The sequence below is a fragment of the Chryseobacterium populi genome, assembly GCF_000282115.1.
Classification (GTDB): domain Bacteria; phylum Bacteroidota; class Bacteroidia; order Flavobacteriales; family Weeksellaceae; genus Chryseobacterium; species Chryseobacterium populi.
Genome location: NZ_AKJY01000006.1, coordinates 1 through 55,803 on the forward strand (window position 1 = coordinate 1; position 55,803 = coordinate 55,803).

Sequence of the window (55,803 nt, forward strand, 5' to 3'; positions counted from 1 at the left end):
TTGCGGATCGGGATGATGTTGTGGATAATAATTCACTTAAATAATTTGTGTGATCCGGAGAAAATTATTCGATTAAAAGATAAATTAATTTAAACGCAAAGGGCGCAAAGAGTTTTTTAAAGAATGGCTGTATATTTAAGAGCACAAAGGCGTTAACACTTAGCAAAGTAAGACTAACTACGATAAGAAATATGGATCTTACCTCTATTAAAATTATATTTATAAGGGCTATTTAATCTTAATATGCTTGTCTGCTTAAGAAAGCCTTAATGGCTTAATTAAAACAAAAGAAACGGGCTTTAGCCCGTTTCTTTTGATATTTTATTTTGTCAGGTTACAAAGTTTCTTTCAGCCAGTCGAAGAATTCTCTTTGCCATACCAATCCGTTTTGCGGGTGAAGTACCCAGTGATTCTCATTCGGGAAATAAACCAGTTTAGTTTTTAATCCTCTTAATTTTGCGGCCTGGAAAGCTTCCTGCCCCTGCTCGTAAGGAACACGGAAATCTATTCCGCCCTGAACCACCATGATCGGCTTATTCCATTTTTCAACAAAGTTGCTAGGATTAAAGTCTGTGTACGCTTTTGGCTGTGGCTTATCCCAAGGGGAACCAAGATCCCAGTTGGCAAACCAAAGTTCTTCCGTTGTTAAATACCATGATTTCATATCAAATAATCCGTCGTGGGCAATGAACGTTTTGAATCTGTTTTCATGAATTCCCGCCAACATAAATACGCTGTATCCACCATAGCTGGCTCCTACTGCTGCTACCCTGTCGCCATCAACGTAAGGCAAGGTTTTCGCATAGTCTGTTGCTGCAAGGTAATCTCTCATCGGCTGCCCACCCCAGTCTTTAGAAATCTCTTCATTCCATTTTGTTCCCCAGCCCGGCATTCCTCTACGGTTGGGTGCTACCACAATGTATCCGTTTGCCGTCATCAGGGCAAAGTTCCATCTTGTGCTGAAAAACTGCGTCAGTGCAGATTGAGGACCACCTTGGCAATAAACAAGGGTAGGATATTTTTTATTCGGATCAAAGTTTGGCGGATAGTGAAACCATACTCCCATTTCTTTACCGTCTGAAGTTTTTACCATTTTCAGTTCAGATTTTCCCTGAGCAAGCTTAGCATACGTCTCTTTATTTGTTTCGGTAACCTGCTTCATTTCTCCGTTTTTAAGATCTACAGAGAAGATATCTGTTGCATGGTTTACATCTGTTCTTCCTACCAGCAATGAGGTTTTATTGTCTGCAAAAATTTCATTCACATCAAAATTCCCTTTTGTGATCTGTTGTACTTTTGCAGATTTAGGATCTAAAGAGAAAAGCTGTTTCGTTCCTTTAAATGCTGCGGTGAAGTAAATCGTTTTTGAATCTCCACCCCAGAAAACATCTCCTGAAACGCTTTCGTCCCAGCTTTTGGTAAGATTATCTGTTTTCCCGGATTTCCAATCCATTACTTTCACATCATTTTTATCTGCTTCATATCCGTCTCTGGCCATACTTTGCCAAAGCAGAGATTTTCCATCGGGACTAAATTTAGGATTAACATCGTAACCTTTATTGGTTTCAGTTAAATTCTTTGTAGTCCCGGAAGCTAAATCATAAGCAAAAATATCCGTATTGGTACTTGTTGCGTATTCTTTACCACTTTTTGGTTTGGTCACATATAAAAGCTGGGAAGAATCCGGGCTCCAGATAAAGTCTTCTGCCCCTCCGAAAGGTCTTTGCGGGGAATCCCATGTTTTACCTTCCAATAGATCTTTTGCAGCATCCGCTTTCTCTGAAACGTTTACTACAAAAACATGGTTGTATTTTCCTTCATTGAAGTAATCCCAATGTCTGTGGTTCAGATCTGTATAAACCTGTGCGGTTGTTTTCGGGGTATCGCTGTATTTATCTTTCCCCATCAGTTTTTCAACCAAAACCTGTTTGCTGAACGCAATTTTTTTACCATCCGGAGAAATAACAACATTATCAACTTCACCTATGGCATAAAATTCAGTCCAGGTTTTACCGTTATCTTTCGAGAGATAAATCTGGTCTCCTTCCTGAGCATAGATTCCATTTTTATCCCATTGAACAAGGGCTTTTTTACCCAAATCGATCCTGGAAGACTGATTGTTGAGAACGTTAAGAAAATAGTTTTCGTTTTTTGTTTTTTCTGTCTTTAAATCAACCTGACCAACTTTATAGATAAGTGAAGACTGATCCGGTGAAACTGCCTGTACTCCAACTTTTTTCAAAGTCCAGAGAATTTCAGGCGTCATTAATTGTTGTGCATTCATTAAAAGTGGAGCTGCCAAAGCCAGCAGGCTGTACTTAAGTTTCATATGTAGATATTCATTTTATGGATGTATGAAACCGGAAAACGATTTCATCAATTCCTGTTTAAATCAAAGATTGTCAAAGGTATGTAAATGTGTTTAAAATTCAAATGAAAGCGCATTTATAATTAATATAAGATAACTATATATTTATTTGTACAATTAAATATATAGTTATCTTATATTAATTAATTTTATATCGTTCAAAAAACTAATCATTATGAAAAGAATTCTATTCACTGTATTCCATTTTTCCTCTCTGCTCCTCTTTTCACAAATAACCATGACCCCGGGAGCTACTCATTATAATAGCCCTTATCAGGTCACCGTTTCCGGAAGCGGTACAATTTATTATACCACAGATGGGAGCACTCCTACATTGAATTCCAGCTCAGCCTTCAATAATTTCCAGGTCGCCATTAACCAGAACAAGGAAATTAAGGCCTTTCTGGTTGACGGACAAGGAAATACCTCATCCATATTCAGTAAAAAATATTATACGGGGCCTGTTCAGACTGCTGCTGTTTATTTTAAACCTCCATCAGGATGGACCAACGGAAGCTGTATATTGATTGATATGGTAAATCCCAATTCTATCGACGGCTTTGTCATTGATACCCAATGGCCCGGAATTGCCATGATAAACACCGGATGTGAAGGATGGTACAAGGTCACAAGAAATTTTGAAAATGCCAATGTAAGTTTTAATAACTGTATGCCTTTTCCGAATATTCCCGGCACGATCAGTCCCAATCTGATTCCTATGGGAAGTACATTATATTACGACTTCACCAACGGGGAAATAAGCAATCCGCCTTCATGCCTGTATCTGGGTACAAACGAAACTCATGCAAACCCTTTTAGCCTGGTGAAAATTTATCCCAATCCGGTCTCTGATGTTTTAAAAATCAACAGTCAGAAAGATTTTAAAGAGTATGAAATCATTGATGCAAGTGGAAAAGTGATCTCCAGGAATATGTTTACATCAAAAGAGATTTCCATCAGCCAGCTTCCTTCTGGAAATTATTTTATAAAACTGAATGATCGCCAGGGAAATGAAATTCTTTTAAAATTCATCAGGAAATAAAAACAAAAAACCGTTAATTCTAACATTAACAGTTTTATTTTTCTATACTTATAAGTCTGCAGGATTAATCCCCGTCTGAGAACATAGAATTAGCCAGAGAAGTAATAATGGAGAGCGCAATACTGAAAATAAGTGCCCACCAGAAGCCGTCTACTACCATACTGTCAATGAAATAATCGGCAATAAGAATAATTAAGGCATTAATCACCAGGGCAAATAATCCCAGGGTGATAATCGTCAGCGGGAGCCCGAAAAGACTTAATACAGGCTTTACAATCAGGTTTAAAACTCCCAAAACAATAGCAAAAATAATTGCTGTTGAAAATCCTTCGAAATGTACTCCGGGTAAAATTTTGGTTAAAAGATACGCAACTATTGCCGTTACGAGTAATCGGATAATTAAGTTCATATGATTATTTTTAATAGTTGGTAAATAGTTATCAAATCTCGTTCCATACGGCAATTAACATAACTTTTCTGTTTAAAGGATTTTCTTTAAAAATGTCCGTATAAGGGAAACACCTGCTTTTTTTAAATGGGTATTTTCCCTCTTCTCCCGCTTTAAAGAAAACCTGAACTTTACTTCATCAAAAACATTAAAACCCGGTAGTAGCGAATCATTCCGGGCTAAAGATCTCTTTATAACCTTAAATCTATTTTCATGGACGAACTTGACAATAATCAAATCACAGAAAAAGGAATATCCTATAAAACTCTTATAGCTTCTGCAACTGCTTTGGGCGTGGGAGCTCTGGTTATTTACAACAGGAAATACTCTCAGTTTTATAAAATCATGTCTCTTTCGCTTATCCAAAAAAAACCGGTACATTTTAAATATACCAACAGAAAAATTCTTGATGACCAATTGGAACAGCTTTCAGGCAAAGGTTTTTTGAGCCCTTTTATCTTAAAGCGTTACGTTACAGTCAATTGGTATTGTGATCAGAACGGTATTCCTCTTACTGATTTTGAGCTGCCTTTCTTTGCAAAAACATTTAAACCCGGCATCTGGAGTTTCCCGAACATATTGTCCAGTGAATCGGAAATGTTTACAGTATCCGGTCTCAATAATTTCACCCAAGGAACTGTAAATTATGATGTACGGGTGTACAGGCCGGATATTGCAGGACTGATGAACCGGATAAGATGGAATCCGAAATTATATATTGAAGACAAGCCTCCTCTTTGATGATATTTTCTTTATAATTAAACGTTTTCCGAATAAAACAGATTGCCTAAGGGTTACTCAGGCAACTGTTTCTCATTAATCTGATTAATGAGCATGAAGAATATAGTGATTTATTTTACCGGGGAATACAGATTTTTCTTTTTCAAAAAATCAATCAGTTCCTTAGGCCTGTCAGTCTGAATGATATTGATATTTTTTTTCACATACCATTCATAAGCATCCGGATTTTCAAGTACCAGATCATCATTATGCCCTGCACTTTGCTGTGGCCACAGAGAATTCACCCAAATCCGGGCTCCTCTTCCCTGAATTTCCTTAAAATTGATCAGGTGGCTTTCATCCGGACCCAAAGTAAGTTCAAAACCATAGACTTTATAATGATTCAGGTAATTATTTATTTTGGACAAGCCTTCATTCGCAGCAAGCCTTATGATCGGCATGTAATGAATCTCATTTTTCATTGCCCCATATTTTTTATTGAATTCTTCATAAGTGGCTGTACCTTTAAAAAGAACCTCATCCAGAAGATCTCTTTTTTTCAGAACAGGATATACCAGATCAAAATAATCAAATGCCTTATCCAGGTTGATGAATACTCTTCCTTTAGTAACATCCAGTATTTCTTCAAGGGTGGGAATCTGCATCTGGGTGGGAACTCCCAGCCCGTCTCTCAGATAAAATTTCTTAATTTCCTCCAATGTATAATCGGAAGGTTTCCCTTTTCCCGTGGTTGTTCTGTCGATGGTATGATCATGCATTAAAATCAGTACATTATCTTTGGTGATGGCCAGATCTATTTCCACCATATTGATTCCCTTTTCAATTGCTTTTTTTACTGCCATTACAGAGTTTTCAGGCGCTTCTCTCCAGTCTGCCCGGTGGGCAACCACCATTATTTTATCCTGCGGAAATTTTGAAAGGAAGATTTTATTCTGCCCCAGAACTATTCCTGAAATGAATAATAGAATGTATATGAACCTGTTAATTTTCATACTTTAAATTTTTTGATTTCAGATACTGTATTAATTCTGCAGGTCGGTCGGTTTGAATGATATTCGCTCCTTTATTTATGATCCAGCCCCAGTTTTCATCAGGGTGGTCTACTGCTTTATCGTCATCGTGCCCGGCACATAATTCGGGCCAGAGAGCATTAATCCAGATCATTGCATGAGTTTTACGGATCAGCTTTAATAATTCGTCTGCTTTCGGAGTATCATCCTTAATAATCACTTCATACGCTACAGGGCTGAAAATCTCAGAAAAATCCCTGATATAATCTGCTGGATTCAAAACCTCATCTCTTTTATAAATACTGTAATCTTCAGGCCATACCATAGGCATGTAGATGATATGATCGAGCTTTTTTCCCACTTCTTTTTTTAATTCCGAAGCTTTTTTGTTTCCTTTTAAAATAATCTGTTCTGTTGTTCCGGTTTTCTCTGTCAGCATCCTCACCTCTTCGATAAAATCCCAGCCTTTATCCAGATTCAGCATGATTCTTTTTCCTTTAATAAAGTTCAATATTTCCTCAAGTGTAGGAACTTTTTCTCTCGTTGCCATACCTGCACCGTTTTTAAGAAATAAAGGGTGGATTTCGGTAAGGGTGGTTTCAGAGATTTCCCCTTTACCGGTGGTTGTGCGGTCCAGTTTTTTATCATGCATCACAATAAGCTGTCCATCTTTGGTTTTCTGCAGATCTATTTCAACAATATCAACTCCCATTTTTATAGCGCTTTCTATAGCTTTGACTGAGTTTTCCGGATAGTTTCTCCAGTCTCCTCTGTGGGCAACCACCAGAATTTTATTTTCCGGAATTCCCTGTTTGAAATAATTGGTTTGGGCAAAGCCTGTCTGAATTATTAAAAAACCCAAAACACAGCTTATCTTTTTAATATATTTTAAATTCTTATGAATCATTTTTTAAGTATTTGAAGTTAATATCCGGGATTTTGTTTGATGGCAGGATCTGTATTAATCTGACCTTGTGGAACAGGCATCAACAGGTTATAATCTTTAATCACGGCTGTATTGTATCCCGGTGTATTCTGAAAATGGGCAGTCATTACCGTTACTGCTTTTCCGGTTCTCACCAGATCAAACCACCTATGCCCTTCTCCTACCAGCTCTTTCCGTCTTTCCAAAGCAATTTCGTCGGTCAGCTGCTGCTGATCGGTAAAGTTTACCGGATTTAATCCGGCTCTGGTTTTGATTTTATTCAGATACAGATTTGAATTGCTAAAATCATTTGCTTTTGCATAACATTCTGCCATTAAAAGGTAAACATCTGCCAGACGGAGTACGACTACATTGCTTCCTCCATCAGCAACTGCGTCAGATGTTTTTACCAATTTTTTGCTGTACGGAACCCCGCTTGGAGTGAGTCCGATAAAAGCATTCCTCCTGGAATCTCCCGAAGCGAAAATATTATACACTTCTTTCGTAGGCAGATTATGGCCTTTTGCCCCTGAAACAAATCCTGAAGGACTGAACATCTGATAGGCCTGGCTCCCTTCTGTATTCCCGCTTAAACCTGAAGTAAACTGAACGTCAAAGATTATTTCAGCATTATTTTTATTGGATGGATCAAAGATCTTCGTCACATCAGGCAATAAACTGTAACCCAACGGCTCTATCTGCTGCAGATAAGGTAATGCTTCCGGATATTTATTTCTTGTCATTAAAACTTTACCCAATATTCCCAAAGCGGCCCCTTTCGATACCCTCCCTTTTTGGGAAGCTACTGCAGGCAACAGATCTACAGCTGATTTAAGCTCAGTTTCAATAAAATTATAAACCGTTTCCACGGATGTTCTTCCCTGTCCGAAATATTCGTTGACATCTGTTGTTTCTTTCGTCACCAACGGAACATCTCCAAAGGTTCTTACCAGATTGAAATACATCAATGCTCTTAAAAACTTCATTTCCCCGATCCTGGTATTTTTAAGGGACTGATCCATTGTGATTCCTTCAATCCTGTTGAGAACAATATTCGCCTGCTGTATTCCTACATAATTGTCTTTCCAGGTACTTCCGAGTAAGGAATTATTAGACTGAATAGTAAAAAAATCAAATTCACCATAGGTAAAACTATCATTGGCGGGAACTTCATCATAGGTATTATCTGAAGGAATTTCCCCAATAGCAAGCATCGCCAGCTGATATTGTCCGGAATACTGCAATGTTGCATATACAGCATTTACACCCTGTTCCAGCTGGGCCTGGTCAATGTAAAAATTAGCTGTTACTTTGGTACTTTCAGGTGAAGTATTCAAAAGGTCTGAAGAACATGACTGCAGTAAAAGCAGTCCTAATAAAGGAAGATATATTCTTTTCATTGTTTTAGATTTATTCATTGGGCAGTCATTAAAATTTCATATTCATTCCGAAAGAATAGACTTTTGCAACCGGATAATAGCCACTGTCATATCCCTGGGTCAATATGCTGTCTGAGTTTGCATCCAGATTTTGCCCTCTGTAGGAAGTAAATGTCAAAAGATTATTTCCAACAAAGTACAGCTGTATTGATTTCACTTTTAAAGCAGATATTAATTGATCCGGAAGATTATAAGCCAACTTTAACGACCTTAATCTTACATAGTCTCCATTTTTAAAGAAAATATTGGAGGTTCTTGCTTCTTTCCTGTTGTTTGAAAAGTTCATATTGGGCATTGCGTACGTGCCGTTGGGATTGGTTACAGCGTTATACCTGTTATCAAAATAATATTGTGACGGAACTCCAAATCCTTCCCCTGATTCAGTAATACTTACCATATCTCCATTGTATATTTTTCTTCCCAGCTCACTGTATAAAGTAAAGTTCAGTTCAAAATTTTTATATTTAAAAGAATTGGTAAAGCCAAGGACATATTTTGGAATTCCCGAACCAAAACTCTTTTTATCATTCGCGTCGATCTTCCCGTCTTTATTCAGGTCTTCCATGATATAATCTCCTACCATAGTTCCTGAAATATGTGGTGAATTATCAATCTCTGCCTGGGTTTTGTAAACTCCTACGATGTTGTAGCCATACATTTCCGCAATAGATTCGCCTACTTTTGTAATCGCGAAATTATTGGCTCCGGCTACAATCTGGGTTTGCCCGTTAGCTAAGGCCAGCACTTTATTTTTATTCATTGAAAAACTAAGATTACTGGTGTATTCAAAACTTTCTCCTATATGAACGGGTTTTAAAGATAGCTGTACTTCCAGTCCGTTATTTCTGAGCTTTCCGATATTCTGCAGAGAGGTGCTGTATCCGGACTGTTGCGGGACAGGTACATCCAGCAAGAGACCATCCCTGTTCAGGATATAATAGTCTGCAGAAACATTTAAGTATTTATTAAACAGCCCGAAATCAATTCCGAAATTTTTAGATTCGGATTTTTCCCATGAAATATTGGGATTCGGAGCGGTAGAAGAGCGGTAACCCGGTGCTAAAACTCCTCCAAACACGTAATTATCCTGCGCCATCAGAGAAAGTGCCCCGAAATTCGGGATCTGGTTGTTCCCGTTACTTCCTACACTGAATCTTAATTTCAGCGGATTCAGGAATTTATTTTCTGGAAAGAAGTTTTCATTGCTCAAAGTCCAGGCCAGGGATAATGCATAAAAATCACCCCATTTGGTGTTTATTCCAAAACGTGAAGAACCGTCTCTCCGGTAAGAAGCCATCAGACTGTATTTTCCCTGATAAGAATAATTGAATCTCGTGAAATAGGAAATCAGTGTCCATTTATACTGATCCACATCCACTTTAAAAGAGGTTCCGCCACCAATATTGGTGATGCTGTTATCAGGAAATCCTGCTGCTAAAGTGGTTACCTTATTTGATTCTTCCTGCTGATAAGACTGCCCTGCAATGAGATTGAATGAATGGTTATTAATTTTTTTATCATAGGTCAGTAAATTTTCAATCAGGTAGTTCTTGGTGATATATTCTGTTCTGCTGGCAGTAGTGACATCCGGAGCTGCAGTTCTGTAGCTGCCTACTGTTGAAGGGTCAAAGAAGTTATATTCATAGCTTGTATAATCTCCACCTGCAGAAAGTTTGTATTTGAAATCTTTCAGGAAGTTCCATTCTCCGAATATATTTCCGAACGTTTTAAACAAAGTATATTTTCTTTTTGTCATTTCCGCTATGGCTACAGGATTCTCTACCAAAGCACCATCAGTCGGAGTATTGGCTTTGATCTGCTGGGAGATAATCAGATTTCCGTTTGCATCTCTCGGAGCAAAAAACGGATACATCGTAGTAGCCATCTGCAGAAGATTGTAGGTACGGCCACCATTCACCATATCAAAAAGGCTTCCCTGGGCAAAAGAAGGCGTCATGGAAACTCCGAATTTCAGTTTATCGGTCATATTCGTGACCAGGTTGATATTTCCTGAATATTTTTCGTAATCAGTTCCTATCAATATACCTTTCTGGTTCAGATAGCTTCCGGTAAAGGAATATTTTGTTTTATCATTTCCACCCAGAACATTCAGTGAAGTATTGCTTATGGGAGCCGGTTTTAGAACGGTTGAATACCAGTCGGTATCTACAAGGCCTTTTTCTTTATTTAAGTAAGGGGTAAGATAATCAGGGATCAATTCTCTCAGGGTAGCTCCTTTGGAGATTCTTGTGGCATTATCATCAGAAGCACTTCTGTTAGTTCCTTTGGAAAGATAATTATTGTCTCTCGCTTCTTTCATGAAAGTGGCCATATCGTAAGCATTGACAAATTTTTCGTTATCACTTCTGGTCTGAATTCCATAATAGGAATCAAGGGTATATTCTAATTTACCTTTCTTTCCTTCTTTGGTTTGAATCAGAATCACGCCATTGGCACCTCTGGATCCGTAGATTGCAGTAGAAGCTGCATCTTTCAGTATATCAATAGAAGCAATAGAGTTGGGATCAATGGAATTAAGATTGGTACCCTCGGTTAAAGGAAATCCATCCACTACAATTAATGGATTGGCTCCTGCAGTCAGAGTTCCGATACCGCGGATCCGGATATTGGGTGATGCCCCCGGATTGGCATTGGTCTGAGTGATCTGAATTCCGGTCGCTTTTCCTGCGATCATATCTCCAAAATTCCCGGAAGCAATTCCTTTCAGATCTTTTTCTCCTATGGAAGCAATGGATCCGGAAATATCTTTTTTATTTTGTTTTCCATATCCTATCAATACAACTTCTTCTATTTTTTTCTCCTTTTCAGGAATGGTATCATTTTTTGAAACAGAATTTTTATTTTGTCTGTTTTGAACCATTGACCTGCCGAATGTTCTCCTGACTGTAATGACAGTATTCTGAATATTAAATTCTACAGGATAATTTTTCTGTAAATAATCAAGTGTTTTTTGTAAGGAACTGTAGTCAATCTTACTGTCATCCACCAGAATATCTTCAAGGTCGGAAACGGAATAAAACACCTGAGTTCCTGTTTTTTTGCTGAGTTTTTCCAGGACTTTCGTCATTGGCAGTTCTGCAGCTGCATAAACAGAATGCAAAGAAGGATGTATTTCTGATGCGTAGGATAATTGGGCCGAACACAAAATTCCGAGCATAGCAATACTAATTGCTGTTTTTTTCATAAATTCGCAAATGTTAATTTTTAAACTTTTACCGGTTTTTAAATTGAATTAATCAGCATCGATACGCCAATATCGGTGCTTTTCTATTTTAATATGATTTCTCTTTCATTTATTCTTTCTGGTTTCAGATTAAACGGAAAACTTATTACTGAAAGAACTTCTTTAAGGTTTCCTTTAAATGCCCCGCTTACTTTTTTATTTTTAAACCGGGCCGGATATGAAATTTTTATATTATATACATTTTCCAACTCCTGAATGGCCTCAGAATAAGCTGAATGATCAAATGTAAAATCCCTTGGTTTTTCGGGATGATAATAATGATAATCTTTTTTATGCTCATCATTGATCCAGATTTCTTTGGGAAGCAGATAAGTAATCGTACTGCCATGTTCTATTTTCACTTTTCCTTCAAACAGCTCTACTTTCTTCTCTGCAGATTTCTGATCTAAAAAAAACTGAGTTCCCAGTACCTGAACATTAAATTCTCCGGCATTAATTCTGAAAGGTTTTGTTTTGTCTTTGGCTACACTGAATTTTCCCTGTCCCGTAAAAATCATATCTCTGGTCTTCTCCCCGAAATTTCTGTTTAATGTAAGCTTACTGTAAGGTTTCAGCTCTACATTGCTTCCATCCGGAAGCTTAAATGATTTCCCTTTCTCCAGGGTTTCATATACGTATTTCTTTTCAATTCCGGTTTCTGAAACTTGAGTCGCTATTTTAAAAAGAGCAAAAAGGACAAAAAAAGGAACCAGTACGGCAGCAGCCCAATAGATTTTTCTTACAGACTTTTTCTTTTCAATTTTCTTTTCAATACCTACCCAGATCTTCGCGTCTGTGATACCGTCTATTCTATTCTGCTCCTCAGAAGCTGATTTCCAGTTTTTTTCAAATTCTTCTTCTAAACTCATATGGTTTGTATTCTCGCTTAAGTTTACAAAGGTTGTTTAATCTTAAATACGTAGAAACAGAAAATCGTAAACCTCATGAATTGAGATTTAACAAATAGTTCATATTCGGAATTAAAAAATTTAGGGCAGATTAATTTTCAGAAAACTGATGGCTTTATTGATATGCTTGCCTATGGCCACTTTAGAAATGTTATTTTCTTTTGCCAGTTGGGAATAGCTGAGATTTTCAATTTTGTGCTGAATGAAGAGTTCTTTGGTTTTCCGGGGCAGCTTATCCAGTAAAGATTCTATTTTTGAGATTTGCTCTTCTGTATAAAGCTCATCAGAAATTTCATCTTCGTTTTCAGGGATTTCATTTTGATCTGAAGAAACCATTACCAGTTTATTTTTCCGGTAGAAATGAGCCACCTCCTGTTTGCTGGTTTTAAAGATAATGGCTTCTATGGCTGACTGATCATTCGCTCTATCCATGTGCTTCCAGACATGTACGAAAATATCCTGCACAACATCTTCCACATCCTCATCTCCCTGGATGTATTTTCTGACGAAGAAATAAACTCTATGTTTATATTCAGAATATATTTTTTTGAATTGCGCCATTGTGCGTCTGGTAAAAACAGCTTCACAAAAGTATCTATAATAAATTCATCCTGGATTAATGCTATGTTAATTTTACAGGCCTGATAAAGGAAGTGAAATAAAAACTTTCTGAATAAATTTCTGTTATATGACCTTTGAATATAAAAAAGCCTGTAAAATTTGATTTTTACAGGCATTAACTTTATTATTTTATTTTCATCATCGTAACCAAAGAAGTGGCTACATGACTTTCAGAATCTCCAGTGTCATTAACAGTGTAGATTTCCGTTCTGATCACACTGATTTTAGTTCCGCCTTTTATGACGTATGATTTTGAAACTAAAGCATCTCCCATAGCCGGCCGCAGATAATTGACCTTTAATTCTATGGTAACGACATAGCAATCCTGCTCATAATGGCTTACTGCAGCATATCCTGAAGAAACATCCACTAAGGAGGCAATCATGGCACCGTTGAACATTCCCGCTTTTCTGGTCATCATTTCCATTTTAGGAATTTTAATGGAAACAAAATCTGTTTCTACTTCAAGAAGTTCTGCGTTATAGAATTTCAAAGTTTCCGAACGGCTGAAACTGTCGGTAATGAGTTTCTTTTTTTCTGGCGTCATGAATTTTTATTTACAGTAAAGATATGGACTTATATTGAAATGTTTTGATCCTGTTTTGTATTGAAAGGTTAATCTGAGATTGCTTCACCTCCGGTTCACAATGACATTCATGATTTACATCTAGCTCAATTCTACAATGAAATCATCAGATAATAAGAGGGCACCTTCTGTTGCTCCTTCAGGATGGGAACTAAAACCTTTTAATTTTGAAGTTTTCCCTTTCAGGACAAGATCTAAAAGCTGTTTATCAGAAAGTTTCTTCCCAAAAATTTCAAACGTAACTTTAAAGCCACAGTTTTTAAAATCAGAGCATCCCACAGCTGTTTTTCCTTTTATCAGGGTATGGTCTTTACATTTCGGGCATTTTGTTTCTTCCCAGGTCTGGAGCTCTTTTTTGGGAGCAGGCTCTCTTTTTTTCTTTTCAAGTGCTTTTTCTTCTTCCTGTAGCTGGATTACTTTTCCTTTTCCGTCCACTACTTTTTTGGTAAGGTCGGTTACCATCTGGATCAGTTCTTCTTTAAACTGGTTGGCTTCATATTCACCGCTTTCGATTTTACGAAGTTTCAGTTCCCATTCCCCTGTCAGTTCAGGGCTTTTAAGAAGTTCATCTTCAATGGTATCAATTAGCTGAATTCCGGTTTGAGTGGCGATAAGGTTCTTTCTTTTCTTCTCGATATATTTTCGTTTGAAAAGGGTCTCAATAATGTTGGCACGGGTTGAAGGCCTTCCGATTCCGTTGTTCTTCAATAATTCCCGAAGTTCTTCGTCTTCCACCTGTTTTCCGGCGGTTTCCATGGCTCTCAGTAAGGTAGCTTCCGTGTAAGGTTTTGGTGGGGAAGTTTTTCCCTGATGGATCATAGGATCATGAGGCCCGGTTTCTCCAACGGTGAATTCAGGAATCGTTTGTTCTTCTTCCTTATCTTTTTCTTTATCAACCGGTTCTTCCCTGGCATCTTTTGCATAAACGGCTCTCCAGCCCGGCTCAAGAATCTGTCGTCCGCTTGTTTTAAAAGGAATGGTTCCTACCTGCCCTTCCACTAAGGTATTGGAAATTTTACATTCCGGATAGAAAACGGAAATAAACCGTTTGGCAACCAGGTCATAAATCAGTTTTTCTTCCCTGCTCAGATTTTGGGAAGGTGAAATTTCAGTCGGGATGATGGCATGGTGATCAGTCACTTTGGCATCATCAAAAACAGCTTTCGACTTTGGAACAGGAGCTTGCAATAAAGGAGCCACAAGTTCCTGGTAAAAATACATTTTCTGGAGAATGCCTTCTATTTTCGGATAAAGGCTTTCGGATAGATAAGTGGTATCAACACGCGGATAAGTCACGTGTTTTTTTTCGTAGAGACTTTGAATATATTTCAGGGTATTGTCTGCAGAATACCCGTATTTTTTGTTGGCTTCTACCTGAAGTCCGGTAAGATCAAAAAGCCTCGGATTTTTTTCTTTTCCTTCTTTAATCTCAAAAGAAACGATTTCAAAAGGATTTAGCTTGAGATATTCCAAGCCTTTTTCTGCGCGGTCTAAAGTTTTCAACCTATCAATTGCAGCATTAAAGATGACATCCCTGTATTTTGTTTTCAGTTCCCAATATTCTTCAGTAGTGAATGCATCAATTTCCTTTTGACGCTGAACGAGCATTGCCAATGTGGGAGTCTGTACTCTTCCGATGGAAAGCACAGCTTTGTTTCCTCCAAATTTTTTTGTGAACAGTCTCGTTGCATTAATTCCCAACAGCCAGTCTCCTATTGCTCTTGCATTTCCTGCCAGGTATAAATTTTTATAATCTTCTGCGGGTTTCAGGTTTTCAAAACCTTCTTTAATCGCTTCTTCGGTAAGTGATGAAATCCATAGGCGCTGAACGGGCTTATTGCATTTTGCTTTCTGCAATACCCAGCGCTGAATAAGCTCCCCTTCCTGTCCGGCATCACCACAGTTAATCACTTCGTCACATTCTCCGACCAGTTTTTCAATAATCCTGAACTGATTTTCTACGCCTTTATTCGGAATAAGCTTTATTCCAAAATTCTTTGGGATGATGGGCAGGAAAATCAGGCTCCATGATTTGAGTTCCGGGCCGTAGTCGTGGGGTTCTTTAAGGGTGCACAGGTGACCGAACGTCCATGTTACGCAGTATCCGTTTCCTTCCATATAGCCTTGTTTCGGTGTTGTAGCACCCAATACTTTAGCTATATCTCTGGCAACGCTCGGCTTTTCTGCAATACAAAGTTTCATGAATATTCGAAATTATCGGAAGGGGTGCAAATTTCAGCATTTTTTTTGACTTTTTCCTGATGGATTTCAGAAAAAACCGTTAATGCAGGATTACAGCTGTGTCAGAGGGCTTGCAATAATCTGAACGTCACCCTGTTTTAGCAGAGTCCCGTTACCTACACGTATGGAATCCAGTTTAAAGGTAGAATAATAAGTATCCGGAACTTTAAACCATAAATATACATTGAAATCTGATCCCACATACTGGCCGGCTGTAATTGATGTGCTGATATTAACGTGAGTTTTGTTTTTAATCACTGTACTCATCGGCTGATAACAGTATCCCACCCATGTTACATCTATAATATCCGCACCATTAAAGTCATATCCTGTTGCTTTAATGTGAAACATGGCACTATGGGTGTTCACTTTATAGGGTAATTTTATATGAAAAATATTATTACTGCTTTCTGGTGTAAAAAATTTTGCAATCCCCTCCCTCATGCTTCCTACATCGGTAGGCCCTTCAAGGTCTAAAGTCACATTCCCGGATTGCCCGTTAATGGTCTGTACAAAAGTACTTAACCCCATATTATTCCTGATATCCTGTAATGATATCTGGGCGATAAGTGTATTATTGCCCGATCTTAAGCTTAAGTAGCCGTTTTCTGTATTGATGTTTTCTATAAGTCTTGCGAGTTCCGGGCCATTTAAATGGGCGAAACTGTCGAGCAAATCCCCGAATTGATCTTGTGTAGGCCTTTTGCCTATCTTAAAATATTCTTTTAACTGTGTTAATGTTTTTTTAGCCATTGTTTTATTTAATTTTAGATTTCCGGCTTCTCTATTTTGAGAAATCCTATAAATGACAGGCTTTCAATTTCCTGAAAACCTATCTGTAAATCTGCAGACAGAATTCTTTTAATCATTTCATAAAAGAAATTTCCGGAAGATGGTTTTATTCTGAGTAGAATTCTTCCACCTTCCGAATATTCCCCAGATTCATCTGATGTTTAAAATCATTGTAATCTTTTGTTAAGACTCAACTGCTTCTGAGAATCTTGTTATTGAACTTATATTGAGCGATAAATTCGCATCTGTATAAGTAGCTACTGCTTCCAGAATATATCCGTTGGGAGCAGCTATTGATGCCGAGTCTGCAATGGTATCAAACAATACCGAAAATTCTCCTGTCGTCTGTTGCGGGGCAAGTGTAATTACTCCACCCATAACGGTAAAGCCACTTACAGGATTTCTGAGTCTGAAATACAGCGTTTGTGTTTCCGTTAATGATGTTGTTCTACCGGAAAAACTACCGATAATCCTCCATCTGTGATTCTGACCTGAAACCGGATTTTCAATTAACCTTCCGGCAAATGATGTAGATCCGCCGTTTCTCGCCGAGTCGAACACTCCTTTATAATTATTGGGTGTACTGTTCGGATATTTTGTTGTTGGTGAAGCAACAATAGTTGGGGTTGCACCGCCAATATTCAACTGTTTATAGGTATTCGCCACAAAATTAGATGCAGCCAGCCCGGTATACGTTATTTTTACCTGCCCGGATTCATTCTTTCTTGCAAAAGCGGTATTCCAGTTATTGATAGTCTGCTGGGAAAAATCATTGGAATCCCAGTCTTTTGCCCAGGAAGACCATGTTCCGTTATAATAATATCTTCTGTAAGAATCATTATTTCCTGCATAAGTATTGTATTCCTGAACAATATTCGTTCCTGTAGAAAAAACTTTTAACAATCCGGCTAACGGTACAGGATGATTATTTTCCGGAGTAGCATTAACATTTCCTCCCTGAACCCAATATCCCGGCGTGATAACCGTGTTTAAATCAACATTCCCTACCAATCCCCGGTATAATATACCTTGTGTAAATGCATTATTCCACTGGCTTGAATCACCATGATTTAAAGTAGTTATGGTACCGCTGGTGCTAATTTTCACTACTTCAGTAGGAGTAACCACAGCCCCAAAACTACCACTAGCCGGTGCAAAGTTAAATGAAAAACTCTTATGGTTATTAACAGTAAGAGCCAATGAATTCAAACTTCCTCTCGGTTGAATAAAATCGGTTCCATTAAACTGAAGATTATGAGCTACCCACAATCCATAACCTTTTGTGGAGTTTGCAAGATTGGTATGAAATATCGCAGAACCTGTTGCTGTTTGAGAACCAAAGTATAGATTATAATTATCCAGATACTGAGTATGTGTAGGATTAATTACTATCTGACCTGTACTTACTGCATCTCCCTGAGGTCTTAAATAGATAATCCCGGCAGCTGTATCGCCCGATAAAATAAGACTGTTAGTGTTGGTTCTGATTCTGTTAACACCTGTTCTCTGAATTGTCAGTTCTCCTGACTTCGAATTTATGGTTCCTATAAGATCAACATTTCCTCTGGTATAGGAATTCCCCACAACATCTAAAGCATAGCCCGTCGTTGGTACCGTACTGGCACTTGCTCCAATGGCAACTCTTTGATCAGACGTCCATCTTAATGCATTTTTACCATTGTAAGTTGCGCCTCCGATATACCCCCAATTCAAGGTAACAGTTCCTGTATCAGTTACAGCTCCATAATATCCAAAGGCATCTATATCTCCGTTAGAGCCTATCAACTTGGTAAAATATCTTGAGAAGTTGGAGTTAACTATTACATCAGACATATCCCTTGAAATCCAGTTTGCACTTGTATTTCCAAGACTTAGTACTCCTGTCATTTTTCCTCCTGCAAGAGGCAGATAAGCTGCCGGATTAAATGAGTCCAGGTGTATGTAGCTATCTAAAAGATCTCCGAACTGGCCTTCTGTAGGTCTTTTACCTGCTTTAAAGTTGTTCTTTAATTCTGTGATTGGTTTTTTAGCCATGATTTAATTTTGATTTTAAATTTTCAATTTCTTTGCTCTGAGAAATCATATAAAGGGTAAGTTCTTCAATTTTCTGAAGTAATTTTATCTGAAATTCTCCTACCGACAGGCCATTTTCCGTCATTTCCTGGGCAGATGGAATTTCAGGAAGGTGATTTTTTTCCGAGATGAATTTCTCAAGATCATGCATATTTCTCAGGTTGTAATCTGCAGCGAAAACAAAATCAGCAGTAGGCGTTGTAGAAACCAGAAATTCTTTAGCTTCTACCTTACCCTGAAATGCAGCGTTTCCATTGGATGCAAATCTTGCGACCTCATTTTGATTCACTCTCATTGCCATTGCCTGGATATTAGCGCTGCCGCCTCTTACCATTCCCAGATCAGCTGTATCATTATACCATGTAAAGCGAAGCATTGAATTCATCGTATCTACACTATTGGCAGCATCCATAAACTTTATCGTTTTAGGCTCACCTTCAAATCTGACATCTAACTTGCTTTCCGGGTTTACTGTTCCGATTCCGAAGTTTCCATTTGCAGCGATGGTATTTCTGACCTGGCTGTTGGTAATGAAGTTGATTGCTCCGAAAGTATCACTTAATCCGTTATTTACAATATTAAAATCACTGTAATTCCCGTATCTGAAACCTGAGCCTGTATATCCGGAATTGACTTCCAGATCAGCGCTTGAATGATATTTTATCGTTATCTTATTACTGCCACCTGCTGCTTCATTCCTGTCAAATAATCCTGAAATATAATCCACATTTCCCCGATTATCCGGAGCTTTTACATGAAATATTGTTTCAGGAAGCGGTGTCCCTATTCCTACATTCCCTTCATTATTTACTTTCAATCCTATTTTTGCGCTTTCTGGTGAAAAAGTATTTCCCACCCATAGGTCCCATTCGTTTGTCATCGGCTGACGGACAACGGTTTCAGTAGTATTACCCCGATTATCCAATGCCTGCCAGGACTGATTTTTATTAATAGCTCTTACTTTAATAACCACCTGCATTTTTGACTCTGTGTTACCACGTACTTTTAAAGCTCTTATTCTAAATTTAGATAAGCCACCATTAACATCTACCGTAAAACAGACATTATCATTTCCATCTACATAATTATTCTTATTAATAGTTCCGCATTCTCTCCACAAATCGTGATTAGAATGTGAAGCTGATGCTATATGAGTAGCTGCTGATGCTATATTACCCCTGGTATAGGCAATTGAGATCTCATAAAAACCTGAAGCATTAGCTGCTATTGATCCGAATCCTAAAAATTCTACATAGTCTCCTATCTGATAATCTGCAGGAAATTCAAGTTTCGTTTCATATTCAGATGATTTTAAGTTAACGAATTCATTATCATCTAAATGAACATAGCTATCTATAAGATCATCAAACTGACTTTCCGTAGGCCGTTTACCGGCCTCGAAATAGTCTTTTAGTTCTGTGATTGTTTTTTTTGCCATGATTTAATCTTTAAATATTAGGTCTTACGATAAATGTTCCCTGCAGGATCATTCCGTCTAATCCGTTTGATGAGATCCCGCCGATATCCGACCAGGTTTCTTCTTTGTAAATCGTCAGGATTTTTTCTTCCGTACTGATCATATTTGATGTATTTTCAGAAACTATTTTGAAATGGTGATACAGCATATTTCCATCAGCATCTTTGATCTGCATAGGATCCATATTCAATTTTTCCAATGGCAGGAAAAACTCATTTACCGTCAGGTCGAATGTTTCTTTCAATTTCCACTCTTCAACATTGGTAGTTGGGTTATTTTCAAAAAGATATAAATTCGCCTTTGATATGTCTTTAGCATCGGTATTGATCCTTGCTATTTCTTTCCAGTTCCCCTGATTATTCAACTTATAGAGATGATATTTCCCTTTGTAGCAAACCTGATCCCATGATAAAATCACGGTATCAATGAAATCTGATACTACAGGTTCGGAATGATATCTCAGCTCCGGAGCCGGCGGATTATAATTTTCTACCAAAGTAGATACAAATACTTTTGAAGGTAATGACGGAGCCTGCTCTACCACGACTTCAGAAACCGGAGGATTCACGAAATAATTGGTCGTAGAATATTCCACTTTTCTTGAAACGACTACACGATAGAAGAATAAATCTCCGTAAGGCTTGGCTTCGAAATCTTCAAAATCATCATATATTACCCACGAACCATTATTAGCATCAATTTCTACATCGGAAATATCCAGATCCTTGATCATTTTCATGCTCAGAATAGAATCGGCATCCAGTTTATTGGTTGCTCTGTACAGCGTCACTTTATTGATTTTATGTACTTCAGGGTAAGGATTGATTTCCACTCTTACTCCTGAAGAAATTCCCAGCGTCGCATTATCAACAACAGGTAACAGACTCAGAATTTTTGCCGGTTCCGCAGGATTGGTATTTACCAGCTTGATTGGCCCTAAAAATGTACTGAACTCTCCCATCTGCATCTGATTACCCATTTCTCTTACTCCATAGAAATAGAAGTTATCCGAAGCCCCATCCAGTGCAAAATCTGTAAATAATGTTGAATGATTCGGAGCCTGGCTGTATACTGCTGCCATTGGTGCCATATCAAAATCAGCGTGGGTAGTCGGCAATAAGTAACCTGCTGCATCACGGATGGTCTGCTTTTTATTTTTCGGCCTGTGCCCTAAAGGATCTGTAAAACTCAGATTCTTAATATGCTGATAAATCATAGGAACTTCCGTAAGCGGTAAGAAGCAATTGAAAATCCTTTCTTTGATAAACTGCCCGAAGCTCAGCTCACCTGAAATGTTTGGAATTGCTTTGATAATGATCTGATTGAATTTTTTATGCCCTCTGTCAGCTGCTACCAGTTTGTCATTGTAATAAGGGGTACCCGGCAATAAATCATAAAAATCATTATGTTCTTCAATAAATGCATTGATCTCATCGAAGAAATGCTCACTGTCAGGAAGTGGTAACCTGTATTGTAATGGTCCTACATCAGGAAGAAGTTCATATTCTATACTCACATTGTTGGTAAGCATATCAAAATCTACAAAATTCATCCATCTGTTATTAAAGAATACTTCATCAGTACCTCCCAGCGCATTAAGGTTTTCTTTTATAGTCTTTATCGTTTCCTGTTCATATAAAGCTGCCAGTAAAAGGCCGTTATTAGCTCTGAAATACTGTGTAGCATAAGGTTTATGAGTAAATTCGGTTATAAAGCTATAGGTAGATTTACCGAATTTATCAGGTCTTGTTGCATACTTGGAGCCCGTTGGCTGTTTTGGCTGATACGGTTCTACAATCCTGTTGGCAAATAACACTGTAGGAATGCTGAATTTAGATTTATATTTAGCGCCCTGCATGTCAAGAGTATCATTATCCACACTTTTGAAACCGAAAACAGAATATCTTACATCTTCATCTCCTGAAGGTAAAATAGCATCTTCAATTAAGTTATTCGCAACATTCTTATATAAATACACTTTATATGACGGATAATAATTGACTTTCACGTCTGTTCCTGTCACAGGATCTGTCAGCTTAGGATCGGTATGCCCTGCCTCAAGGAATTTTGGCAGATGGGTCACATCATCTTCTATTACCTCAAAGTTTTCATCATAGATATACAATACCAGATCATTATTGGTTCCTATATTTTCTGTCCGCACCACTTTGAAAACCGATCTCGATTCTGTTGGTTCTCCGTTATTATAATCCAGGTTCGTAAACATTCTTACAATACCGTTCAACCATTCTACAGAGTTTGAATTGGATGAAAACTGCGGATGCTGAGTCATTTTAAATCCCGGGAATGTAATTTTATAAACTCCCTGGTGCACAAACGGGTGAGTATCCGGATAATCAATTACAGTTCCTAAACTGTTCTGATACTTTGTTATTTTCTCAAAATATTTTTCCACTGTAGCCTGTTTCCAGAATCCCCTGCTTTTTTCAAGGTATCTTTGGGGTGTTCCGTTGGCTTGTGGCATACTGATTATTTCCCTGTGTATACTCCAGTCGTTTGTACCGATTTTCACTTTCAGGGAATTTGGGTTTTTAATACCCCATGTAGAGGTATTCTGCATGTTTTCCGTCACATTAAACAAACCTTCTGTAGATGGATTAATTACCGGAAGCGTTAAACTCGTCTGGTTAATCAGAGGAGTTGTACCTGCAATAATCGCCTCACTGGCAGCTTTTTTAAAGACCGTAAAAATAAGTCCTGTAGGCGCTTGAGTAATTCCGTTGACGATATAGCTATCGGATCCCATAAGGAATATACTTCCGATAAAATCATTGATTGTTGTTCCCGCAGGGATTTCAGATTTGAATGTCTCAGGTTGAATGGAAGGCTGTGGTTGTGGTCCTCCAGGAACGTTACCAAGGGTAGCTCCTGAACCCGGAACAATATAATCTCTTGTTTTAATAACAGCCAGTAACTGATTGGCAGGATGAGGCTCTACGGCAAATGCCTGCGCTGAAATAATTTTCGGTGTATAGTTTCGGAAATAAATCTCAACATCATCTGCAAATACTTCCTTATCATCAGGGAAAAGCGTATTCGGATCCATATAATCATCATTGGATAAAGGAGAATCAAACGGAATTGAATATCCTATCCCATCCTGATAAATATGATAATCATAAGTAAGCCTTACTAATGTTTTATCCTGGTCAGTAATAGCCTGTAAACGGCTCTGATCCTGCTGGGTAGTAAAGGTAAGCGGAAACTCTTTCTGAATATTAAATGCGGTAGCTCCGGAAGGTGGTAGCAGCTTATTGGCCGGCTTAATCTCCGTATCAATCGACAATTCGGTTTCTCCTAACTGAGCTCTCGAAAACCAGTTGATTCCATAGCCTTTGTAATAATACGTACCGCTTTTATCCTGTTTATGCATATATAACGGCACATACGTATCCGGAATCTGGATCGGCAATGTCTCAAAAGAATCTCCGCCGTTGCTTGTACTATCTATATTTTTATACTGCGTATCATGGGAAAGCTCAGGTTTTATCCAGATGTAATCATCGGTTTCTCCCGGCTCTACCACACGGTATTCCAGACCTGCATATACCGGATTGGTAAATGATGAGGCATCAAATTTCACATAGGATTCAAAAAACGCCGGATTGATCTGGAAATCAGGAATCTGATTGTTATAAACACTGATGTAACGATATTTTCCGTCTGAAGAATACCCTTCACTGTTGTATAAATTGGCAGAATTAGGATTATTGGAATCCATTCCTTTGGAAAGCTTCATCAGATTGACAGGTAAAGACAGTCGTTCGATTTCCGTAGAAACCGGAAGAGACATGGAAAGCAACTGATAGCTCTTATCAGAATTATTAATATCTACATTTTTATTGGTATAATATTCCGCGATATAAATAAACTCGCTTCCAAATGTATCATCCTTGATATCAAGATGCCCCAGTCCCAGCATTCTGGCCACGTGATAATCCAGAGCTGCAATATTCAGCATATCTAAATTGGAAACCTGCGTTTCGCCATCTTCAGGTGGATCATTGGTTATATCTACAAAGGGATCTGTACCGGAAGGTGCAAAATTAAAATCAATCGTTTCATACGCTTTAGGATTTGGCTGGGCATCACTTAAAGCCACATAGTTTTTGACTACAGTGAAAATATCCCTGTCTAAAGGTCCCTGGGAAGGATGTTCCCATTTTTTCATGTAATTATCTACATTGGTATAGGCTCCATCATTATATCGCAGCCATTTTCCGTTTACCGGGTTGGTATCCGGCAGAGGTTCCAATCTGTCAAAGACTTCATGATCATCGGTCGTTAAGGCAAATTCACCCTGTAATTTCCATGCGTTTGCATTGTTTCTGCTGATGATAAAATCTGAATAGAATTCAAATTCAATGACCTGAGTGTAACAGTCTGTAGGTCTGAAACGTACTGTTTTTCCATTTTCAGCATTGAAATAAATATCGCCTATTTCATCCCCCGAATAAGGCTTTCTGTAAGTAAGATGCTGCTGGGAAACCGAATTATTTTCGGATACCGAAAGCGCTTCCACTTCCAGATAAGAAGATGACTGATAATTATTGACTTTTAATCGTGCGGCAAAGAAAAGATCTGTTTTACACTGAACTTCAATAATTTCGTTACCGTATTTTTCAACAAACTTTAACGGCTCAATAAGTGGATTTATAATTTGTTTTACCTGATTGTATACCTCTTTGTTTTTAAAATAAACATAGATCATTCTGGTATTACCATTGGCTTTATATACCCACATTTTCTGGTTATCATCCACCAACTGCGGTGCAACTGAAAAATCTAAGGCAAATACCGATCTCACATACGAAGCTCTGTATATTCTGACAAAATCATCAGGTTTGTTGAAATTATACGCTGTAGAAGCCATGTTTCCTTTCGGTAAATGGTTTTCACCCAATTTTCCCCCGAAGCTCCATCTCAAATGGATTCCTTTGGCACTGTCTTCTCCTCTTGATCCTGCACCCTGAAGATAAAAATTAGGGGTTTGCAATCCGGAAAATTCGTTAAAAACAATAGATGTTCCGCCACCTGTATCACAAACATCCTCACCGGTGTAAGAAGCAGCAACTACTTTGATGTCATCTTTCTCAATTTTATAAGACACGTCTATCAGCTGAAGACTGGTATCTTCCATTTTCTGTTCAATAACAGAGCATCTCCAAAATTCTATAGGAAACGACTTGCAGTTATCGATAGATTGATCCATAAACCCGGAATAATTCACTGAATCTACTGTTCCGCGAATTAAAACATTGTTACTTACCACCTGGTCAATCGCTAAATCACTCACCTCCAATCGCTTAACAAACTGATGTACAAAATCATATGTAGAATGTACGATTTCATTTTTATCGTTGTACACATAGAAATAATCAGGTCCGAATGTGAAAGAAGTTTTTTTACCTACATTCGGCAAATAGTAAGCTCCCCATTGTTCATCAGCAAGTAATAAAACCGGTCTGTCAGTCCATAAACCTGACACATATAATTTATTATTAGCATAATAAACTCCGTCTAAAGTGATCGGTGTAACGCCGTCAAAAAGATAGCTGTATTTGGCATCGAGGATGTTGAGCATCGGGTCTACTCTAAATAAAAAGCCCTTTTTCTCTTCTGCCAAGACCTGGTTTCCGCAGATGGCCAGTATTTCACTGTATATTGCAAAACCTTCCACTTCAAAACGGGCATCACCGCCATATACTGATATTTCATTCTTTTTGCTAACATTACCTTCTTCATCCAGTGACAGAATATAGCTTCGTCTGCTTTCCTCATTCATATAAACAAAGAAAATAAGATTCGCCAGAGTTTCCAGAAACAAGGCATCTTTAACAATTTCATCCGGAAATCTTTTATACCAGATAAACTCCCCGTTTTCATCAATACGAAGGATAAAAGGGGTACTTCCATTTTCCAGACCGGTTAGCAAGTAACCGGTTTGGAAAGGAGTAATTTTATTAAAAACAATATGCCCTTCTGGCCTGGAATAAGTTTTATTCCATAAAAGACTTCCGTTTTCTTTGAGAACCGTGATTATTCCTTCTTCGTTTTTTCTACCTACATGAAGTATCTTCCCATTGTGTGCATAGGTAAAATTGATATTGACATCAGGCGTATTGTAATTATGATATTTAAAAAAACTCATTTTTGTGATTTAATTAGTTATAATTGTATTTCATTTACTGTTACCATAGATTTGACATCATAGCCTGAACCATTCCAGGATTTGTATCTGAATCTGCAGTTTAATTTTTTGTTTACTATTTTCTTGCTCTGATGCATCACCAGGATCTGTGAGTAATCTTTTGAGTACAATATTTTGAACTCATTGTTCACCAGTTCGCTCTGGCTCAATATCTCGAAACAGTTTTTCATTTCCGATAAAGGAATTTTCGGATCATTGAAAGGTTCAGGATTTCTTATTAGCAAGGCTACAACATCGCTATTGCTGTTGACGATTTTCACAAACTCAGTATTCGCAGGCGGATCTAATGGTTTTAATCCCAACACCCCTTCAAGAGCTCTGTCAAATACTTCTGAATAGGTATTGACCAGGCCTATCAGCTGTGCATTTTCAGCACCTCCGGAAACCAGGGTATACAGGTTATCCAACTGCTGCTGGCTGATATTCACCGGAATCTGGTAAACAGCATCTCTTTGTGCTACTAAAGCATTGTTATTATCATATTCTTTCAGCTTGTAGCTTTCTACCTGCTCTATGAAGTTTTTATATCGTGAAGTTTTGAAAACAAACTCATGAATTTTCTGATTTTCTTCATAAACTATTTTTCCGGCATTCAATTGAGGGGTAAACCCTTCATCACCATTGTCATCAAAAGCATTATAAACAATTGCCGTATAGAGCTTTTCAGGATTAAGATTTGTAAGCACCACTGAATAATCATAAGATTTTGGCGGTATCGGATCTCCTAAAGTAATGGAACATGTAATAGGGCTGTTCGGCTGATTAACATAATTGACATAATTAATCATCTGCTGAACTCCTAAAGGAATATTCGGGTTTGTACCCTGCTGCCATGTTTCCGAGTCAATTACCGGTACGGTTTCATGCTGTGTCCAGTCCTGTGGTAAAGGATACGGAACGATAACGTCTGTCACCGGATCTTTAATCACGATATTGATGCTTCCTTTCATTTTCTTCAGTTCCTGCTGGTTTGCACCCTGAGCCGGAATTTTCTCCCATGTCTTAAGCATGTTGTAGACATATGGTTTTGTAAAGAAGAATTTGATCTCACATTCCTGGTTACCGTAGAACATTGGTTTTGCCATCAGCAAATCCCCGTCTGCATTAGGATATGATTTTTTCATATCAATGTATGACTTAAGGGATGTAATAGGATATTCTTCCGGTTTTTTACCGCTGTCAGTATCGATATAATCCAATCTTTTCTTCTCAAAATGCCCGATAGGTCCTGCCGTTTTGAATGCGAAGTAATAATCGAAGATTTTAGGGGTATCATCGTTGATATTATCTTTCATCTTGATATGTAAACAATAGGTACTGTTTGGTCTCCATACCGGCTGTACTACTTTTTCCATGGCATCGAGCATCAGCTGCATATCCTGCTGAACTGCCAATTGCCCCGGAATGGTCTGCTGATATTCATAATCTGCAGCAGTCATCCACGAAACCTGTTGTAACAAGGTATAGCAGTTAGCTACATAATCAGTATTACCATTATTACATCCGCAGTTTCCTAAATGGAATATAATTTCAAAGATTTTCTGAGCTAAGGCCAGTGCTCCGGCTAAAGTAGCATCATCAGACGCAGGATAGTTCTCAAGGAGATATAAAGTTTCCTTAATGTAAGCCTGGCCATTGAGCAATTCGTATTCAGGATGTTCTTTATCAAAATTGTATAATGCATTGATCAATATTTCAAAACATTTCCAGTTACTGCGTAAATCCGGGAAATTAAATGAGATACAGTTGTTAAGATTATACGTAATCTGATTCAGGAATTCACACAACAAAGCATCTTTGGTACATGGTTCCGGAATGGCATCACAACCACAGTTCGGAGTAAATTTAAGCTGGATCGGTTTATGGCTCGTCTTATTGACTTTGATAATAACCGCTTTATTGGTCAGCTCTTTCGGATATTCGTTGGAGTAACAGATATCAATACTATCGGCCGTAGCAGATATTTTAGTAATCAAACTGTTGTACTGAATAAACGAGTTAAACGGATTATTCGGCAGATACAGGAAGATCACTGAATGGGTATTGAAATCTACATAAGGAGCAGTTTCACCGGTCACCTGCATGTACATGGTCTCAAATTCCACCGGGTTATTGATCACGGCTGAATAATTGAAGTTTACAATTCCTGAACTCATCACCCCGTTATAGTTGTTTACCGTATGCATCACATCAAAATCAAGCTCATTACACTGGGAAGAAGTACAGCCTGCATCTTTAAGGAAATTCAGCTGCGCAACCAATTCGTTATATAAATCCTGTTCTGAAGGAGACAATACAATTGAAGTTACCGTGCCTGTTGCATTGGCCGTTGCATTCGCCCAGATCTGATCGATTTGTGCATTAATAGCGTCAATGTCAGCCTGATTCACATGATGCGGGATAATTTCTATCTTACTCACATATTTATCTGAAAAGACTTCCGAATCATATTCTACAATGGCATCCAGCTCAGCTTTTGTTTTCGTCGTTTCAGTGATCAGCTCATAATTCTGATAAATAGCATTCGAGAAAACATCTTTATAGAACCTGATCGTAACATCACTTGCCATTGTTGAAAGGGTAAGATTTACTTTTGCAGACGGCTCAGGAAGGGTAATGACCATTGTATTACCATTGGTAAGCTTCAGTGATTTGGCAAAACCATGTGGGTTTGATGCATTCGAAACCATCATATAATCATTGTTTGTCGTAGCTCCCAATAAATTATAATAAGCCCCGTTAATGTATTCATTGGCATACATTGTCGGCTGATAATAAACCGTTCCTACCGTTTTATCCAGTACATTGGAATCATGCCATACCTCTGTATGCTGTGTACAGAATAATGAAGAAGCGGTAATACCATACTGTTCAGGAATAAACCATCCCGGCTGTCCGCCATCCAGGAAGGAGAACGGGTTGGATGATAAAATTCTGATGGTATCATACTTTTCATTGGTTTTCTGCCAGTATCCGATTTTAAAGCTGTTAAGATTAGGAATCTGATTCGCTTCAGCTTCCGTAAGAACCGCCCTGTAAGGATTATACTCCTGCCATTGTCCATTGTTCTCGATATTGATCTTAATATCTTCAATAGAATACTGATGCTTTACCTGACGGATTACGTGTCCTCCCGGCTGTGTTTTTTCCGGCGGGATCATATCGTTGTACCCGCTTGCTCCTGTGGTATGACCCCCAATTTTCTGGTCTGCCACAGCAGTAGGAATCAAGCCTTTTTCGATTTTAATATCTACATAGGTATCTAATGGAATTAACGGAACTTCGGCATTGGCAATTACTGCCGCAGGAACAGGCACTACATTGACAGGTAAAGGTTTTAAAATAAATTCCTCATTCGTCAACATATTAACGCCTTTTACCGCATTGTCAAGTCTGGCTTCCTTCGGATAATCTATCGTCGGCGGATCAGATTCGTAAGTAATCGGTGCAATCGGAGTGGTATCTGTTTCTTTTTCTTTTTCCCATTTGATCGTTAAATGAACCTTTAAGGTAATTTTGACGATAAAGAGCTTAACTTTCAATTCGAGTTTAAATTCTGCCAGGATCAGGAACGGTTTTACCAGTTCAACCCTGAAATAAATCGAGATGAATAAGGAAACTTTTATGATAAACAGGTTGAGCTCCGCCCCACCTTCTACATAGATATAACCTCCTACCTGCGGCCGTTCAAAACTGATTTTGGTTCCGACTTCAATAGCAGCCCAGACTTTCAGAATGATTAAATTCAGGTTGAAATCCACCCGCGCTCCGGCTTCTATTCCTTTGGCGGCAATCATCAGATAGGCCTGCGCCTTGATATTGACGGAATCTTTAAATAATGCAGCTGTAATCGGTTTGTCTCTGGTTCCGAAATTCACATACCAGGGCTTCTGATTCTTGAAGAAGAATCCCATCTGAACTTCAGCTTTAATGTCAATGAATGAACCGTTGTTCTTGTTAAGCTGGAAGTTACCTCCGGCCCCGATCTCCAGGGAATTGTCTCCTACAATCACGAAAGCATAGAATGGCGGTACACGCGGATCGTCTTCTGCCAATCCAAGCCGCTCACTGATGATCGTTAGACCTGCATCAATGGCAAACATACTCGGTACTGACAGCAACACCATCGCACGAAGAGAAGCCAGACGGCCGTCTAATGTTGCGAGGGAAGCTCCTGCTCCGATTGAGAAAGGGAAACTATAGTTTTTAGTCTGCTGCGGACCGATAAATTTATCCATATGAATCCCTCTTTCCGGATGCATATAATAGTCGTACCAGCTGTCATTTTCAGACATGCCGAGCGCACTCTTATGGGCAATATAACGGTAACCGAGCAGTCCCCTGAACCCGAAAATACCGAATGAGCCGAGCGGGATTACAAACGGGAATTCTACATTGGCATCGATAAAGAACCCCGGATATTTAGGATCGAAAGCCATTTCTGCAGAACCGTAAATACTCATTTTCGGTAACTGAAGGGCAACTTTCCCCCTGTATTCCGTAGAAACTCCCGGTTCAGGAATCGTTAAGGAACCTTTAATAATAGCCACGGCAGCGGATGCACTTGCCGACCCCGGAATCACCAGGTCTACTTCCAGTGTTGAGATATGGAAATAGTGATCGCCTTCTCCACCATGCTGTTCATTATCATTGGTATAATAGTATTTCACCCCGTTTCCTCTTACATCAAGACCAAGCGGGTTTACGTTGATACCTCCATCAAAACCAATGTAGTTGTAGCTACGCATTACTCCCTTATATACTCTCTGAATTGTTCCCATGTGAATGGCTGATACCCCCATGGTTACCGGGCCAATGTTCAGGTTAAGATTGATCGGGATAATGGAGTTTCCACCGCCCAATTCGAATTTACCGTTTGCATAATAACGGATTGCAGGCAGATCAATTCCTTCTTTTCCTAACAGTTTTTCACCGAAAGAGCCCGTAGGGAAAGTAATTTTGGTATCGGCTTCAATATAGAAGTTATCATCTTTTTTACCGATCTCAATATTCTGAAGATAGAACGTCAGAATATCAAAAAGATTCATCGGTAAACCGAATGGTAAGAAGGCTGCTGAAAGCTTAAAGTTTTCTTTACTTTCCCATTCTCCGATCACATCGATCGTTAAGTCTCCACCGTCATATCCTTTGAACTTTTTAATTTTCAATCCGGCACGTAATGAAGAATGAACCACCTGTCCCTGGTGGAAGTCAATATCAAAATGACTGAATCCTAACTGCCATGATTTTTCCGGATCTTTCCCCAGGTCAAACCATAAAGTGTTGCCTGCTCCCTGTGAAGACAGGCTGCTGATAAACTGATAGTATTCTGCTTCAGTTTCAAATCGTCTGTAATCTCCTGCACTCGTTGTCAATCCCATCGGATAAACAAATTTCAATTGAGAAGGGGAAGGCAATGCATTCATATACGTCAGTAATGCTGCATGATCAGCAATCGCTACCGGAGTGGTATTCGACATCGACTTTACTTTCAGATCAGAATAATCAAGGTCAAAGTATTCTTCAAAATAGCTTACCACATTGGTTTGGGTACCTACCTTTTGGGTAGCATAAGTAGCCCTGATCGCAATATTTCCTGAAAGACCTCCTGTTCCGATCAGTAAATGATTGGCTGAAATACCAATTGTCTGGTTATCTGTTTTCTTAAACCACTTTTTAGGCAGGAAAATTTCGGTATACTCCATGTAGACTCCCATAAATTCTTTGGGTCTTCCATCTGCATCTGCTTCCGCGATATTCTCTTTTTTACTAAGATCGATTTTAAGGTTGTGGATATCGATCACAAAACCCGTATTTCCGATCTGGGCAGGATAATTTGTACTAAGTACCAGGTCCATATTATATCCGAACCCTCTTTCGGTATCTGCATAAAACAAAGCTTCCGCAAAGCTTAAGGTCACTTTCGGATCTCCGTTTCCGTCTGCCGGAATCGGATCTAAGGGAGTTGTCGGATGGCTTAACGGATAAACCGGCGTTAAAATACTTCTCGGAAACTCGATGGCTGCAGACAGCATCAGCGTTGCCTTGAATTTAGGAACGATGACTTCTTTAATGAATTCATCAATATCCTGTGGAATCAATGCCCTGAAATACGTTTTTACCTTCTCTCCTGTTGCCTGAAGATCACTGGTTAATAAATAGGCACTGAAAGCTACTAATGAAGCATATTTTCCGCCTGCTTTTCCGAAAATGTCTTTAACAACATCTGTAACGGTTGTTGCTTCAGTAGGAATCGTCAACCCTAAGTTTTCTTTTGTATTCAGATCATTTACAAACTGCTTAAGCGGTGTAGTGTTCTGGTCAGCCGGCTCTACGAACGTATTGACAAAATGTGCAATCGCCTGTTCTTCCGTAATATTGAGAACCCTGAGAGCCACTTCAAAAATCTCCTGCGGCTGAAAGGAAAAATTTCCTATACTGAAATAACGCAGATACGCCAGGATTTTCCATTGGTATTCAATGGTGATGGGAAATGCGGAGATTTTGGAATCATTATCCTGAATATCCGGATTCAGAACCAAAGAAATGCCCGTTCCCGGAATTTCAATATCAATTCTTTTGGATACGATGGATAAGCTGTAAAACGCCGAATCTCCTTTCGGCCCTTTACTGTACTGTAAATCTTTATAATAGATTTTATCGAGGAGGTGAGTGACCCCCTGTTTTATAAATCCCAGAATATCCGGGATATCGTCTTCTGTAATCACAGAGGATAACCTAGGGTAATACCTGTGTGTTACCGGTGTTTGATTTGGCATAAAAAATATTTTGTGTTTGGGTGGCCTGAATCTCTGAGCGCAAAGCTCCTGGTCAAAGCAGTTGGGTGCTTTAACCGGCCACAGTATTACGTTTTCTCTAGAATCATTTTGGTTGTAAAAAACCTCAGAATGTCAGAATATTATTTCTGTAAAAGCATGAGGGTATACCCTCGGGTAATTTGGGGTTACCGTGTGCTTTGGTTGCTTTTAAATATTTAGTTATTATGAACTCCTCTTTATGTTTCTTCGTAATAGACTAAAGTATGTCCAATTAAAAGTTACGAAGGAAGAATTGGTTCAAACAGATGATAATAGCTATGCTGATTCCATGGAAATTTTTGCATTATATCAGAATCAGCTAGAAAATCATTCAACAAATATTCATTTTCATAAAAAGTAATGTCTTTAATATTATTATCAGAATCATTATACCAAAATTTAATATTTGGAATCATTTCATTACCAAATTCATAATCGAAAACTGATGGATCACCATAGAATTTTTTACATTTATCAATCTTCTGATCTGTTAATAAATCTATTCTACAGCTCGCTATTTCTCTATTTTTATCATCATAAACAACAATTCCTTTATCATTTAATATTCCTTTCCTATAAAAAAAGTAATCCCATTTGACATCTCCATTATTATTAGTTTGCTTATTATGATAAAAAACCCATGATGTGCCTATTGAAGTATTATTTATATAATTATTAATAACTGTATTCAAGTTTTCTGTAGGAAGTACATAAACCTCTCCTCCTATTTGACCAATTTCTTGCGTTCTAAAGTTTTTTGAAAATTTTTCTATCTTTAATAGCTCATGAGTAAATTCATCAAAAAAATGACGATTATATTCTGATAGCATATTTAGTTGTTGATCACTTATTTCCTTATTATCAATGTTAGTGATTTTTACATATGTACCCATAATTTTTTTATTATTTTATATTAATTAAAAATCTAAATAAGGTTCCAAATCATATGGTCCTCCTTTCTTTACAATAGCAAAATTTATTTTTTCTCTTAATAGAGGTTGTAAATCCATTTTTGTAGAATTTTTGAGACCATCCACAAATTTACTACCAAATAAAGCTAATATATCATCTTTATGAAAAAAACCTTTACTTGAGATATTCCCAATATTATCTAATCTTGCTTTACCGTTATGTTTTCCATATTCTTTACAGATTTGTATAAAAATATTAAAATCATCCGGGTTCATTTCTAAGGCAAATTCAAAATCTCCTGGATTTCCCGTGGGTAAATCGTTTCCAGAAACATGTTCTAATGGATCTCCCTGTAAATACTTACGGTTTGCAGAACCCTGCACTTTTAATTTAACTTTGTCCTCAAAATTAAAATCTAACCAGTCATCATAATCATCGTAATGTTCAAAGTCAATATTTGCTAATATTTCTTCATCCCAAAACTGAAATTCATTTTTAAAATAATTATTAGCTTTTTGCCCAAATGATTTAAATTTTTGCAGACTTGCAAATCCTGAGGCATAACCTCTTTTTTTAATTTCATCAAACCAAAATGAGATTTGTTTTTTTAGTTCTGCCTTGCTAATTTTTTTACCCTCTTTCGAAGCTATATAAACTAAATCAGCACAAAATCTTTCTAAGAAATCACCAGCAAGATTACTTTTTAATAAGACATGTTCTGCAATTTCTTTAATATCATCTGCAGAGTAAAAGAACATATCAAATGCATTTCCTCTAACCTTATTGGCAAAATCTACTTTATCATTAACTCTTTTCCGAATATCTTTAGAATATTTAAGTAATCTATCCAAGATACTTCCTGCGTCATCCATATAGTATATGTTTGCAGCTAATTCATCTATAATATCCTGACCACTATTATTACCATCAATCCCTGCCAGCTTATTTTTAAGCTCTGCAATTATTTCTGCTTGAGATGTCTTCCCTGTAGCTTGAACCATTCCTTTAGCACTCTTTCTCATTGCTATTGATGCTAAGCCGTCAGCGGCTGTAAGAGATAAGGTAGCAAGTTGGAATGCCATCGCAAAGTTTTTAAAGTTATGACAAAATTCATCATTATCATTGCAATCAATAAAATTTGCAAGATAACTTACAACGCCTGATGAAAATTCCAAACCACCCAATAATACTCGCAAGTTTTCTTTAATAAAAATTCCAGCCTCACTTGTTCCTAATGCAGCCCATCTTAGATGCCTTAATTTTGTCAAATTACCAATTCCTGAAAATGTCAATACCCCATCAACAGTATATCCTATTAAAGTTTCTGCATTACTTTTATCAATCGCATCATCATAATACTTTAATAAAAAAATAGGAATAAAGGAATTAATTGTTAAACCACTTATCTGAGTAGGATTACCCGTAGTTGTGACAATTGGTACGGGACTATCAATATCCGTATTTATAAGGCTTACCGGTTGAAAAATATCATAGGTTCCATATAAAGCTTCTTTAGGTTGGGTCATGCCGCCGCGCGTAGAATAATGAGCTACATATTTCTCACTCGCCTTAATTTTAAAACCTGAAAACTCAAAATTAAAACTGTTTAAGTATAAACCAACACTTTTATTACTATTATAAGGGATTATAAGAGGTGCTGCATTTTCATAGACAACATTAAAATAAAAATTATAAGAATTACCTACAGTACTTGAAAATGGCTCTGATGCTGCTTCATGTGAATAATAAAATGTTTTTGTAATATTATTATCTCCTACAGTATCATAACTAATCTTAGGTGTGGTTGAATTATCTAACTTTTTAAAACCTATCACGTTAGGTTTCAATTCGCCTGCTTCTGTAAATGGATTATATTTACTATATTGCCAAAGTATATAAATTGCTTGTGCAAAAGCTCCTTTTGTATCTGTTGCTTTAAATTTTGTATTAACAATCCAGTTTGATAATTGTATTAATCCTTTTGTTATATTCAAACTTGTACTTAACCTATCATATATATACTGGTATAAAGTATACTTAATATCTTCTTTTTCAATACAATTTTCATACTTTACCAAACCTTCCAAAAATTCATCAATCCTGTCTAATGAATTGGCATTAAAAGAATTTGCTATTCTAACAGCTAAATTCTCCACAGCTTCTCGTTCAAAGATTCTACTCATTTCATCAACAGATTCTTTTAAAACTTCGATTTTTAATTTAGCTGTTAATGTAGTAAGAGCTTTTACACTCATAAATAATGTAAGGTAGAAAAGCTTTTTATTTCCAACTGCATTTTTTATTTTTTCTTTGCATCTAAATCCTGTTACATAAAAATTAAGCACTTCCTGATAAAAATCTCTTAATAATTTAATTACATCACTTTCCTGTAAATTAGATGCTCCAGAAAAAGGATTTGACCAATATGCTTTTTGTTCAATTATATAACTTTGATATGAAGCTTCAGTAAATAATGTTAAAATAGAATTATTAATATGATGTATACAATAAGCAGAATATATTAAATAAGAGGCTACTTCATTTTTCTTTTCAATAGAAGACATATTATTTATCAAATACATATTATTGTTAAAGAATTCTGTAGCATTGCCTTCAGGATTATAAACTTTTAATTGTGGAGTTATATTATCTGGAATATAGATTTTATTCCTTTTAAAGGGAACCGAATATACATTCGCAAGATTCCATGTATACTTATATTCTTCATTTAAATTATAGGATTGAGCATCATAAGTGATTTTTTGCTTTACAACAGATACTTGATCTCCAACTTGGACTTTCATAAAATTTGAATTATCAAATTTTCTTATCTCATTTGATTTCTTTTTATCTGCCCAATACTCTAGCCAATCTTGTAATGAATAATAACCTGCATTTATTTTTTCTTCATTTTCTTTAAAATCTGTTTTATCAAATTGAAAATAATCAATATTATTTGCGGTGAAACCTATTAAATACCCGTCTACTGTATATACAGGGTTACTTAAATTATTCATTCTGATGATAAGAGCATTGCCTTTACCATCAAAGTCTCCGAATAGAATTGCTGCTTGTTCCATTATATAAAAAAGCTTGGTGTTAATTTTTGAGTACTTAATGTTTTAGGGGACCATTTAGCATATTCTTCTGATGAAAAAATCATGTCATCAACTGTATTCACATAAATTTTTTCTGAAAGTAAAGCAATAACTAAATCACCAGAAGAATTTTCTCCTATTATTGATAGAGAATATCTTTTATACTTTTTTTGTTCTGAAGATGTATAAGCATCTGCGTCATCTGGCATTTCATTCATAAAATAAAACTTGGGATTATTCAAATTACTTTGATTAATAATGGTTATCAATTTTAAATTTTCATCTTCTGTAATTCCTAATATCTTCTTACTAGGTAAAGTTCCGTGTTCCAGTTTTAGAAACAAACTTGTCACAGTTTCCCCCATTATATCAGTAAAAACTTCTGTACTAAAATAATACGGATTTTCTGGTGTATAAAAATTGTTTCTCTCATCACTATATGTAACAGTCCCGCTATTACTATTATCCAAATATGCACTTCTACTTTCAAAGAATGAACCTGTATTCTGACGAATATTATTCAGTAAAGTTTCATAAGTCACTCTTCTCAGAGTATCAGTTTCATTTTTCATGACCTGGTCTTCCACTCTTTTGGTAGTAACCGTGGCAATATCTTTTCCCCCTGCATTATTATCAAAATCAATAAGCAATAAATTCTGATCAATCACATATCGGAGCTCATTAGGACTTTTAGGTTCAATTTTGGGGCTCGCATTGATCAATCCGAAAACATCATCAATGTCCTTTAAATATATTTTTTCGGAAGGGTCTATTGGTGGAATTGCGGTTGTGATTTCCAGAGATTTCCCCTCATAAATCAGCTGCACAAAAGACCCAATCGTAAAATTGGAGCTCGTCTTTTTCAGATCAAAAGAGATGGGTTTTGTGAAGTCGGTATTGATATTATCTCCGGCTTCCTGTAATAAATTCCCGCCTCTGATGAAATAATCTTCGTTGGCTGTGGTCGAACTCAGAACGCCCTGCTTTACATATAAAGCTGCAGCATCGTTGTTATCGGTCGTCAGCTGAATTACTAATGAAGGTCGTTCAGAAAATTCTTTTAAAGGCCAGCCATCATCAAATTTCTGCTCAGAAAGATCATTCACTGTGGTTCCGATCTTCATATTGTTGGTATTGGTAGCACTTAGCTTGTAATTCCCGTAGAAGTTATAAGACCTCTGTCTGCTGCTCTGGATGTACAGATAAGTAGTTTTGGCGGTTGCAAAGTTTTTGATCAGATCATAAACTTCATCATTCGTCTGGGCAGGTGCTGCCTGATCCTTGACAAATAACTTTCCTTTACCCTGTGTATGCAATCCGTAGAAAGCCGCAATATCAATAAACTGGGTCGCAGATTCCCTGATCAGCTTACTTTTAAAAGCTGTAGTTCCGGCAGCCGGATCCAGGATATGGTCGGTTTTACGGGCATAGGTTAAATTCAGCTTGAATGGATTAGGGTCATTTTCAATTGTGTAATCTCCTTCATTCAATACAATATCAATCCCTAACTGTCCGTTAATCGTACCAAGATGAGTTCCTCTCGGGATCATCGGCAGTTCATAGGCTTTGTTAGCAGGCTCTGTAACCGTTCCGTTATTATTGACAGCCTGAGAGACCTTAAAGAAGTAATCATCAATAAGAACTTCATCAGGATTTTCAGTGGAACCGGATACCGGATATCCAAGATATTGCGCTGTAAAGGTAGGTTCAGCAATCCCTAACATCGTATAGAGGCTCGTAAATTCTTTCCTGATCACATCTACAAATCCTGTTGCTCCGATCCCATTGATCGTACCAGTGGAATCAAAGAAATCAGCCCTGTTCATTCCTCTGTAAATGATATACTTAATGGCAAGTCCTTTAATCGGCTGGTTAAAAGGTTTCAGGATGACATTGATCTTACTGGCATCAGTTCCGCAGGGCTGTAATAAGACCTGTCCCTGGCATAGGGTAAATACTTTTCCGTTATAGCCGTTTATTTTGGAGGTGGTCCGGAAAACGGTGCTTCCGTAGGGACCAGTAATTCCAAACTTGTCTGATGAGCTTTGTGTAAAGCTTTTCCCTTTCTCCAGAAAGAAAAAAGATTCCGGCATAAGATCCGGCCTTACATTAAGCCCATTGCCGTCGGGGGTTGTAGGAAGTGACCCCGAAGTCGTGTTTTGTGGCATTTTGTTTTGTTTTGGTGTTAATAAAAAAAAGAAAGTAACCGGAAATTCCCGGAGCGGTTTAAGTTTCGGTAAAAACAAAACCTCTCCTGTACAATCAATTTTCATCAATTGCATGGGGTTGTTTTCATGAATGAATTTATAGCATGGCTATTTCGTGAAAACTACATATCCGTCCTTGTCTTTCGGTAAATTTTGTAAGTTCCTCCAGGATGCATTGATCTTACGGTCACCTTTCCAGATGTGCCTTCGTTCAAAATGCGGGAGATCTTTAAAGGTTTTCCAGTTTCCGCCCCATTCCCAGCCATATTTTGCAAATATTTTCACGCATTCGTACCAGTCGGCTACCCCATCATTATCCCAGTCTTTTGCAGTGTCCCAACTCACTGTTTTTCCGTCGATAATAAGGCAGATATCTACCGCTAATCCGTAATTGTGAATACTCTGTCCGGCTTTCGCATTGGTGACTTTCTTTCCGGGCTTTGTCCTGCCCTGAGCGTAAAGTTCGTCCTGTTCCTTAAAGGTTCTCAATCCCTGGGTAATCCTTACCTTGGCCCGCCCGGCAAGAGAGCGGTCACATTCTTCAATAATTAATGCAACCTCATCTCTTACGAGCGGATGCAGTTTTTTAACTCTGCTTTCACTTGGTTTATCCATGGTTAATAATTTTGTGTTTGGTGTTAATTTTATGTATTAAATTTAGTGTATTCTGAAATATTATAAATTCCGGTATTGAATTCTAAAGCAAAAATATTTACAGTTAACGACAAAACTTGACGTATTATATTCTACATTTTTAAATAATCTTAAAATATTATTCATACTTTTTGTAAATGAAATTGCTCCGGAAATTATAAATAATTTTCATGGGTCTTTAATTTCAGAGCAAATCTATTGCAGGAAAACGTCAGAACTTGACGTGTTATTTTTTTAATTTTAATTTGTCCTTAAAGAAAAATTTTAAAACCAATAAGAGTTTAATTAAGAATCTAAGAATATTAAATACTTATTTTATTAATATTTTTCACATCTTACCCATCAAAATGATTTTCTTAACTGAACTTAATCTCTTCAAAAATCTTAGTAGTAAAATACAATCAAAACTCCACAAAAACACAAATTACTATAAATCAATAAATTAAATTTAATATTAAAATTATTTTACATAAAGTCTATAAAATAAATGGACTAATAAAAATATATGTCCTATATTTGCACCATATTAAAAAAGAAATGAAAGTAGAATCAAAAAACAGTACAGCGAAGAGACATACCATCAATATGATGATATATTGCTGGATGCCTGTGTCTGAACATTACCGTGGTTAAACTTACTTTTATTATAACATATTTAAAAGACTTTGCCACGGTGTAAAGTCTTTTTTTTTTAAGCAGGAACAACATTAAAAAATGATAGAAATAAAAAACATTTCAAAAACATTTCATCAGAAAAAACAGAGCTTTAAAGCTTTGGATAACATAAGCCTGAATGTTGAGCAAGGTGATATTGTCGGCATTATTGGTTTTTCAGGTGCCGGAAAAAGTACCCTGATCCGTACGGTAAATCTTCTGGAAAAGCCGGATCATGGACAGATCATGATCAATGGTAAAGATTTTACAAAATTAAATTCCAGACAGCTTGCAAAAGAACGTAAAAAAATAGGGATGATCTTCCAGCATTTTAACCTTCTTTCTTCAAGGACCGTTTTTGAAAATATAGCGTTACCTCTGGAATTGGATCATACCCATAAAACTGAAATCCAAAAAAAGGTCAGCGAACTTTTACAAATCGTAGGACTGGAAGACAAGGCCAATGATTATCCTAAAAGCCTGTCAGGTGGACAGAAACAAAGAGTAGCCATTGCAAGGGCCTTGGCAAACGACCCTTATATCCTGCTTTGTGACGAGGCAACGAGCGCTTTGGATCCTGCAACAACGCAATCTATTTTACAGCTGTTGAGAGATATCAATCAGCGTCTGGGAATTACCGTTCTGCTGATCACCCACGAAATGGAAGTCATCAAAGCAGTCTGCAACCACGTTGCCGTCATCGATAAAGGAAAATTAACAGCTAAAGGAACTTTAAGTGAGATCATTTCTGATAAAGAAAATCCCATCATCAAACAATTTTTAAACTCAGGTGTTATGACTATACCACAAGAACTCAATAAAAAACTACAAAAAGAGCCACGAGACGGATTATTTCCTCTTGTTGAAATAGAACTGAACGAAAATGTGACTGTAGAAAAATTGCTTTCAAAGATCTATGACGATTATAAAATTCCTTATAAACTTCTGAAAGCCGATGTCGAATACCTCGGAAACTCCAACTTCGGAAAGCTATTGCTACAGCTACAGGGTGAAGATGAAGAAAACCAAAAAGCAATCTATTATTTTAACCAGAACAAAATTCAAAATACGGTAAAAGGATATGCTTAATGATACAGTGATTTCTCTTTTGTCAAAAGGAATCTGGGAGACGGTTTTTATGACATTTGTTTCAGGTTTTTTCGGTTTTGTGTTGGGACTGCCGGTCGGGATTTTATTATTCCTGACCAGAAAAGGCCAGCTCATGGAAAATATGCTGTATAACAAAATTTTATCTGTTCTGGTTAATATTTTCCGGTCAATACCTTTTATTATCCTGATCGTCTGGATGATTCCTTTTACAAGATCATTGGTAGGAACTTCAATCGGAGTCAATGCAGCATTGGTTCCTTTGAGTATCGGGGCAGCCCCTTTTATTGCAAGACTGGTTGAAAACAGCCTTCTTGAAGTTCCCCATGGCCTGATTGAGACTGCCAGAGCCTTAGGAGCAAGTCCGTTCCAGATCATTAAAAAAGTTCTGCTTCCTGAGGCATTGCCTTCATTAATCAATAATGCAACCATTACCCTGATTACTTTGGTAGGATATTCTGCGATGGGTGGCGCCGTGGGTGCCGGCGGACTGGGACAGATCGGGTACCAGTACGGCTATATCGGCTATGATGTGGTAATCATGAATACGGTTCTGGCTCTATTGGTAGCTTTGGTTTTTATTATCCAGTTTTCCGGAGACCGGCTGGCAAAGAGGGTTGATCACAGGTAAAACTAGCTAATCGAAAGCACAGTAAAAAATTTACCAGAGATACGATCTTTACGACTTTGCAATTAATAAAGCTCAAATAAATAGTATTAAAAATTAATTATAAATGAAGAAAATTAAAATTCTCGGGTTATTGGCAGCAGGTCTGTTAGTATTTAATGCGTGTAATTCTACAAAAAAAGATAATCTAAATTTTATTAAAGTTGGGATCACTTCAGGACCTGAACAGGAAATCGCCGAAACAGCAAAAAAAGTAGCGAAAGAAAAATACAATCTGGATGTCGAGCTGGTTTCATTCAACGACTATGTAATTCCTAATGAAGCTTTAAACAACGGTGATATTGATGCCAATGCATTTCAGCATGTTCCATACCTTACCGAACAATCCAAACAGAGAGGTTACAAACTGGCTGTGGTAGGAAATACTTTTGTATACCCGATTGTGGCTTACTCCAAAAAAATAAAAAATATCAGCCAGCTTCAAAACGGCAGTACGATTGTTATTCCCAATGATCCTACCAATGGCGGACGTTCACTACTTCTTTTACAAAAAAACGGTTTATTGAAGCTAAAAGACGGAGTCGGTTTATTACCTAAAGTGACTGATATTGCTGAAAATCCAAAGCAACTTAAAATCCTTGAAATTGAAGCGCCTCAATTACCCAGAGTTCTCGATGATAAAGAAGTAGTCATTGCGATTATCAACAATAATTTTGCAGCTCAGGCAGGATTGGATGTCGCACAATTCGGAATTTTCAAAGAAGACAAAGATTCTCCGTACGTCAATGTAGTCGTCTCCAGAGAAGACAACAAAAATGATGAAAAAGTAAAAAACTTCCTGAAAGCCTATCAATCGGATGAGGTGTTGAAAAAAGCAGAAGAGGTTTTTAAAGGGGGTGCAGTGAAGGGATGGGAGTAATTTGGAGTGATGAGTTAAGAGTGATGAGTGATGAGTCTGTCCTGTGGTAACGAATAATAAATTGATAGTTGATAATGATAATTTAATATCAACTTATCACTCTTAACTCTAAAAATTATTGACAAAATACATTATCTCAATTTGAGATAATAAATATTTTATGTATTTTTGTTACCCAATCAATAAAAAGGTTTTTATGTTAAAGAAAACTGCCATCGTAAGTTTATTCACTCTTATTTCAATTTCTTCAATGGCTCAGACAAATATTTTACCCGTTTATCTGGATGAATCCAAACCCGTTGAGCAGCGTGTTCAGGATGCCCTCTCCAGAATGACCCTGGAAGAAAAGATAGCAATGCTTCATGCTCAGTCAAAATTCAGTTCACCAGGCGTTCCAAGGTTGGGAATCCCTGAGTTTTGGACTACAGACGGCCCTCATGGTGTGCGTCCTGAAGTAATGTGGGACGAATGGAACCAGGCAGGCTGGACGAATGACTCTATTATTGCTTATCCTGCATTAACGGCTTTATCAGCCACATGGAATAAAAAAATGTCCTGGAATTATGGTAAAGCCCTCGGAGAAGAAGCCCGATACAGAAAAAAAGATATTCTTCTGGGACCCGGTGTCAATATCTACAGAACTCCACTGAACGGAAGAAATTTCGAATACATGGGTGAAGACCCTTACCTGACCTCTAAAATGGTAGTTCCTTATATTCAGGGAGTACAGTCAAACGGGGTAGCAACCAGTGTAAAACATTTTGCATTAAATAACCAGGAAATGTTCCGTCATACAAGCGATGTAACGGTAGATGACAGAACCCTGTATGAAATCTATCTTCCTGCATTCAAAGCTGCAGTTACGGAAGGAGATTCCTGGACGATCATGGGTGCTTATGACATGTATAAAAACCAATACGCGAGCCAGAACCAGTATCTTTTAAATGACATTTTAAAAGGCGAATGGAAATATAAAGGTGTAGTGGTTTCCGACTGGGGTGCTGTAAATAATACTGAACAGGCCATCCACAACGGATTGGATCTTGAATTCGGAAGCTGGACCAACGGACTTTCCGCCGGAACGAAAAACGCGTACGACAATTATTATCTGGCCAAACCCTATTCGGATTTAATCAAAGCCGGAAAAGTAGGAACAAAAGAACTTGATGACAAAGTAACCCGACTGCTTAATCTGGCCTATAAAACAACAATGAACAGAAATAAGCCTTTCGGAAATATTGCCTCTGAAGAGCATAAAGCTGTTGCAAAAGAGATTGGTGAAGAAGGAATTGTTTTACTGAAAAATCAGGGAAATATTCTTCCGATAGATATCAGTAAGACTAAGAAAATTGCGGTAATCGGTGAGAATGCCATTAAAATTATGACTGTAGGCGGAGGCTCATCTTCTTTGAAAGTGAAATATGAGACCCTGCCCTTAGAAGGAATCAAAGCAAGATTCGGAAAACAGGCTGATGTACAGTATGCAAGAGGATATGTAGGAGACATCGGGGGCGAATACAATGGAGTAAAATCCGGACAGGATTTAAAAGACAGCCGATCTGCAGCTGAATTATTAAACGAAGCTGTAGAGCTGGCAAAAAAATCTGATTTTGTGGTTTTCATTGGCGGATTGAATAAAGCCGACTTCCAGGACAGTGAAGGGAATGACAGAAAAAGCTACGGACTGCCTTATAATCAGGACAACCTTATCGCTGCTCTGACTAAAGCCAATAAAAATCTTGCGGTAGTTTTAGTTTCAGGAAATGCTGTAGCAATGCCTTGGGTAAAAGAAGTTCCTTCGATCGTTCAGTCCTGGTATTTAGGCTCTGAGGCAGGAAATTCTATTGCTTCTGTTTTAGCAGGTGATGCTAACCCATCCGGGAAGCTGCCGTTTACTTTCCCGGTGAAACTTGAAGACAATTCTGCTCACCAATTGGGAGAATATCCGGGAAATAAAGCCGAATTGGAAGCAGGAAAAGGAAAAGACCAGAAAAACCCTATCAATATTACCTACAATGAAGGAATTTTCGTAGGATACCGTTGGCATGATACAAAAAAAATCAAACCATTATTCAGTTTCGGGCACGGATTAAGCTATACCACTTTTGAATTCGGAAAGGCTACAGCTGATAAAACAACCGTTTCCCAGGATGGTACCATTACTTTCACGGTATCGGTAAAAAACACAGGGAAAAAAGCAGGTGCTGAGGTAGCCCAATTGTATATCAGTGATCTGAAATCTTCACTTCCACGTCCGGCAAAGGAATTGAAAGGTTTTGAAAAAGTATTTTTAAATCCGGGAGAGCAGAAAGACGTGACATTCACCATTGATAAAACGGCTTTAAGCTACTTTGATGCCGATAAACACGCATGGGTAGCTGAGCCCGGAGATTTTGAAGCATTGATCGGAAATTCTTCGGATGCAATCAAAACGAAAGTGAAATTTACTTTGAAATAAAACATTTCAATTATTTATAGATCAGGCTACCTTCGGGTAGCTTTTTTAATTTTCCGCCATTCTTAAAGCATCCTAAACACAAAAGCCCGGGAGTGATCCTGGCTTAGCAATAGCAATTTACAAGGAAAAAATTAGAAATGCTGTTTTTGTTTTATATTTTTAAAATACTGAATAACACCTACATCGGGCAGATAAAGCTGATCGCTGAAATGATTTTCAAAATCACGGCTGCTTTCAAAAAAAGAATTACTGAATAGCGCATAAGACGGCTGTTCAGCAAAATTATTTTTAAGCAGCTGATGAGCTTCAACAATTGTTTTCCCATACAGCTTTCTGAAATTCCCGATTTTATATTGCGAAAACTTTCCGTAATGGATAATAAATTTCAGGGAAAGATCTATCGATGTATCCAATATCTCACTCAGCTCTTCGATTTTCCGGTTGAAAGCATTCTTCATATTCAGGAGCATTTTTGAAATCTTACGGTAAGACGGATTGGAATCATACCGGTAAAACAGGATCGCATCGCCTTCGATTTCGGAAATATCAAAACAGTTATCATTTACATCAATCAATGTAGAAAGTAATTGCCTTACAATATATTCTCCTGTATAAAGTTTTGTATTGAATACAAATTCGGTAAATCCATTGAAGTCCGGAATAAGTATGATGCCCTGATCTATATTTGTATTCTTCATAACCATATTAATTTAAAAAAACCTGTTGTATCTTCTAAGACGCAACAGGTTTCATTTTACTTTATTGCCATCCGCCGCCTACCGCCCGATAAACGCTGGTAATGGCATTTAACCGTTGTGTTTTTAAAGAAGCAAGATCCAATTCAGATTGAAGCTTATTGGTCTGCACCAGAATTACTTCCACATAAGTTGTTGAATTGTATTTAAATAAAATATCAGCTTTTTTCACCGTTTCATTTGATTTTACAATCAATCCTTCTGCAATTTTCTGCTGCTCTTCCAGTTTCTGAATCTGAACCAATGCATCAGAAGCTTCCCCTACTGCCTTTAAAACGGATTGTTTAAAATTAATTTCAGACTGAATATTTACTTCAATTTTCTTAATGTTTAAAACTTATTTAGGTTTTGGCTAAAGCCGTTGAAGATAACTTTATTGATAAGCGGGCTAAAGCCCGCTTCTATTGAATAAATTTTTATTTCCTCTTGTAAATTTTGTAGTTTATACGAGTTTTACCCGTTGGATAGTTCTGTAAATTTCCGGGATTTTTTAGTTTCTTTGAAAACAAGCCCAATCAATATGATAATTGCTCCTACTGCATAGCTTATTAAGATTCCCAGGTTTAAATTACCAACAGCATATTCTGAAGGGAAAATCTGGCTCATCAGTGTCATGAATGACAATCCTATACCTGCTCCCAGAAAATAGCTGGTCGTACTTAAGCTTGATGCCACCCCATAGTTTGCAGATTCTACATCCCTGATTCCTAAAATAGATAATGCGGTAAAGCAGAAGGTCATTCCGATTCCTGAAATGCACGCTGCCCCCAGTAAGACCAATGTAAGCGGATGACCCATATAAACAGAGATCAGTAAAGCAATACCTCCCATCAGCATAAAAATCCATCCGAAAATTCCCATTTGGACAGCATTTAATCTTTTTGAAATGTATGGCAAAACAAATTTTGAAACTAATGCTGACAAAATACTGAACGGTACCAGCATTAACCCTGCTGAAGCAGCACTATGATTCATATCTTTCTGCAGCATTAATGAGATCAGAAACAAAAATCCAATGAAAAATGCACCCAGAGTGAAGAAAACAAGATTGGAAGCCAGTAATGATTGATGCCTGAATAGCTGCAGATCAATCAGAGGCTGTGCAACTGTTTTCAAACGATAAAACACAAACCCTAAAAGTAAAACCGATAAGAGCATAGAACTTATGATTAGAAAAGGCTTTTCCTGGATCTGTATCAATTCATGGGTAGAATAGGTTAAGCTTAACAGCCCTAAAACCAGTAGTATCCCGGTAACGGCATCTGTTTTCTGCCCGCTCTTCACTTTTTCATCTGCCGGTAAATGTTGATAGGCTAAAATAAGAGTGACGAAAAGAATAGGAACATTAATCAAAAATACCCAGTGCCAGCTTAAATAAGTGCTGATAATCCCGCCAATAGATAGCCCGCTTCCCGATCCTATGGCTGCAAAGGAACTGAAGATTCCTAATGCACGGTTCCGCTCCTGCTCTTCCCGGAAAGTATTGGTAACGATTGATAAAGCCGAGGGCATGATAAAAGCTGCTCCCAATCCCTGTAAAGCACGGAATACTGCCAGGACCTGGAAATTTGTTGACAGCCCCGCCCCTAAAGAGGTCAGCATAAAAATGAGCCCACCGATTAAGAAAATTTTCTTACGCCCGATCTGGTCCGAAAGCTTTCCGCCGATAATCAGAAAACCTCCAAAAAATAAAACGTACAGAGTCTGTAGCCATTGTACTGTTTCTGCCCCAATATTGAACTGCTCCTGAATAGAGGGAATCGTTAAATTAATAATAGCAATATCCAACGCTTCTACAAATGTTCCTACTGATGCCAAAACTAAAATCAGATTCTTTCTTGTTCCCATACTATTCAAATTTCCTACAAAATTAAATATATCAGAACATATGTAAAAATTATCACATAAATTTGGAACATATTTATATATAATACAAAATAGAAAGAACATATAAACTTCAAGATTTAGTTTCATCATTAAAAAACAGAACAAATGGCAACAGACAATTACACCCTGGACGAAAAAGACCTTTCAATTCTGCGTTTATTACAGAAAGATGCAAAACTCAGCGTACGGGATATTGCCGGGCGAATCAACCTGAGCCCAACCCCAACGCATGAACGCATAAAACGTATGGAAAAATCAGGAATCATCAAGGAATACACCACTGTTCTCGACCGTAAAAAAGTGAATAAAGGAATGATGGTAATCTGTATGATTGCCCTGAATGCACACAATAAAAAGATCGCCACCAGGTTTATCGAAGAAGTGGGCAGGCTGAAAGAAGTGGTTGAATTTTATAACATCAGTGGCGATTTTGATTTTTTATTAAAAATTCTTGCCCCGAATATGGATGAATTCCATGAGTTTTTTGTGAACAAACTTTCAGAAATTGAAGGTATCGGGCAAACGAAAAGCATTTTTGTCATGAACAGCATTAAGGAAAGCTGCCAGATAGTATAGAATGGAAATTAATATTTAGGGATGGAGAACTATTTTCATTTTCTGAACTTTAAACCTCCAATCTGCATCATATTTACTTTTAAGAGTTTTTTAATCCTTTTTATTCATTCGTTTATTCCGGAATTGCTAAATTGAAGTCATCATTTAAAATTACAAATTATGCCCTGGAATCCTGAAATTTACAATCAGTTTAAAAATATCCGCTTCAAACCTTTTTATGATCTGGCCGATCTTATTGCTGCTGAAACTCCAATGGAAGCCATTGACCTGGGTTGTGGCACAGGTGAACAAACGGCTATTCTTGCGGAAAAATTTCCGGAAGCTGAGTTTATTGGTATTGATTCTTCTTCTGAAATGCTGGAAAAGTCTAAAATGCTGGAACATGAACGGCTTCATTTCCGAAAAGCCACGACGGAAGAAATGCTCGGCTCTGATGAAAGCTGGGATCTGATTTTCAGTAATGCCGCTTTGCAATGGTCTGATGATCATCAGAACCTATTTCCTAAGCTGATCTCAAAGCTGAAAACCAACGGACAACTGGCCATACAAATGCCCTATCAGCCTGGGAATGTGCTCAATCAGATCCTTTTTGATCTGGCATCAGAGGAACCTTTTAAAACTCAGTTAAACAGCTGGAACCGTACTTCAGCCGTACTTAACATAGATGAATATGCTCAGATCCTGTTTGATAACGGTATTGAGGACCTGAATCTTTCCCAAAAAATCTACCCTATCATCGCAGAAGATCATGAGACCTTATTTAATTTTATTTCAGGGTCAGCTTTGATTCCGTATCTGGAAAAACTGGATACAAATCAGCAGGTAACTTTTACGACTGAATACAAAAAGCGTATTGCCGCTAATTTTACAAAACTTCCTGCAATTTATGCCTTTAAAAGAATCTTAATTTACGGAAGAAAAAAATAACATTTTGTTTATGCAAGATTTCATTTATTCCTGATTTAGCTTACAGAATCTTTAATTTACGATTCAAAGTCTCTTTTGGTACGGGCTTTGAGATAGGAATAATACTTTTAAAAAGCTCTTAATAAATAAACAGATTATCAATCATGAAAAAAACAATCCTGATCGCAGGTTTAAGTCTGGGAATATTCAATATGGAAAGTTGTACAGCCAGTAAAACACCCCATTCAACGGATATGAATACAAACAAAACAGTTGCTGCAAGCGGCACCATTACCCATATCGAAAACGGTAAAGACGGCTATATGGCCACCTTTAAAGATGCTGCCGGTAAAGAATATGTAGCAACCATCAGCATTATCAATCTCCAAAAAAGCGGCGGCGAGTTTACACGCTATGAAGTAGGTGATACGATTTCCGTAAAAGGAAATTCATGGGACAATAACGGAGTTACTCAGATTACAGCATCTGAACTTTCAGGTACCAAGACAGATGAAACTATTTCAGTAACCGGAAAAATCACCAAAATTGAAAACGGTAAAGATGGTTATATGGCCACCATCCAGGATTCGGCAGGCAAGGAATATGCAGCAACTATCAGTATTGTAAATCTCCAGAAAAGCGGAAGCCAGTACAAGCGCTACGAGGCAGGCAATACCATTTCTGTAAAAGGCCCTTCATGGAAAGATAGCCAGGGAAAGACATACATCAAGGTTGAAAAACTTGATTAACAATAAAGACCATCGCATTGATGGTCTTTTTTAGTTGATTTTCCGTTAAAATGATTTCCAAACATTCAGTGAGATGTAGATACCTGATTCGTATAATTCGGAATCACAGTTAAAGGATCTGTCAAAATGGTATCCATATTTTTTATGGTAAAATTCCGGAAACACGAAATTTTAAAATCATTAAAACCAAGCTTAAACCTCTATATGAAAAAGGAATCCAAATAATTAGATTTCATAAATAAATACCATAGAAATTAAGTATAATCCAATATTTCCTTATTACCATTATATTCCTGATAACCATCAACATACAAATATCTCTTCCGGGTGATTAAAGCTGTTTTCGGATCATTTTATTTCATACCTTAGTGATAACTAACGACCATCAAAAATTCAAACTTATGAGAACACACTTATTATCCATGAAAAATGGACTGGCAGCTGCTATGGTATTTCTAGCAGGAATCGCTAATGCTCAATGGCAGCTTACCGGAAATCCGGGGATTACACCTGCCAACTACGCCGGTACGGTAGACCCCAGGCCATTTTATCTGAGAACCAACGGCGCTTCTTCCAATCCCGGACAGGCCATCCTTAATGAAACAGGCTCGTTTATCGTTGATGCCATCAACAATTCCAATGTGGCAAAAGTAAAAGGAAGTATTGTGAATGGTATTTCCAATATCCTGGGTTCGCAGGCCGGCAGCTCCCTGGTGAGCGGTTGGGAAAATGACCTTACCAACGGCGGAGGTGCCAATATTATTGGCGGACAGGCCAATGTAGTTCTTAATAATGCCGGAAAATCTGTAGCCCTGGGATGGAAAAATACCATCAGAAATGACAACCAGTTTGCTCTGGGTGTGGGTATTGACCTTAAAGATGTCTATTCCGGGGGATTCGGGATTGACCTGGCCGCAACAGGAAACCGTTCTTTTGTTATCGGATCCGGAACCGGAGGTGTTAAATTAACGAATAATATTCCGTTATCCATCATGCTCGGCTTATCTACTACCCCAACAATGCTTATTAAAGACCAAAGTGTCGGCGTGCGTACGATAGCCCCAACCGCCAATTTCCACACGGTGGGAACGGTAAGGCATGAAAACCTTCCTACGGGAAGCGGCCGTGCACTGGTAGTGGATCCCAGCGGAAATGTAATGGTTTCCAATACATCCCTCAACAGAATGGCCAACTCTGATGAAACCATCCAGCAACTGGAAGACCGTGTTAAAAGCCTTGAAAATACCGTTGAAGAGCTGAAGCAACTGCTTCTGAATAAAGGAACTTCATCAACTCTGATCTCGTCTTCGGATATCCCCACATTATTTCAAAATGTTCCCAACCCCGGAAAGCATGAGACAAGCATCAGGTATTATCTTCCAAAAGAAGTAAAAACAGCATCAATTGAAATTTACAGTATCTCAGGCCAGCTGGTAAAGACTTTTGCTTTACGTGAAAAAGGAAACGGAACGATCAGCCTGTCCGGCTCTGATCTTCAATCCGGCACTTACCTGTATACAATGACTGCCGACGGAAAGGTTATCGATTCTAAAAAAATGATGATAAAAGATTAAATCTTTGATATATTTTATTTTTCAAAAAAGAACGGTCGATGAGGTTTTCTCACCGGCCGTTTTTTAATTTAAAAAAGCTGTAATTATTAATCTATGCTTAATTCGATAGGATTATAATTTTTTGCTCGATCTCCTGCCTTTTTAAGGAGAGAACGACGTTCATCAGGATCTTCAATGAATTTATTATAAAGAGTGGGATCCGTTAATTCTTTTCGTCGATAGTCAAATATTTTTTCTTTTTTCACTAGTTTAGCATTAGAATGCAAATTAGCAGAATTACAATAATATTTCCTTTTTCTGAAATTATATATCTTAAAATGATAATCATCTTTGTTATCAAACACTTCTAGAATCAATCCTGGTAATTTACTAAACTTGTACGGACCAAAAGGGAAAGGCATTTCTTTAGTAAAATATGCAATCCAAGTTCTACCATATTTTTTTGTTATGGCTTTTTGGCATTTATACTTTCCAACCGTTTTAAATTCATTTATAAGCTGCCAATTGATATTATTTATTTCTTCATATTTAAAGTATTCATTAGATGTTTTAAAAGTTACATAAAGCTTTCCTGTTGTTGTTCCTATATTTTCCGGAAATTCGGAAGTATATTTCATTTGTTCTTCAACCGGACTGTTTTCATGAAGCTTTTTTTCAAAACGAAGTGAATCTCCAACATATTGATTCATATTTTTATAGTAAGATTCTTTCTCATTCATCAAAAGAGCAAACGCAGCATCCTGAATAATAGCATTTTTGGCTTGACTTTTATAAACCAATTTATAATCGGCTTCATATACAACGTTAAACCCTCCTTGAGATTTAATAATGATTATAAAGAAAAAGAAAAATAGGCTGTAATAAATTTTCATAGTTTAAATATTCAAGCAAAGTATTGGTCATACTTTGCTTGGAGTTGAATTAGAGTTAATTAATGAATATAAAGAGTTATTCCTTTGGGAGTAGTACCACATTCATTATAATTAACAAGTTCTAAAAAGTTTGTTATTTGCTCCATTGTATATCCTTGTGTTTGCGTAACATTTACAACATGCCCGCAAGACGTCCTAAAAGGAAACGCTGATACCACACCAGCTAATAAAATAGCGCCTAATAAAATTGTTTTTTTCATCATTGTTTTTTTTTATGACTAATTATTTAAATTCTTCTCGAAAATATAAAATAATTCAAATCATCTGGGAATTATTTTCTTATGTTAAATCGCTGTAACATGTACTTTTCATAGATATTAGAAATCATTCGTAAAAAACAACGACTAATCTCAATGTCTATAAAACATAATATATAAAAGGCTTATTTAATAGAATAAAATATATTTCAATCAGAGCAAATACTTGGAAATGGTAAGAGAAAACAGAGAATGAAATTGAGCAGGCCATAATACAGCTTAAATGTAGAATCGCAGAGCTCAAAAGCGATCCGCAATCGACCCAAAAGTTTATTCATTGGCGGCATCACCAAAAGTAAGAACACATTATAATACCGGTAAGCTTATTCCAAGTTTAAAAACCTTATCGTAAGCCATTATCTGGTTTTCAGGATTACGGAATTGTTTTTTTATATTTTCTAAACTGAATTTTCCCGGGCTCTCATGCGGCTGTTCGGAGGGCATCTTTAATTCCGGGTAGATGATTAAGCAGTCGATGGTTTTATTTTCTTCCCATTCGGGGTTATCAGCTTTAATTTGATGGATCACTTTTTTCAGGCGTGCATATCCCGATACCTGCCGGATATCCTGGTGAATGTGGCTTTTATTGTATTTCAGCTTGTATTTGGCGTCAATTATCATTTCGAAGCCGGGCTTGCTGATGAGGATATCCAGTGAGTTCCCATAGGTGCTAAACTGGTAATGGATGTATTTTTCATCAGAAGGATTTGCTTTTAGCAGCTGGTAATAAAAGTAAAGCTCAAACAGCTGTGGCATATCAATCCAGAACGGCGGGGTTTCTGTTTTCTGCTGTGCGGTTTTGGTAATATTGTACGAAAAGCGTTTTAAAATAAACTGCCCGATCCGTAAAGCTTCCTTATATTCATTAAAAAACGGATTCAGATTAATATTTTTCAAATACTTTTCTTCAATATCCTCCCCAATCAGCTCAAAAGCGGGCCTGCAATAGCTGACAATATTCTTTACGGAATCAATATTGGAAGAAAATAAAAACTCATTGTTTTCTATATAGCTGACAGCAAACTGTAACACCTTTTTCAGGAACCTGTTTTCAATATGATCGGCTCCAAATACCTGGAACTCGCAGAATGTGGAAGTAAACCTGCTTTTAAAAACATTCTGCCTGATGTGCTCACCCACCAGTATTTTCCCTTTAGCCCTGTTGTTTAGATTGGCCCGTACCTTATAGTATGATTTTTTTAACCCTTTTCTTACAATTGCCTTTAGCACCTGTAAAAACTGCACGATAAGGAATGGGGTAAGCCTGTCGTCTTTACGGTCTATCCTGATGTATTTTGCCTCCCAGTCGATCCGGATCACGCCTTCTGATGCTTCTGCCGTTTTAGGTAAAGACATGATCTGAAGCAGGAGGTCAAGGTAATTAACTTCAACCTGCTCTACCCTGTAATCAGCGGTATATTCTTCGGAAGAGTTTTCATCAGATTCCAGACAGTCATTAAAATATTCCGTTAAACCAGGGTTGATTTTAGGCTCTACACAGACCGTTCGGCCTGTATTCCCGAGCCAGTCTAGCCCTACGTAATAATCTGCCTTAATGCTGTAAAATCCGGCTTCTTCTTTTACGGCATAGCTGTTTCCGTTGGAATTATAGGGTTTTGATTTAACGTCCTTAAATAATTCATAGGAAGGTTCGGATAATTTCAAAAAGAGAAGATCATTATCTAAAATTTCTTCGCCCTCCGTAATCCGGGAGACGGTGAAGCTTTTATGCTCAGACAGCCGGATTCCCATTATAATGAAGCCTGTAGATTGGTAATTTTTTCTTTGACATCTTCCCCGATCAGCATACCGTCTTTGATGTATTCATTCAGGATCGGTTTGATCTCGTATTCCAGCCTGATGGCCATTCCTGCCGTATTATTTTCGGCAGACTGATCAATGAAATAGGAATGTCCCAACCGGATATGCTCTTTTTCAAACTCAGGAGAACAATTTTCATCGAATAATTTATTCACCTGATGGTATAAGCTTTCGTCAAAGTTCTGCATCCCGTCTTCCGTTTTCAGGTTTCTCGGTGGCAGGGTGATGAAAGCAAAACGCCTTCTTACAGCATAATCAATATGCCCTACGCTTCTGTCTGCCGTGTTCATCGTCCCGATAATGTAGAGGTTAGGCGGAAGCACCAGCTCTTTGCAGCCTTCCACTTCATACATGCTCTCTACGGCTTCATTCCTGTATTCAAGGGCGTAGATCAGCTCACCCAGAACAGAGGATACATTGGCCCTGTTGATCTCGTCGATCACCAGCACATAGTTTTTAAGGTCTTCTTTAATAACGGGGTTGTTTTTATTGGCATTGGTGGCGATGAGCTGTTGCAGGATCCTGTAATAGTAAGGGTATTTGCCCTTCATCGTCAGCCCCATCTTGATTTCCTGGTCCCGCAGGTCAATGGGTTTTGAGATTTCATTCCAGTTATTGTATATTTTCTCCATATCGCTGAAAAGAATTTTATACTTGATCTCTTCCCTGTCCGGAAAATTGTAGATAAAGCCGTCTTCTTTAATGGCTACAATCTGGGCTGTAATCTTCTCCCCAAAAGGAAAG

At 37.6% G+C, this 55,803-nt stretch carries 36 protein-coding genes; 10 read left to right on the top strand and 26 right to left on the bottom strand.

Annotation, left to right across the window (positions count from 1 at the left end):
• Positions 1-334 precede the first annotated feature (334 nt).
• Positions 335-2,329, bottom strand: a complete 1,995-nt coding sequence (locus tag PMI13_RS02410) for a S9 family peptidase (protein ID WP_007840322.1) — start codon at positions 2,327-2,329, stop codon at positions 335-337.
• A gap of 214 nt (positions 2,330-2,543) precedes the next feature.
• Here PMI13_RS02410 and PMI13_RS02415 point away from each other — a divergent pair, with 214 nt between their 5' ends.
• Entirely contained in the window at positions 2,544-3,410 is an 867-nt protein-coding gene (locus PMI13_RS02415) for a chitobiase/beta-hexosaminidase C-terminal domain-containing protein (RefSeq protein ID WP_007840324.1), read from the top strand.
• 64 nt (positions 3,411-3,474) lie between these two features.
• Here PMI13_RS02415 and PMI13_RS02420 read toward each other — a convergent pair whose 3' ends face one another.
• Positions 3,475-3,819 carry a phage holin family protein gene (locus PMI13_RS02420; RefSeq protein WP_007840326.1) on the bottom strand — a complete coding sequence of 115 codons (345 nt, stop codon included), beginning with the start codon at positions 3,817-3,819 and terminating at the stop codon, positions 3,475-3,477.
• Between the two features lie 252 nt (positions 3,820-4,071).
• Here PMI13_RS02420 and PMI13_RS02425 point away from each other — a divergent pair, with 252 nt between their 5' ends.
• Positions 4,072-4,599 carry a hypothetical protein gene (locus PMI13_RS02425; protein WP_007840328.1) on the top strand — a complete coding sequence of 176 codons (528 nt, stop codon included), beginning with the start codon at positions 4,072-4,074 and terminating at the stop codon, positions 4,597-4,599.
• 110 nt (positions 4,600-4,709) lie between these two features.
• Here the strand turns inward: PMI13_RS02425 and PMI13_RS02430 are convergent, their stop codons facing one another.
• The 17 genes from PMI13_RS02430 to PMI13_RS02510 form a co-directional block, all read right to left on the bottom strand.
• A complete protein-coding gene (locus PMI13_RS02430) occupies positions 4,710-5,591 on the bottom strand; it encodes a glycerophosphodiester phosphodiesterase family protein (RefSeq protein ID WP_007840330.1) in 882 nt (293 codons plus the stop codon).
• Positions 5,581-6,516, bottom strand: coding sequence for a glycerophosphodiester phosphodiesterase family protein (locus PMI13_RS21390; RefSeq protein ID WP_007840332.1), 936 nt, complete (start codon positions 6,514-6,516; stop codon positions 5,581-5,583). The genes PMI13_RS02430 and PMI13_RS21390 overlap by 11 nt, the downstream gene beginning before the upstream one ends.
• A 17-nt stretch (positions 6,517-6,533) precedes the next feature.
• Entirely contained in the window at positions 6,534-7,934 is a 1,401-nt protein-coding gene (locus PMI13_RS02440) for a RagB/SusD family nutrient uptake outer membrane protein (protein ID WP_034670073.1), read from the bottom strand.
• A gap of 28 nt (positions 7,935-7,962) precedes the next feature.
• Complete coding sequence (locus PMI13_RS02445; RefSeq protein WP_007840336.1) at positions 7,963-11,178, bottom strand: SusC/RagA family TonB-linked outer membrane protein; 3,216 nt, start codon at positions 11,176-11,178, stop codon at positions 7,963-7,965.
• An 83-nt stretch (positions 11,179-11,261) separates the two neighbouring features.
• Entirely contained in the window at positions 11,262-12,086 is an 825-nt protein-coding gene (locus tag PMI13_RS02450) for a FecR family protein (protein ID WP_007840338.1), read from the bottom strand.
• A gap of 120 nt (positions 12,087-12,206) precedes the next feature.
• Positions 12,207-12,686, bottom strand: a complete 480-nt coding sequence (locus tag PMI13_RS02455; RefSeq protein ID WP_007840340.1) for an RNA polymerase sigma factor — start codon at positions 12,684-12,686, stop codon at positions 12,207-12,209.
• 184 nt (positions 12,687-12,870) lie between these two features.
• On the bottom strand, positions 12,871-13,293 hold the full coding sequence (locus tag PMI13_RS02460; RefSeq protein ID WP_007840341.1) for a PaaI family thioesterase: 423 nt from the start codon (positions 13,291-13,293) through the stop codon (positions 12,871-12,873).
• A 120-nt stretch (positions 13,294-13,413) separates the two neighbouring features.
• Complete coding sequence (locus tag PMI13_RS02465) at positions 13,414-15,534, bottom strand: type IA DNA topoisomerase (RefSeq protein ID WP_007840343.1); 2,121 nt, start codon at positions 15,532-15,534, stop codon at positions 13,414-13,416.
• A 90-nt stretch (positions 15,535-15,624) separates the two neighbouring features.
• The gene (locus tag PMI13_RS20510; RefSeq protein ID WP_007840344.1) at positions 15,625-16,326 is read right to left on the bottom strand and encodes a hypothetical protein; all 702 of its coding nucleotides are present in this window, start codon (positions 16,324-16,326) and stop codon (positions 15,625-15,627) included.
• A gap of 222 nt (positions 16,327-16,548) precedes the next feature.
• The gene (locus tag PMI13_RS20515; protein WP_007840351.1) at positions 16,549-18,399 is read right to left on the bottom strand and encodes a pyocin knob domain-containing protein; all 1,851 of its coding nucleotides are present in this window, start codon (positions 18,397-18,399) and stop codon (positions 16,549-16,551) included.
• Complete coding sequence (locus PMI13_RS20520) at positions 18,392-19,876, bottom strand: hypothetical protein (protein ID WP_007840353.1); 1,485 nt, start codon at positions 19,874-19,876, stop codon at positions 18,392-18,394. Before PMI13_RS20520 ends, PMI13_RS20515 begins: the two co-directional genes overlap by 8 nt.
• Positions 19,877-19,886: 10 nt before the next feature.
• Positions 19,887-26,087: a hypothetical protein gene (locus PMI13_RS02485; RefSeq protein WP_007840354.1), complete on the bottom strand. Its 6,201-nt coding sequence runs from the start codon at positions 26,085-26,087 to the stop codon at positions 19,887-19,889.
• A gap of 17 nt (positions 26,088-26,104) precedes the next feature.
• Positions 26,105-32,926 carry a hypothetical protein gene (locus tag PMI13_RS02490; protein WP_007840355.1) on the bottom strand — a complete coding sequence of 2,274 codons (6,822 nt, stop codon included), beginning with the start codon at positions 32,924-32,926 and terminating at the stop codon, positions 26,105-26,107.
• 278 nt (positions 32,927-33,204) lie between these two features.
• Positions 33,205-33,858, bottom strand: coding sequence for a hypothetical protein (locus tag PMI13_RS02495; protein ID WP_007840356.1), 654 nt, complete (start codon positions 33,856-33,858; stop codon positions 33,205-33,207).
• 24 nt (positions 33,859-33,882) lie between these two features.
• Positions 33,883-36,957, bottom strand: coding sequence for a hypothetical protein (locus PMI13_RS02500; protein ID WP_007840357.1), 3,075 nt, complete (start codon positions 36,955-36,957; stop codon positions 33,883-33,885).
• Positions 36,957-39,143 (bottom strand): hypothetical protein, encoded by a 2,187-nt coding sequence (locus PMI13_RS02505; protein WP_156104459.1) that lies wholly within the window; start codon positions 39,141-39,143, stop codon positions 36,957-36,959. Before PMI13_RS02505 ends, PMI13_RS02500 begins: the two co-directional genes overlap by 1 nt.
• Before the next feature lie 147 nt (positions 39,144-39,290).
• Positions 39,291-39,797, bottom strand: coding sequence for a M15 family metallopeptidase (locus PMI13_RS02510; protein ID WP_007840359.1), 507 nt, complete (start codon positions 39,795-39,797; stop codon positions 39,291-39,293).
• 753 nt (positions 39,798-40,550) lie between these two features.
• Between PMI13_RS02510 and PMI13_RS02515 the strand changes: the two genes are divergently transcribed.
• From PMI13_RS02515 to PMI13_RS02530, 4 genes are all read left to right on the top strand, one after another.
• Positions 40,551-41,579, top strand: a complete 1,029-nt coding sequence (locus PMI13_RS02515; protein WP_007840361.1) for a methionine ABC transporter ATP-binding protein — start codon at positions 40,551-40,553, stop codon at positions 41,577-41,579.
• Positions 41,572-42,228 (top strand): methionine ABC transporter permease MetI, encoded by a 657-nt coding sequence (locus PMI13_RS02520; protein ID WP_007840363.1) that lies wholly within the window; start codon positions 41,572-41,574, stop codon positions 42,226-42,228. The genes PMI13_RS02515 and PMI13_RS02520 overlap by 8 nt, the downstream gene beginning before the upstream one ends.
• Before the next feature lie 103 nt (positions 42,229-42,331).
• Positions 42,332-43,144 (top strand): methionine ABC transporter substrate-binding lipoprotein MetQ, encoded by an 813-nt coding sequence (metQ, locus tag PMI13_RS02525; RefSeq protein ID WP_007840365.1) that lies wholly within the window; start codon positions 42,332-42,334, stop codon positions 43,142-43,144.
• Between the two features lie 196 nt (positions 43,145-43,340).
• A complete protein-coding gene (locus PMI13_RS02530; RefSeq protein WP_007840366.1) occupies positions 43,341-45,602 on the top strand; it encodes a glycoside hydrolase family 3 C-terminal domain-containing protein in 2,262 nt (753 codons plus the stop codon).
• Between the two features lie 131 nt (positions 45,603-45,733).
• Here PMI13_RS02530 and PMI13_RS02535 read toward each other — a convergent pair whose 3' ends face one another.
• The 3 genes from PMI13_RS02535 to PMI13_RS02545 all read right to left on the bottom strand — a co-directional run bounded on the left by PMI13_RS02535 (position 45,734) and on the right by PMI13_RS02545 (position 48,205).
• On the bottom strand, positions 45,734-46,300 hold the full coding sequence (locus PMI13_RS02535; protein WP_007840368.1) for a DUF2652 domain-containing protein: 567 nt from the start codon (positions 46,298-46,300) through the stop codon (positions 45,734-45,736).
• Between the two features lie 61 nt (positions 46,301-46,361).
• On the bottom strand, positions 46,362-46,685 hold the full coding sequence (locus PMI13_RS02540) for a TolC family protein (RefSeq protein WP_156104460.1): 324 nt from the start codon (positions 46,683-46,685) through the stop codon (positions 46,362-46,364).
• A 125-nt stretch (positions 46,686-46,810) separates the two neighbouring features.
• Entirely contained in the window at positions 46,811-48,205 is a 1,395-nt protein-coding gene (locus PMI13_RS02545; protein ID WP_034670051.1) for an MFS transporter, read from the bottom strand.
• Positions 48,206-48,349: 144 nt separating this feature from the next.
• Between PMI13_RS02545 and PMI13_RS02550 the strand changes: the two genes are divergently transcribed.
• The 4 genes from PMI13_RS02550 to PMI13_RS02565 all read left to right on the top strand — a co-directional run bounded on the left by PMI13_RS02550 (position 48,350) and on the right by PMI13_RS02565 (position 52,049).
• The gene (locus PMI13_RS02550; protein ID WP_007840371.1) at positions 48,350-48,820 is read left to right on the top strand and encodes an Lrp/AsnC family transcriptional regulator; all 471 of its coding nucleotides are present in this window, start codon (positions 48,350-48,352) and stop codon (positions 48,818-48,820) included.
• A 159-nt stretch (positions 48,821-48,979) separates the two neighbouring features.
• Positions 48,980-49,747 carry a methyltransferase domain-containing protein gene (locus PMI13_RS02555; RefSeq protein WP_007840372.1) on the top strand — a complete coding sequence of 256 codons (768 nt, stop codon included), beginning with the start codon at positions 48,980-48,982 and terminating at the stop codon, positions 49,745-49,747.
• Between the two features lie 143 nt (positions 49,748-49,890).
• The gene (locus PMI13_RS20525; RefSeq protein WP_007840374.1) at positions 49,891-50,475 is read left to right on the top strand and encodes a hypothetical protein; all 585 of its coding nucleotides are present in this window, start codon (positions 49,891-49,893) and stop codon (positions 50,473-50,475) included.
• Positions 50,476-50,876: 401 nt separating this feature from the next.
• The gene (locus PMI13_RS02565) at positions 50,877-52,049 is read left to right on the top strand and encodes a T9SS type A sorting domain-containing protein (protein ID WP_007840376.1); all 1,173 of its coding nucleotides are present in this window, start codon (positions 50,877-50,879) and stop codon (positions 52,047-52,049) included.
• An 86-nt stretch (positions 52,050-52,135) separates the two neighbouring features.
• Here the strand turns inward: PMI13_RS02565 and PMI13_RS20530 are convergent, their stop codons facing one another.
• The 4 genes from PMI13_RS20530 to PMI13_RS02585 form a co-directional block, all read right to left on the bottom strand.
• The gene (locus PMI13_RS20530; protein WP_007840378.1) at positions 52,136-52,921 is read right to left on the bottom strand and encodes a GLPGLI family protein; all 786 of its coding nucleotides are present in this window, start codon (positions 52,919-52,921) and stop codon (positions 52,136-52,138) included.
• Between the two features lie 59 nt (positions 52,922-52,980).
• Positions 52,981-53,184, bottom strand: a complete 204-nt coding sequence (locus PMI13_RS02575; RefSeq protein ID WP_007840381.1) for a hypothetical protein — start codon at positions 53,182-53,184, stop codon at positions 52,981-52,983.
• 360 nt (positions 53,185-53,544) lie between these two features.
• Positions 53,545-54,990 (bottom strand): 5-methylcytosine restriction system specificity protein McrC, encoded by a 1,446-nt coding sequence (locus PMI13_RS02580; protein WP_007840383.1) that lies wholly within the window; start codon positions 54,988-54,990, stop codon positions 53,545-53,547.
• Positions 54,990-55,803, bottom strand: an 814-nt coding sequence (locus tag PMI13_RS02585; protein WP_007840389.1) for an AAA family ATPase, incomplete at its 5' end; no start/stop codon positions are given. The genes PMI13_RS02585 and PMI13_RS02580, both read right to left, overlap by 1 nt.

Coding starts and splice junctions, on each gene's coding strand:
- PMI13_RS02410 (WP_007840322.1), bottom strand. CDS start 2,329: ATGAAACTTAAGTACAGCCTGCTGGCTTTGGCAGCTCCACTTTTAATG.
- PMI13_RS02415 (WP_007840324.1), top strand. CDS start 2,544: ATGAAAAGAATTCTATTCACTGTATTCCATTTTTCCTCTCTGCTCCTC.
- PMI13_RS02420 (WP_007840326.1), bottom strand. CDS start 3,819: ATGAACTTAATTATCCGATTACTCGTAACGGCAATAGTTGCGTATCTT.
- PMI13_RS02425 (WP_007840328.1), top strand. CDS start 4,072: ATGGACGAACTTGACAATAATCAAATCACAGAAAAAGGAATATCCTAT.
- PMI13_RS02430 (WP_007840330.1), bottom strand. CDS start 5,591: ATGAAAATTAACAGGTTCATATACATTCTATTATTCATTTCAGGAATA.
- PMI13_RS21390 (WP_007840332.1), bottom strand. CDS start 6,516: ATGATTCATAAGAATTTAAAATATATTAAAAAGATAAGCTGTGTTTTG.
- PMI13_RS02440 (WP_034670073.1), bottom strand. CDS start 7,934: ATGAAAAGAATATATCTTCCTTTATTAGGACTGCTTTTACTGCAGTCA.
- PMI13_RS02445 (WP_007840336.1), bottom strand. CDS start 11,178: ATGAAAAAAACAGCAATTAGTATTGCTATGCTCGGAATTTTGTGTTCG.
- PMI13_RS02450 (WP_007840338.1), bottom strand. CDS start 12,086: ATGAGTTTAGAAGAAGAATTTGAAAAAAACTGGAAATCAGCTTCTGAG.
- PMI13_RS02455 (WP_007840340.1), bottom strand. CDS start 12,686: ATGGCGCAATTCAAAAAAATATATTCTGAATATAAACATAGAGTTTAT.
- PMI13_RS02460 (WP_007840341.1), bottom strand. CDS start 13,293: ATGACGCCAGAAAAAAAGAAACTCATTACCGACAGTTTCAGCCGTTCG.
- PMI13_RS02465 (WP_007840343.1), bottom strand. CDS start 15,534: ATGAAACTTTGTATTGCAGAAAAGCCGAGCGTTGCCAGAGATATAGCT.
- PMI13_RS20510 (WP_007840344.1), bottom strand. CDS start 16,326: ATGGCTAAAAAAACATTAACACAGTTAAAAGAATATTTTAAGATAGGC.
- PMI13_RS20515 (WP_007840351.1), bottom strand. CDS start 18,399: ATGGCTAAAAAACCAATCACAGAATTAAAGAACAACTTTAAAGCAGGT.
- PMI13_RS20520 (WP_007840353.1), bottom strand. CDS start 19,876: ATGGCAAAAAAAACAATCACAGAACTAAAAGACTATTTCGAGGCCGGT.
- PMI13_RS02485 (WP_007840354.1), bottom strand. CDS start 26,087: ATGAGTTTTTTTAAATATCATAATTACAATACGCCTGATGTCAATATC.
- PMI13_RS02490 (WP_007840355.1), bottom strand. CDS start 32,926: ATGCCAAATCAAACACCGGTAACACACAGGTATTACCCTAGGTTATCC.
- PMI13_RS02495 (WP_007840356.1), bottom strand. CDS start 33,858: ATGGGTACATATGTAAAAATCACTAACATTGATAATAAGGAAATAAGT.
- PMI13_RS02500 (WP_007840357.1), bottom strand. CDS start 36,957: ATGGAACAAGCAGCAATTCTATTCGGAGACTTTGATGGTAAAGGCAAT.
- PMI13_RS02505 (WP_156104459.1), bottom strand. CDS start 39,143: ATGCCACAAAACACGACTTCGGGGTCACTTCCTACAACCCCCGACGGC.
- PMI13_RS02510 (WP_007840359.1), bottom strand. CDS start 39,797: ATGGATAAACCAAGTGAAAGCAGAGTTAAAAAACTGCATCCGCTCGTA.
- PMI13_RS02515 (WP_007840361.1), top strand. CDS start 40,551: ATGATAGAAATAAAAAACATTTCAAAAACATTTCATCAGAAAAAACAG.
- PMI13_RS02520 (WP_007840363.1), top strand. CDS start 41,572: ATGCTTAATGATACAGTGATTTCTCTTTTGTCAAAAGGAATCTGGGAG.
- metQ (WP_007840365.1), top strand. CDS start 42,332: ATGAAGAAAATTAAAATTCTCGGGTTATTGGCAGCAGGTCTGTTAGTA.
- PMI13_RS02530 (WP_007840366.1), top strand. CDS start 43,341: ATGTTAAAGAAAACTGCCATCGTAAGTTTATTCACTCTTATTTCAATT.
- PMI13_RS02535 (WP_007840368.1), bottom strand. CDS start 46,300: ATGAAGAATACAAATATAGATCAGGGCATCATACTTATTCCGGACTTC.
- PMI13_RS02545 (WP_034670051.1), bottom strand. CDS start 48,205: ATGGGAACAAGAAAGAATCTGATTTTAGTTTTGGCATCAGTAGGAACA.
- PMI13_RS02550 (WP_007840371.1), top strand. CDS start 48,350: ATGGCAACAGACAATTACACCCTGGACGAAAAAGACCTTTCAATTCTG.
- PMI13_RS02555 (WP_007840372.1), top strand. CDS start 48,980: ATGCCCTGGAATCCTGAAATTTACAATCAGTTTAAAAATATCCGCTTC.
- PMI13_RS20525 (WP_007840374.1), top strand. CDS start 49,891: ATGAAAAAAACAATCCTGATCGCAGGTTTAAGTCTGGGAATATTCAAT.
- PMI13_RS02565 (WP_007840376.1), top strand. CDS start 50,877: ATGAGAACACACTTATTATCCATGAAAAATGGACTGGCAGCTGCTATG.
- PMI13_RS20530 (WP_007840378.1), bottom strand. CDS start 52,921: ATGAAAATTTATTACAGCCTATTTTTCTTTTTCTTTATAATCATTATT.
- PMI13_RS02575 (WP_007840381.1), bottom strand. CDS start 53,184: ATGATGAAAAAAACAATTTTATTAGGCGCTATTTTATTAGCTGGTGTG.
- PMI13_RS02580 (WP_007840383.1), bottom strand. CDS start 54,990: ATGGGAATCCGGCTGTCTGAGCATAAAAGCTTCACCGTCTCCCGGATT.